The following is a 55326-nucleotide window of genomic DNA, read 5'->3' on the forward strand; positions in this document are numbered from 1 at the left end:
CAACGGCATCGACCGCGTGATCGTCGAACACTTCTCCGATTCTTTCGCCGCGCTGACGCCGCGCGAATTCACCGAAAAAGTGCTGGTCGAGGGCCTGCACGTCAAATGGCTGATGGTCGGCGACGACTTCTGCTACGGCGCCCGCCGCGCCGGCAATGTGCAGATGCTGCTGGAAGCCGGCCAGCAATACGGCTTCCACGTCGAGACCCTGCCGACCGTGATGAACGGCAGCACCCGCATCTCCTCGTCCGCCGTGCGCGCAGCGCTGCACGCCGGCGACTTCGCGCACGCCCAGGCCCTGCTGGGCCACCCGTACGCCATTTCCGGCCACGTGATCCACGGCCAGAAACTGGGCCGCACGCTGGGCTTCCCGACGCTCAATCTGCGTGTGCCGCACCGCCCGGCGCTGTCCGGCATCTTCATCGTCCAGGTGCACGGTCTGGGCGGGCAGCCCTTGCCGGCCGTGGCCAGCCTGGGCGTGCGCCCGACCGTCGACGACAGCGGCCGCGTGCTGCTGGAGGTGCACGTGTTCGACTTCGCGCAGCAGTGCTACGGCAAGCAGGTGCGCGTCGAATTCCTGCAAAAGATCCGCGACGAGGAAAAATACGTCGACCTGCCAACGCTGACGGCCGCCATCCACCGCGACGCCGACATCGCCCGCGCCTTCTTCGCCAAGCGCGCCACCGACCGAATTTGACCGCGCGACCAGCTACGAGCGCCGGCTACCGAGAATTCCCGAATACCTACACTGAACGCATACCATGTCCGACAACAAACCAGCAAAGAAGCCAGAGAGTAAATACCCGGTCAACATGACCGAAACCCCGTTCCCGATGCGCGGCGATATGGCCAAGCGCGAGCCGAACTGGGTCCAGCAATGGCAAGACAAGAAAATCTACGAGCGCGTGCGCAAGGCGGCCGCCGGCCGTCCGAAATTCATCCTGCACGACGGTCCGCCGTACGCCAACGGCGACATCCACATCGGCCACGCCGTCAACAAGATCCTGAAGGACATGGTGGTCAAGGCCCGCACGCTGGCCGGCTACGACGCGCCCTACGTGCCGGGCTGGGATTGCCACGGCATGCCGATCGAGATCCAGATCGAAAAACAGTACGGCAAGAACCTGCCGACCGCCGAGGTGCTGACCAAGGCCCGCGCCTACGCGCTGGAGCAGGTCGACCGCCAGCGCAAGGACTTCATCCGCCTGGGCGTGTTGGGCGAATGGCAGAATCCTTACCTGACCATGAATTACTCCAACGAGGCCGACGAACTACGCGCCCTCGGCAAGCTGCTGGAAAAAGGCTATGTGTATCGCGGTCTGAAGCCGGTCAACTGGTGCTTCGACTGCCAGTCGGCGCTGGCCGAGGCGGAGGTGGAGTACAAGGACAAGCGCGATCCGGCCATCGACGTCGGCTTCAAGTTCGCCGACACCGGCAAGCTGGCGCAGATCTTCGGCCTGGACAAGCTGCCGACCGATAACGGCTACATCGTCATCTGGACCACCACGCCATGGACCATCCCGTCCAACCAGGCGCTGAACGTGCATCCGGAAGTGATCTACTCGCTGGTGCAGACCGAGCGTGACGGCCAGCCCCTGCTGCTGATCCTGGCGCAGGACCTGGTGGAGTCGTGCCTGGCGCGCTACAAGCTGGAAGGCGTGACCATCGCCACCGCCCACGGCGCCGCCTTCGACGGCGTCAGCTTCCGTCACCCGCTGTACGCGGCCGATCCGTTCTACGACCGCCTGTCGCCGGTCTACATGGCCGATTACGTGACCACCGACAGCGGCACCGGCGTGGTCCACTCGGCGCCCGCCTATGGCCTGGACGACTTCATCTCCTGCCGCGCGCATGGCATGAAGGACGAGAACATCCTGACGCCGGTGATGGGCGACGGCAAATACGCGTCGACGCTGCCGCTGTTCGGCGGCATGAGCATCTGGGAAGCATCCAAGCCGATCTGCAACGCGCTGAAGGAAGCCGGCGCCCTGTTCGAGCTGAAGATGTTCGACCACAGCTACATGCACTGCTGGCGCCACAAGACGCCGATCATCTACCGCGCCACCTCGCAGTGGTTCGCCGGCATGGATGTGAAGCCGAAGGACGGCGGCCACACGCTGCGCGAAACCGCGCTGCAGGGCATCGAAGCCACGCAGTTCTTCCCGGACTGGGGCAAGGCGCGCCTGCACGGCATGATCGCCAACCGTCCTGACTGGACGCTGTCGCGCCAGCGCCAGTGGGGCGTGCCGATGGCCTTCGTGGTCCACAAGGAAACCGGCGCGCTGCATCCGCGCACGCCGGAACTGCTGGAACAGGTGGCCAAGCTGATCGAAAAAGGCGGCATCGACGCCTGGCAGGCGCTGGACCTGAAAGACCTGATCGGCGACGAGGCATCGCAGTACGAGAAGAACAAGGACACGCTGGACGTGTGGTTCGACTCCGGCACCACGCACCAGACGGTGCTGCGCGGTTCGCACAAGGAGCAATCGGCGTTCCCGGCCGACCTGTACCTGGAAGGCTCGGACCAGCACCGCGGCTGGTTCCACTCGTCGCTGCTGACCTCCTCGATGCTGAACGGCGCGCCGCCGTACAAGGCACTGCTGACGCACGGCTTCGTGGTCGATGGCGAAGGCAAGAAGATGTCCAAGTCGATCGGCAACACGGTCGCGCCGCAGGACGTATGGAACAAGCTGGGCGCCGACATGCTGCGCCTGTGGGTGGCGTCGACCGACTACACCGGCGAGCTGTCGATCTCCGACGAGATCCTCAAGCGCGTGACCGAGTCGTATCGCCGCATCCGCAACACGCTGCGCTTCCTGCTGGCCAACCTGTCGGACTTCGACGCGGCCAAGGACGCGGTGCCGGTGGCCGAGCTGCTGGAGATCGACCGCTACGCCATCGCCAACATGGCGGCGCTGCAGAAGGAAATCGAAGCGCACTACATGCAGTACGAATTCCAGCCGGTGACCTCCAAGCTGCAGAACTACTGCTCGGAAGACCTGGGCGGCTTCTACCTGGACATCCTGAAGGACCGCCTGTACACCACGGCCGTGACCTCGCACGCGCGCCGCTCGGCGCAGACCGCGCTGTGGCACATCACGCATAGCCTGCTGCGCCTGATGGCGCCGGCGCTGTCGTTCACCGCCGAAGAGGCATGGGAAATCTTCGCCGGCGCACAAGGCTGGAAGGACAGCGACGAAACCATCTTCACCCAGACCTGGTGGCAGTTGCCGCAACTGGCCGATGGCGAGGCGCTGCTGGCCAAGTACACGGCGCTGCGCGCGGTGCGTACCGACGTCACCAAGCAGCTGGAAGACCTGCGCACCTCGGGCGCGATCGGCTCCTCGCTGCAGGCGGAACTGAGCATCAAGGCCGCCGGCGACAAGTACCAGCTGCTGGCCAGCCTGGAGGATGATCTGAAGTTCGTGTTCATCACGTCGCTGGCGACGGTGACCGAAGTGGCGGGCGAAGCGGAAGAAGCGGTCAACGTGGCCGCGTCGACCGCCGAGAAGTGCGAGCGCTGCTGGCACTACCGCGCCGACGTCGGCGCCCACGCGGACCACCCTACGCTGTGCGGCCGCTGCTACAGCAACCTGTTTGGTGCGGGCGAAAAACGCAAGTTCGCTTAATATGACGCGCACCGTCATTCCGGCGAAAGCCGGAATGACGGGTTTAACGCTACGAAAAATAATTAACATGGCCACCAAAAAAATCTTCCCGACCAAATCCTCGGCAAGCCTGACGCCTTGGCTGTGCATCGCCGCGCTGGTGATCCTGATCGACCAGCTGACCAAGATCACCATCACCAAGATGTTCCAGCTGGGCGAAGAAAAAGTCATCACCTCCTTCTTCAACCTGGTGCTGGCCTATAACAAGGGCGCCGCCTTCAGCTTCCTCAGCAACAGCGGTGGCTGGCAGCGCTACTTCTTCACCGGCATCGGCATCGCCGCCGCCATCTTCATCGTCTACCTGCTGAAAAAGCACGCCGGCCAGCGCATGTTCGCCTGGGCGCTGTCGCTGGTGCTGGGTGGAGCGCTGGGCAACGTCATCGACCGCCTGCTGTACGGCCACGTGGTCGACTTCCTCGACTTCCACTGGGCAGGCCTGGGCCATTTCCCTGCCTTCAACGTCGCCGATTCCGCCATCTGTGTCGGCGCCGCCCTGTTCATCCTGGACGAACTGCGCCGGGTGAACAAATAAAGGAGCCGCATCATGCTCGAACTGACTGGTAAAAAAATCGTCCTCGGCCTGTCCGGCGGCGTGGCCTGCTACAAGGCGGCGGAACTGTGCCGCGCCTTCACCAAGGCCGGCGCCTCGGTGCAGGTGGTGATGACCGAAGCCGCTACCCACTTCATCACCGCCGTCACCATGCAGGCGCTGTCCGGCCGCCCGGTGTACACCGACCAGTGGGACGCGCGCGTCAACAACAACATGGCCCACATCGACGTCACCCGCGACGCCGACGCCATCATCATCGCCCCCTGCTCGACGGACTTCATCCGCAAGCTGGCGCACGGCGCCTGCGACGACCTGCTGTCCACCATGTGCGTGGCCCGTCCGCGCCACGTGCCGCTGCTGATCGCGCCGGCCATGAACGTCGAGATGTGGCAGAACCCCGCCACCCAGCGCAACGTGCAAACGCTGCGCGACGACGGCATCACCCTCTTCGGCCCGGCGGCCGGCGACCAGGCCTGCGGCGAAGTGGGCCTGGGCCGCATGCTGGAGCCGGAGCAGTTGCTGGAAGAAGTCATCGCCGCGTTCCAGCCGAAAGTCCTGGCGGGCAAACGCATCCTGATCACCGCCGGCCCGACCTTCGAGCCGATCGACCCGGTGCGCGGCATCACCAATCTGTCCTCGGGCAAGATGGGCTACGCCGTGGCGCGCGCCGCGCGCGAAGCCGGCGCCGAAGTCACGCTGGTATCCGGCCCGGTGGCGCTGGCCACGCCGTTCGGCGTGCAGCGTATCGACGTGCAGAGCGCGCAGCAGATGTACGACGCGGTGACGAGCCACGTCGACAACCAGCACATCTTCATCGCCGTGGCGGCGGTGGCCGACTGGCGCATCGCCAACGCCAGCGAGCAAAAGCTGAAGAAAAATCCGGACGGCACCGCGCCGGTGTTCAAGTTCGAACAGAACCCCGACATCCTGGCCACCGTGGCCGCGCGCACCAACCTGGCCGGCCACCCATACTGCGTGGGCTTCGCCGCCGAATCGGAAAACCTGGTGCAGTTCGGCGCCGACAAGCGCGAGAAAAAAGGCATCCCGCTGCTGGTCGGGAATATCGGCCACCACACCTTCGGCCAGGACGACAATACCATCATCCTGTTCGACGAAAACGGCCACACCATCCTGCCGCGCGCCGACAAGCTGACGCTGGCGCGCCAACTGATTTCCGAGATCTCCAAGCGGATCTCCCAACACTCCCTGTTTGCTAAATAAATGAAAACCGTTGACGTTAAAATCCTTGACCCGCGCATGAAAGACCAGCTGCCGGCTTACGCCACGCCGGGTTCGGCGGGCCTGGACCTGCGCGCCTGCATCGACGCGCCGATGGTGATCGAGGCCGGCCAGACCGTGCTGATTCCAACCGGCCTGGCGATCCACGTCGCCGATCCGGGCTACGCCGCCATGATCCTGCCGCGCAGCGGCATGGGCCACAAGAACGGCATCGTGCTGGGGAATCTGGTAGGCTTGATCGACTCCGACTACCAGGGCCAGCTGATGATCTCGACCTGGAACCGCGGCCACAGCGCCTTCACGCTGCAGCCGATGGAACGCCTGGCGCAGCTGATCATCGTGCCGGTGCTGCAGGTCGGTTTTAACGTGGTGGACGAATTCGAATCGAGCGAACGTGGCGCCGGCGGTTTCGGCAGCACCGGCAAACACTAAGAACGGAGACGGAGTGCGGATGAACAAGACGAAACCATTTGGCACATTGTCCCTGATAGCAGCAAGCGCGCTGCTATCCGCCTGCTCCACCTTCCAATCCCAACCGGCCGCGCCCGAACCGGCGCCGGCGGTGGTCAGCACCGCCACCGAGGCGCCGCCGGTGGTCACCGCCAAGATGGCCGCCGCGCGCCAGCAACTGAGCCAGATGGTGGCGCTGCAGGATCGCCTGTACCGCGTCGCCGGCCCGCTGCTGATCAATAACGCCGACCTGTGCCGCACGCAGGCGCGCAACCTGCTCGGCTTCACCGCCAAGAACAAATATTCCTACACCGGCGAATTCGTCGACGCCGCGCAGGCGGTGCTGAACTACGGCGACCGCCTCGAAGTGGCCAGCGTGCTGGCCGGCAGCGGCGCCGCCCGTGTCGGCCTGCGCAAGGGTGACGTGCTGGTGGCGGCCGACGGCAAGCTGCTGCCGGTGGGCGCCAACGCGGAAACCGAAGCGGCGGCGGTCCTCGGCCCGCTGGTCAGCGCCAACAAGGTGCTGACGCTGACCATCGCGCGCGGCGGCAGCAACCAGCAACTGCGCGTACCGGTCACGCGTGCCTGCGCCTTCAAGATCGACATCGGCAACGCGGACAACGTCAACGCCTACTCCGACGGCCAGCGCGTGATGATCACGCGCGGCATGGTCAACTTCGCGCAGAGCGACGACGCCATCGCCTACGTGCTGGCCAAGGACATCGCCCACAATGTGCTGGGCCACGCCGCCACCACCAAGCAGGCCTACACGGTCGGCGGCATCATCGACAACCTGGTGGCGGTGCGCCCCGATCTGTCGATGCTGATCGGGACCGCCGGCGTCAAGCCGATGCCGCAGGAACTGGACGCGGCGGCCGACAACCTGTCGCTGTACATGGTGGCGCGCGCCGGCTACAACGTTGAAGGCGCGCGCGCCTTCTGGCAGCGCCTGTCGACGCAATATCCGGCCTCGGTGCTGAACGGTTATACCGCCAACCACCCGGCGGTGAACTACCGCCTGGCCACCATCGACAAGACGGTGGCGGCGATCCGCGCCAAGCAGTCCAACAAGCAGCCGCTGGTTCCCTGACACCGAAAGCATGCCATGAACAAATCCGGCCTGATCGCAATCGTCTTGATAGTGGCGGCCGGCTGGGCGCAGGCGGCGCAGTGGGTCAGGGTAGGCGGCGGCAAAACCGTCACCTACTACATGGACAAGGCCAGCATCATCAAGACCGACAAGACACGCAAGGTCTGGTCGATGCAGAACTACACGCGCATGCAGAAGACGCCCGAGAGCAAGCTGTATCGCTCGGTGAAGATGCTGCAAATCTACGGCTGCGACGACCACACCACCACGCTGCTGGCACAGGTCTACTATCCCGACGCCATGGGCAAGGGCGAGCCGGTGGAGAATTACAAGTTCGAGAAATTCAACCCGGAAGACATCGTCCCCGACAGCGCCTTCGACGCCACGCTGGCGGCGGCCTGCAAGGACTAGGACGGGAAGTTCGGGAACACGGTCGCCATCAGCCAGGTAAGGCCGGCGCACAGCAGCACGGCGACAATCAGTACCACCAGCAAGCGCCCGAATTTGGGGGTAGCGTCATCTTCCTTATGAGGCATAGGCGTCTCCGTTCCCTGCAATCTTTGAAGAGCCGTAGTATATTCCAATCATGGACTCTATCGACCTCGAAGTATTGAAAACCAGCGCCGCGTGGATCGCCGCCGGGCGCCGCTGTGAGCTGATCACCGTCATCAAGACCTGGGGCTCCAGCCCCCGTCCCATCGGCGCCACGCTGGCCATCTGCGAAGATGGCACGGTGGTGGGCTCGGTCTCCGGCGGCTGCATCGAAGATGACCTGATCGCGCGCGTGCGCGACCACGGCATCGTGCGCGAAGTGCCGGAAATCGTCAGCTACGGCATCACCGCCGACGAGGCGCACCGTTTCGGCCTGCCGTGCGGCGGCACGATCGAACTGTCGATCGAACCGCTGTCGCAGCGCAGCCGCATCGACGAACTGCTGCAACGGCTGGAGCGCCATGAACTGGTGCAGCGCCGGCTCGACCTGCGCAGCGGCGAAGTGGAACTGTCCAAGGCCACGCCGGGCGCGCAGATGCAGGTCAGCGAACAAGTGATGGTGACGCTGCACGGACCGCGCTGGCGGTTGCTGATCATCGGCGCCGGGCAGCTGTCGCGCTTCCTGGCGCAGATCGCGCTGGCCATGGACTACAGCGTGATTGTGTGCGACCCGCGCGAAGAATACCGCGCCGGCTGGCACGTGGAAGGTGTACAACTGGTGCACGACATGCCGGACGACGTGGTGCTGGCGATGCAGCTCGACCACCGCAGCGCCGTGGTGGCGCTGACGCACGACCCCAAGCTGGACGACCTGGCGCTGATGGAAGCGCTGAAGTCGGACGCCTTCTACGTCGGCGCGATCGGCTCGCGGCTGAACAACAGCAAGCGCCGCGAGCGGCTGCTGGAATTCGACCTGACGGTGGAGCAGCTGGCGCGGCTGCACGGCCCGATCGGACTCTACATCGGTAGCAAAACCCCATCCGAAATCGCCATCTCCATCCTGGCCGAAATGACCGCGATCAAAAATGGCGTGCCGACGGAGATGATCGTGCCGCACGCCGCCGCGCCAACCAAAGCCGGCGACGCGATCTGCGTGGTGGACAGCGGCGCCGTTTAAACACCCGCACGGCGGCACACCGGGGTCAGACCCCGTACGGGGTCTGACCCCAGCCTCTCCGGGTTCCGCCGCGTCTCACTCACCGTCCGAATTCAAAAGCAAGATTCGGCTGGTTTGCCGCGTGCGCTTGAGCGACAATATCGCGGCCGGGGTACGCCGCCCCGCTCAACCCCACTGGAACCCGCATGAGCACCGCCAACCTGCTACGTCTTATCCTGCTTGCCGCCATCTGGGGCGGCTCCTTCCTCTTCATGCGCATTGCCGCGCCGGTGCTGGGCGCCGCGGTACTGATCGAATACCGGGTGCTGTTTGCCGCCATCTTCCTCGCCGTGGTCGGCGTCTTCTTGAAAAAATCGCTGGACTGGAAAGCACACTGGAAGCACTACCTCATCCTCGGCCTGTTCAACTCCGCCGTCCCCTTTTTGATGTTCGCATTCGCCGCCCGCACGCTGTCGGCCTCCGTGCTGGCCGTGCTCAACGCCACCACCCCGCTGTGGGGCACACTGATCGCAGCCGTCTGGTCACGCACCATGGTCAAAGGCATCGTGCTGATCGGCCTTGGACTGGGCACCTGCGGCGTCGCGCTGCTGGTTGGCTTTGACCACGTCAGCACCCGGCCCGGCGCCGACATCGCGATTGCGGCCGTGCTGTTCGCGTCCTTCAACTACGGCATCGCCAGCAACTACGCCAAACAAGCCAAGGCCGTCGAACCGTTCGCCAACGCGCATGGCTCGATGTGGGCCTCGGCGCTGCTGGTGGCGCCGGTGGTGCCGTTCTTCCCCGCGCCAGGCGAACCGACCATCGGCATCATGAGCGCGGTGGTAGCGCTGGCAGTGCTGTGCAGCGGTGTCGCCTACCTGATCTACTTCCGCCTGATCCAGGACGTCGGCCCCTCATCGGCGCTGACGGTCACCTTCCTGAGCCCACTGTTCGGCATCCTGTGGGGCGTGCTGTTCCTCGGCGAGACGGTCGGCTGGTACACCTTTGCCGGCGCCGCCATCGTCATCACCGGCACCGCGCTGGTGACGGGCTTCCGACCGCGCTTCCTCAAGGCCCGCGCCGCATGAAGCCCTACACGCTGCCGCTGCCGGCCGACTACCGCCTCGACGACGTCCTGGCCTTCCACCGCCGCGACCCCGAAAGCATCGCCGAGGAAGTCAGCGCCGAACGCCTGCGTAAAGGCGTGCTGCTCGACGGCGTACCGGCCGTGCTGGACATCACGCTGCCAAAGACCAGCCGCGCCCTCCACGCCAGCGCCAGCGCCAGCACCGACACCGACACCGACACCGACGCAGCCGCTGGCGCAACCGCCCGCGTCACCGTGTGCGCCGATGCCGCCCTGAGCGCGGCGGGCCGCCAGCAAGCCCGCGACGCCGTGCTGAACATCCTCGGCCTGCGCATCGACCCCGCGCCCTTCTGCGCCTTCGTCAAAAAAGACAAACTATTCGCCGCGCTGGCCAAGCGCCAGCCCGGCCTGCGCATCGTCCAATCGGCCACAGTATTCGAAGCGCTAACCTGGGCCATCATCGGCCAGCAGATCAACCTGTCCTTCGCCATCGCGCTGCGCCGCACCTTCATCCTGCTGGCCGGCCGCCAGCACAGCAGCGGCCTGTGGTGCTACCCGGACGCCGGCAGCGCCGCCGCGCTAACGGTGGCCGACCTCACCAGCCGCAAATTCTCGCGCGCCAAAGCGGAAACCCTGCTGCGCCTGGCCGCGCTGGTCGCCAGCGACGAACTGCGGCTGGAGATCGCCGCCGACAACAGCATCGAACAGATCTCCACATCGCTGCTGGCGGTCAAAGGCATCGGCCCCTGGACCGTCAACTACGGCCTGCTGCGCGGCTACGGCCACGCCGACTGCTCGCTGCATGGCGACGTCGCCGTGCGCGCCGCCCTGCAAACACTGCTCGGCGAAGACACCAGGCCAGACATCCAGCGCACCGAAGAAATCCTCGCCCGCTACAGCCCCCACCGCACCATGGCCGCCGCCCACCTGTGGGCCAGCCTGCACCCGCGCGACTAAATTCCGCTTGCGCCTCACGTAACGTCAGGCTTTACGCTCTCCCCATCAACCACAAGGAGAGCACCATGCAGAAGCCCAGCGCCTGGATCACCGCCACCGCCCGCGCCGCCCACCAACTGTACGACGAGCCGCGCATCCTGAACGACCCGCTGGCCCTGCGCATCCTCGGCCCCGAGCGCGAGGCCGAACTGCGCGCCGACGCCCGGCGCCAGCAGCATCCGCTGGCCGCCGCCATGCGCGCGACGATGGCCGTGCGCGCCCGCCTCGCCGAGGACAGCGCCCAAGGCGCGCACCAATACGTCATCCTCGGCGCGGGCCTGGACACCTACGCTTACCGCACCACGTCCACCGCCGCGGCCATCTTCGAAGCCGACCTGCCGGCCATGCTGCAATGGAAGCGCGACCGCCTGCGCGCCACCGGCATCGCCGAGCCGGCGCACCTGCGCTACGTCGCCACCGACTTCACCGACGGCCGCCTGCTGGACGACCTGCAGCAGCAAGGCTTCGACGCCGCGCAGCCGGCCTGCTTCTCGTGGCTGGGCGTCAGCATGTACCTGCGGCCGGATGAAGTGATGGGCACCTTGCGGGAGATGGCGGATTGCGCGCCCGGCAGCAGCATCGTGTTCGACTACTGCGTGCACCGCCAACACCTGACTGACAACGAACGCGCGGGACTGGACTTCGTCGCCGCATCGCTGGCGGCACAAGGCGAACCGCTGCAAAGCAGCTTCGAGCCACATCTGCTGGAACACATGCTGCGCCACCACGGCTACCGCCAGATCGAACACTTCGGCGCCGACGAACTGCACGCCCGCTATGGCGCGCGCCTGAGCGGCATCTTCCGGCTGATCCGCGCGACGGTTTAAACTATCGCGCATGGAGAACACCGTACTGAAAATCGGCGAACTGGCGACGCGCTCCGGCCTCACCGTGCGTGCGCTGCACCACTACGACGACATCGGCCTGCTGAAGCCCTCGGCGCGGGCCGATTCCGGCTACCGTCTCTACAACCGCGACGACGTCGAACGGCTGCACAAGATCCAGGCACTGCGCAAGTTCGGCATGTCGCTGGCGGACATCGGCACCTTCCTCGCCAGCCCGGACGCGCAGTTCGCCGACATCGTCGCCCAGCAGATTGCCGCGCTGGACCAGCAGATCAAACAGGCCAGCGCACTGCGCGAGCGACTCAGCCTGCTGCAGCGGCAAATGCCAAGCGATGCCGCGCCGGCACTGGAGGACTGGCTCGGCGCGCTGGAGCACATGAAACTGTACGAGCAATACTTTACGCCGGAAGAGCTGCGCCGCCTGCCGTTCTGGCAGCAGAGCGCGCGCCGCAACGCCAACTGGCGCGCAATGGTGAACGAGCTGACGTCGCTGATGGCGCGCGGCGTGTCGCCGGACAGCGAGCAAGCCAGCGCCCTGTCGCAGCGCTGGATGGAAACGCTGGAACACGACACCGCCACCAATCCCGCCTTCGCGCACCGCATGACGCTGATGCTGCAGCAGGAACAATCGGAAGGCCGCCGCTCGCCGGTGACCGAGGAGATGCGCCATTACATCGGCGCCGCCTTCAATGCCCGCAAGATGGCGCTGTATGCGAAGTATCTGGACGAGGACGAGATGCGCTACTTGCGCGCCAACAGCCGCAAGCACACGGACGAGTGGATCCTGCTGTTCATCAAGGTCCACCAGCAGATGGAGCAAGGCGTGGCGCCGGAAGACCCGGCCTCGCAGGCCTTGGCGCAAGAATGGATGCGCCTGTTCCACGCCCGCGCCGGCAGCAACCCGGCGACGCAGGACAAGATCCGCCACGCCCACGAAGTCGAGCCGGAACTGTTGAAAGGCACGTGGGTCAGCCAGGACACCATCGCCTGGATCCGCCAAGCCCTGGCCGCTTGCACGCGCGCTTGATCGGGCATACAGTGTCAGCCCACACCCCGTTCTACGATGGTGTCTTATGGACGATCATCTCAACCACCTCTACGAAACCGACGCCCTGATCTGGACCGAACGCCAGATCGCCCTGCTGCGCGCCGGCCAATTCGACCAGCTGGATGTGGAGAACATCATTTCGGAACTGGGATATCAAGTGCGAAAAGACAAGCGCGAGGTGGCGACCCGCCTGCGTCGGCTCCTGCACCACCTGTTGCAGTATCAATTTCAGCCCACGCGCATCGGCAACAGCTGGCGCCAGACGATCGCCACGCAGCGCCGCCAGATCGACGTCGTGCTGGAGGAGATACCCAGCCTGCGCCGTTTGCTGGACGACTACGCCGCCCGCGCGTATCCCAAGGCCGTCCGCGACGCGGCCCTGGAAACCTACCTGCCAGCCTCAACATTCCCGAACCAGCTGCCTTACACGCTGGATCAAATCCTGGACGAAAACTATTTTCCCGCGCCAAGTAAAAAAGCCGCTGATCCCTGACGGCATCAACGGCTTAGAATTTGGTTGCGGGGACAGGATTTGAACCTGTGACCTTCGGGTTATGAGCCCGACGAGCTGCCAGACTGCTCCACCCCGCGTCTGATAGGCAGTATTATACGGCAGATCGCGCGCTTAGGCAATATTAATCCCCACTTCCTTCACGATAGATCGAATAAATGCTGAGTTCCGGCTGGCGGCGGCATGCCGTAGCGCCGGCAATCGGTGTAAAGTACGCTTAAAACCGACCTGACTCCTTGTTTATGAAATTCTGTTCCGAATGCGCTTCCCCCGTCAGCCTCAGCATCCCGGCCGGCGACAACCGTCCCCGCTATGTCTGCGGCAACTGCGGCACCATCCATTACCAGAATCCGAAAATGGTGCTGGGCTCGATTCCGGTGTGGGAGCGCGACGGCGAGCTGAAGGTGCTGCTGTGCAAGCGCGCCATCGAGCCGCGCTACGGCTACTGGACGCTGCCGGCCGGCTTCATGGAAAACAATGAAACCACCGGCGAGGCCGCCATCCGTGAAACGCAGGAGGAAGCGGGCGCCAATATCAAGCTTGGCAATCTGTTCAGCCTGCTCAACGTGGCGCGCGTCCACCAGGTGCACATGTTCTACCTGGCCGAGCTGCTGGACCTCGACTTCGCGCCCGGCGAGGAAAGCCTGGACGTGCGGCTGTTCACGGAACAGGAGATTCCGTGGAACGACCTGGCCTTCCCGACCATCCGCACCACGCTGGAACTGTTCTTCGCCGACCGCGTCAAGCTCCGCGAGGGCGGCAGCTACGGCGTGCACACGCAAGATATCACGCGCGCCATGCGCGCCGACGACGAGCCAACGTGATCCCCTGGCTGAACACCGACACCCCCTTCCCTGACGTTTCCGAAGCCCTGACGACGGAAGCGCCCGGCCTGCTGGCCGCCGGCGCCGACCTGTCGCCGCAACGCCTGCTGATGGCCTACCGCCAGGGCATCTTTCCGTGGTTCTCGGAGGGGCAGCCTATCCTGTGGTGGAGCACCGATCCGCGCATGGTGCTGCGAACCGACCAGTTCCGCATCAGCGATTCCCTCAAGAAAACGCTGCGCAAGGTCGAACGCAGCCGCCAGGAAGGCGGCCGCTGGCAGGTGCGCTTCGACAGCGCCTTCGAGCAGGTGATGCGCAACTGCGCCGCCCCGCGCCGCGACGGCGGCGGCACCTGGATCTCGGACGACATCATCGCCGGCTACGGCGGCCTGCACCGCCTGGGCCACGCGCACTCGGCCGAGGTCTGGCTCGATGGCGCGCTGGTCGGCGGCGCCTACGGCGTCTGCCTGGGCCGCATGTTTTATGGCGAATCGATGTTCGCGCGCGTCACCGATGCCTCCAAGATCGCGCTGGCCTACCTGGTACGTTTCCTGCGCGCACACGGCGTCGGCATGATCGATTGTCAACAGGAAACCGGCCACCTGGCCTCGCTGGGCGCGTCGCCGATGCCCCGGTCGCAATTCCTGGCGCATCTGCGCAACAATATCGACTTGCCGCAGATCACTGATTGGGAACCCATTGCACCTCTGGGCCCGGACAGTGTTAAGCTAACCATAGACTCCACCACCGCACCGATGGGACGTGCATGACGCACCTGAACGACCTGCCTTTCGCCACGCTGCAGTTTTACACGACGGCACCCTACCCTTGCAGCTACCTCGACGCGCGCCAGGCGCGCTCGCAGGTGGCCACGCCGTCACACCTGATCAACGCGGACGTCTACTCGGAACTGGTGAAGAACGGCTTCCGCCGCAGCGGCATCTTTACTTATCGTCCATATTGCGATGGCTGCCAGGCCTGCATCCCGGTGCGCGTGGTGACCGATGACTTCCGCCCCAACCGCACCCAGCGCCGCGCATGGAGCCGACATGGCGACCTGATCGCCGGCGTCGCCACGCTGTCCTTCTCCGACGAGCATTACGAGCTGTACCTGCGCTACCAGAGCCGCCGTCACGCCGGCGGCGGCATGGACCAGGACAGCCGCGACCAGTACGCGCAGTTCCTGCTGCAAAGCCGGGTCAACACGCGGCTGGTGGAATTCCGCGAACCGGGCGGCACGCTGCGCATGGTCAGCATCATCGACGTGCTGTCGGACGGCCTGTCGTCGGTGTACACCTTCTTCGATCCGGACATCGAGGGCGCGTCCTACGGTACCTTCAACGTGCTGTGGCAGATCGAGCAGGCGCGCGAGCTGAAACTGCCGTACGTCTACCTCGGCTACTGGATCAAGGAAAGCCCGAAAATGTCCTATAAAACCAACTTCAAGCCGCTGGAAGCGCGGATCAAAGGCGTGTGGAGCGTGCTGGACGCCTGATAAAATACGGGCGAATTACAACCAGAGCCGCCCATGTCCAACAAATTCCTGTATTCCCTGGCCCGTCCAATGCTGTTCTCGATGGACGCCGAAGACGCCCACCACTTCACCCTGCCCGCCCTGAAACGCGCCGCCGCGCTCGGCCTGACGAGGCTGGTGTCGCAGCCCAAGGCCGATCCGCGCACCGTCATGGGCATCACCTTCAAGAACCCGGTCGGCCTGGCCGCCGGCCTGGACAAGGACGGCGCCTACATCGACGCGCTGGCCGACCTCGGCTTCGGCTCGATCGAAGTCGGCACCGTGACGCCGCGCGCGCAGCCCGGCAATCCCAAGCCGCGCATGTTCCGCCTGCCGGAAGCGCACGCCATCATCAACCGCATGGGCTTCAACAACGGCGGCGTCGACGCCTTCGTGGCCAATGTGCAGGCCTCGCGCTTCTACCAGAACAAGGAGGGCGCGCTGGGCCTGAACATCGGCAAGAACGCCGCCACGCCGATCGAAAACGCCACCGACGACTACCTGCACTGCCTGGAGAAGGTCTATCCCTACGCCAGCTACGTCACTGTCAACATCTCGTCGCCCAACACCAAGAACCTGCGCCAGTTGCAGGGCGGCTCCGAGCTGGATGGCCTGCTGAGCACGCTGAAGACCGCGCAACTGCGCCTGGCCGACCAGCACAAGCGCTACGTGCCGCTGGCGCTGAAGATCGCGCCGGACATGGACGGCGACCAGGTCAAGAACATCGCCGATGCGCTGCTGCGCCACCAGATCGACGGCGTGATCGCCACCAACACCACCCTCAACCGCGACGCCGTGACCGGCATGCTGCATGGCGCCGAGGCCGGCGGGCTGTCGGGCGCGCCGGTATTCCAGTTCTCCAACACCGTGATCCGCCTGCTCAAGGCCGAGCTGGGCGACGCGCTGCCCATCATCGGCGTCGGCGGCATCATGCAGGGCGCGGACGCGCGCGTGAAGATGGACTGCGGCGCCCAGCTGGTGCAGCTGTACAGCGGCCTGATCTACGCCGGCCCGGCGCTGATCAAGGATTGCGCCGACGCCGTGCGCGGACGCTAAGCCGGCATGGACAAGGTCCGCCTCGGCGCCAGCCATCTGCAGGTGTCGCGCGTCTGCCTCGGCACCATGACCTGGGGCGAGCAGACCACCGAGGCCGACGCCCACAGCCAGCTCGACTACGCGGTCGAGCGCGGCATCAACTTCATCGACACGGCGGAGATGTACCCGTCGCCCTCGCGCGCCGAGACGCAGGGCGCCAGCGAGCGCTATCTGGGCAGCTGGCTGAAGAAAAGCGGCCGGCGCGACCAGGTGGTGATCGCCACCAAGGCCGCCGGGCCGAACGCCACGCTGAACTGGCTGCGCGGCGGCCGCGCCCGCAACCACGACGCCGCCAACCTGAAGGCGGCGGTGGACGCCAGCCTGCAGCGGCTGGGCATCGAGCAGATCGATTTATACCAATTGCACTGGCCGAGCCGGAATGTGCCGGTGTTCGGCAACAACGTATTTTTGCCGAAGAAGGAGCGCGCCAGCGTGCCGGTGGAGGAAACGCTGGCTGCGCTGGACGATCTGCTCAAGGCGGGCAAGATCGGCGCGGTGGGCGTGTCCAACGAATCGAGCTGGGGCGTGAGCGAATTCATCAAGCAATCCGAGATGAAGGGCCTGCCGCGCATCGCCACCATTCAGAACCTGTACAACCTGACGGCGCGACATTTCGAAACCAGCCTGCTGGACGAAACCTGCTACCGCGAGAACGTCAGCCTGCTGGCCTACAGTCCGCTGGCATTCGGCCAGTTGACCGGCAAATACCTCGACGATGCCGCCGCGCATGGCCGGCTGACGCTCTACCCGCCGAGCTGGAGTCCGCGCTACAGCCGGCCGGCGACGGTGGAGGCAGCGCGCCAATATGCACAGCTGGCGCGCGCGCACGGCCTGACGCCGGCGCAACTGGCGCTGGCGTGGTGCTACACGCGCTGGTTCGTGGCCTCGACCATCATCGGCGCCACCAACCTGGCCCAGCTACAAGCCAACATCGACACCTACGGCCTGGCGCTGCCGCCCGACCTGATCAAGCGAGTCGACCAGATCCACGCCACCATCACCAACCCCGGCCAATAACCCTCCGGGGTCAGGTCCTCCATTTCTACACGAGCTGTGCCGTAGGCGTCGCCTACGGCACAGCTCGTGTAGAAATGGAGGACCTGACCCCGGAGTTGGGTGCCGTTACAACATTATTCCAATTTCACATATCTTAATTGCTAACGATTAGTGTGCGCGGCGGGGGGCTGCATATAAGATTTCAGTATTCATGTCACTCATAGAAAGAAAGTCACCATGCTGAATCGCCGCTTCGCTCTCGCCCCGCTGCCCCGCGCCCTGCTGATGGGCGGCCTGATGGTGACCACGCTGCACGTGGAGGCGCAGGACGGCGGCGTGACCGACGGCGAACTGCAGTCGGTGGTGGTCACCGGTACCTATGCCAAGAACCGCCGCACCGTCGATTCGGAATCGCCGATCGACATCATCGGCGCGCGCGAACTGCAGGCCAGCGGCTCGACCGAACTGGCCACCGTGCTGGGCCGCGTGCTGCCGTCGCTGAATTTCCCGCGCCCGTCCGGCGCCGACGCCTCCGACGCCGTCCGTCCGGCCCAGCTGCGCGGCCTGTCGCCGGACCAGGTGCTGGTGCTGGTCAATGGCAAGCGCCGCCATGCCTCGGCGGTGGTCAACGTCAACGGTACCCAGGGCCGCGGCTCGGCACCGGTGGACCTGAACGCGATTCCGCTGTCGGCCATCGACCACATCGAGGTGCTGCGCGATGGCGCCGCCGCCCAGTATGGCTCCGACGCGATCGCCGGCGTCATCAACATCATCCTGAAAAAAGGCGCCAGCGGCGGCGAGGTTGAAGCCGGTTTCGGCGAATACCAGAAGCATGACGGCCAGCAGCGCTCGCTGCGCGCCTCGGCCGGCCTGCCGCTCGGTGAGGACGGCTGGGTACGCCTGGCGGTGGACGCGGCCGACCGTGATCCGACCAACCGCGCCGGCGCCGACTTCCGCAATCCGGCCGAACCGCTGTACGGCAAGGTGACGCAGCGCTTCGGCGATCCGAAAACCAAGCCGGCCGCGCTGTTCCTCAACAGCCAGTACCGCGTCAACGACGATATCGACTGGTACGCCTTCGCCAACTACGGCCAGCGCGACACCTCGGCGGCCGCCACCTGGCGCACCGCCTACAACGGCACCGCGCTGCGTTCGCCGCTGTTCCCGCAGGGCTTCCTGCCGCTGGAGAACAGCCGCTCGACCGACACCTCGCTGGTGACCGGCGTGCGCGGCGAGGCCACCGGCTGGCGCTGGGACCTCAGCCTGAACTACGGCGAGAACGAGTTCAAGCTCAACCTGGACAACACCGTCAACCAGGACCTGGGCGCCAACAGCCCGACCCACTTCTACGCCGGCCGCCTGAAGAATTCCCAGACGCTGGTCAACTTCGACATCGCCAAGGACTTCCCGGTGGACGCCTTCAGCGGCCCGGTCACGCTGGCCCTGGGCACCGAGTACCGCAAGGAGACTTATGAGATCGGCGCCGGCGATGCGGCCTCGTACAGCGGCACCGGCGCCCAGGGCTTCTCCGGCTTCCGTCCGGTCAACGCCGGCAGCAACAGCCGCAACAACAAGTCGGTGTACGCCAACGTCGAGGCGGAAATCACCAAGCAGTTCTCGGCCTCGGGCGCGCTGCGCCACGAGCGCTACAGCGATTTCGGCAACACCACCTCGGCCAAGGGCTCGGCGCGTTATGCGTTCAACGATGCGCTGTCGCTGCGCGCAACGGCCTCGTCGGGCTTCCGCGCGCCGTCGCTGGCGCAGCAGTTCTACACCATCACCACCACCAACTTCTCGGTGGTGAACGGCATCAACACGCCGATTGAAACCGGCACCTTCGCAGTCGGCAGCGCGGCCGCCACGGCGCTGGGCGCGACGCCGTTGAAGGCCGAGAAGGCCCGCAACTACAGCCTCGGCCTGGTGGCGCAGCCGAGCCGCAACTGGACCACCACGGTGGACGCCTACCGCATCAACATCGACGACCGCATCGCGCTGTCGGCCAACATGACCTTGAACCAGACGTTGCGCAACGCGCTGGCCGCGCAAGGCATCCTGGTCGGCGCCGGCCGCTACTTCACCAATGCCATCGACACCCGCACCACCGGCGTGGACGTGCTGAGCACCTACCGCTGGGACACGCGCGCCTACGGCCGTTTCGACTTCACCGGCGCCTACAACCACAACAAGACGGACGTGGAAGGCGTGAAAGCCAATCCGGCCATCCTGACCGCCAACGGCCTGACGCTGATCGACCGCCAGACCGTCAACCGCCTGACCGTGGGATCGCCGAAGGACAAGCTGAGCCTGACCACCGACTGGTCGGTCAACAATTGGGGCCTGCGCGCGGTGGTCACGCGCTACGGCCACTTCACGGTGCCGCAAAACAACGCGGCGCTGGACCAGACGTATGCCCAGCAGTGGACGTTGGATGTGTCGGGCAACGTCCGGCTGGGCAAGAACTGGCGCCTGACGGCCGGCGTGGACAATGCCACCAACCGCTACCCGGACCAGGTGACGTCGGCGGGCAATCTCAACACCAACGGCATCTACCCCTACAGCGGCTGGGCGCCGAACGGCTTCAACGGGCGCTACTACTACGCCAAGGCCAGCTACGCGTGGTAAACACGGGGTAGGCTTGCGCCTTTCGTAGCGTAGTGATTCGGCTCGCTTTCACCCCGCACGGCGGCAGGCCGGGGTCAGACCCCGTACGGGGTCTGACCCCTCCCTCAGGGGTTGACCGCGCGGCTCACGCAACGGCCAGCTGGTTTGACAGCTTGAACACGCTGACCGCCCGCGCCAGCAAGTCCGCCTGGTCACGCATGCTTTGCGCGGCGGCCGCGGCCTGCTCCACCAGCGCGGCATTCTGCTGCGTCACATCATCAATCGACACGATCGCCTGGTTGACCTGCTCGATCCCGTTGCTCTGCTCGCTGCTGGCGGCGCTGATCTGCTGCATGATCTCCGCCACCTGCCGCACCGACTGCACAATGCTCTGCATGGTGCTGCCCGCCTGATTGACCAGCGCCGACCCCGCGTCCACCGTCTGCACCGAACGCCCGATCAACTCCTTGATCTCCTTGGCCGCTGACGCCGAACGCTGCGCCAGCGTCCGCACCTCCGACGCCACCACGGCAAAGCCCCTGCCCTGCTCGCCCGCGCGCGCCGCCTCCACCGCCGCGTTCAACGCCAGGATGTTGGTCTGGAACGCGATCCCGTCGATCACGCTGATGATGTCGACGATCTTGTTGGAACTCTCCTTGATCGCCCCCATGGTCGACACCACCTCGTCCACCACCTGCCCGCCCTTGGTGGCCTGATCGGTGGCGGCCACCACCAGCCGGGTCGCCTGCCGCGCGTGCTCGGCGTTCTGCGACACGGTCGAGGTCAGCTCCTCCATCGACGACGCCGTCTCCTCCAGGCTGGAGGCCTGCTGCTCGGTGCGCGACGACAAATCCATATTGCCGTTGGCGATTTCATTCGACGCCATGGTGATCGTATCCGTGCCCGACCGCACCTGCCCGACCGTGCGCGCCAGTGCCGCGTTCATGTCGATCAGCGCCCGCAGCAGCTGGCCGGTTTCGTCGTTGGAATGCACTTCCATGCGCATGGTCAGGTCGCCGCCGGCCACCGCCTGCGCCAGGCCGACCGCGCGGTTCAACGGTTGCGTAATGCTGCGCGTGATCCCGTACAGCACCCACGCCGCCAGCGCGGCCGCCGCCACGGTCAGCACAATCATGGTGGTGCGCGACGTGGAATAGGACTGCTCCGCCACCGCGCTGGTGTCGTCAATGGCGGCGGTCTGGTACTTGACCATCTCGGTCAGTGCGTTCAGGTAGGCGGTCTGCTCCTTGCGCACCGTGGTCAACAGGTATTTGACCGACTCGTCGCGCCGGCTCTCGTCGGCCGACATCTTCAGGAAGGCGCTCTGCACCACGCTGTATTTTTCACGCGCTTCCAGCACGGCCTGCAGCCTGGCCTTGCTTTGCGGATCCTCATCGTCGGCGATCAGCGCGCCCAGCTTGCCCAGCCGCTCGGCGTTCTCCACGCGGCGCTTCTCGACCCGCTCCAGCTCGGCCTTGACCACCGCCGGGTCGGTCGACAGCATGGCGTTGCGCATGGCGCGCGCCACGTCGTTGAGACCGCCTATCGTTTCGTAAGCCAGGATCACCTTGGGTACCTTGTCGGTCGCCAGGTCCCGCGTGTTGTTGTTGAGCTTGGCCAGGCTGCCGATGCCCTCGATGGCGATGCCGATCATGAAGACGATGGCCAGACCCAGTCCGGCCGCCAGGCGGTAGCCGATTTTCCAATTACCGAACCCCATGAGGCGCTCCCCGCAAGTTGGTGGCAGGAATTCAGTATATGGTCATTTCGGCACGGAAATTAGAAAATTTGAACGACTGTTTTGCCGCCGCCACACCGGAGGTGGCGGCGGCAGGCGCTCAGGACACTTCTCCGCCGTTGAGGGCGGCGTCGATGTCGGCGCGGCTCAGGTCCGGCGCGAACTGCTGGATGAAGTGGTAGGCGTACGAGCGCAGGTAGGCGCCCTTGCGCACCGCCAGCCGCGTGGTGTTCTGCGCGAACAGGTGCGACGCCTCCACCGCGCGCATGCCCTTGTCGCGGCCATGGTCGAAGGCCATCGAGGCGACGATGCCCACGCCCAGGCCCAGCGACACGTATTGCTTGATGACGTCCGAATCCATCGCGGTCAGCACGATGTCCGGCTTGACGCCGGCCTGGGCGAAGGCCGCGTCGATATGGCCGCGGCCGGTAAAGCCGACGTCATAGGTAATCAGCGGGAACTCGGCCAGGTCTTCCAGCCGGATCGGCGAACGCGACAGCAGCGGATGGCCGTCCGGCACCACGATCAAATGGCTCCAGCGGTAGCACGGGAACGACACCAGGTCGGGAAACGCCGACAAGCCCTCGGTGGCGATGCCGATGTCGGTCTTGCCCGACAAAATCCATTCGGCGATGTGCTCGGGCGCGCTCTGCTGCAGGGCGATGCGCACGTCCGGATAGGCGGCGCGGAAGCTCTGCACCACTTTCGGCAGCGCGTAGCGCGCCTGCGTGTGGGTGGCCGCCACGCTCAGCGTGCCGCTTTGCTGGCCGGTGTATTCCAGGCTGGCCTGTTGCAGGTTCTCGGCCTCGATCAGCAGGCGGTCGATGATTTTCAGGATGCCTTTGCCCGGCTCGGTCATGCCGGTCAGGCGCTTGCCGTTGCGCTCGAAAATCACGACGCCCAGTTCATCCTCCAGTTCGCGGATCTGGCGCGACACGCCAGGCTGCGAGGTGAACAGGGCATTGGCCACTTCGGTCAGGTTGTAGCCACGGCGGGCTGCTTCGCGGATCGACCGCAGCTGTTGAAAATTCATATGGAAGCTCCTTCGTCCACGAACACGCGCAGGCGTTTCGGCCGGACGACCAAGGTTTCACCTTCCTTCAGCCCGAGCGAGCTGAAGCGTTCATTTGGAATCACCGCCTCGATCAGCTCGGCGTTGTCGCCGCGCTCCAGGTCGAGCTGGGCCAGCGGGCCGATCGCGTGCGCGCGGCGCAGCCTGACGACGATGCCCTCGGCGCCCGGCGTGTAGCGCTCCACGTCCAGCTCGTGCGGACGCACATAGGCCGTGCCCTTGCCGGCCGCCGCCGATTCGCCTGGCACGTTGAAGCTGGCGTCGCCGCTGGCCAGCACGCCATCCTGCACGCGGCCGTGGAACACGTTGACGTTGCCGAGGAAGCCGTAGACGAACGGCGAGGCCGGGTGGTTGTACACCTCGTCCGGCGCACCGATCTGCTCGACGTTACCCTTGTTCATCAGCACCACCTGGTCGGCCACTTCCAGCGCCTCTTCCTGGTCGTGGGTGACGAAGATCGAGGTCACGTGCAGCTCGTCGTGCAGGCGGCGCAGCCAGCGGCGCAGCTCCTTGCGCACCTTGGCGTCCAGCGCGCCGAACGGCTCGTCCAGCAGCAGCACGCGCGGCTCCACCGCCAGCGCCCGCGCCAGCGCAATGCGCTGCCGCTGGCCGCCCGACAACTGCGGCGGGTAGCGATCCGCCAGCCAGTCCAGCTGCACCAGTTCCAGCAGCTCCTTGACCTTGCGGCGGATCTGGTCTTCCGACGGTCGCTCGCCGCGCGGCTTGACGCGCAGGCCGAAGGCGACGTTTTCAAACACCGTCATGTGCTTGAACAGCGCGTAGTGCTGGAACACGAAGCCGACCTGGCGCTCGCGCACGTGGCGCTCGGAGGCATCGTGGCCGTCCAGCAGTACCTGGCCCGAGTCCGGATGTTCGAGGCCGGCGATGCAGCGCAGCAGCGTGGTTTTGCCGCAGCCCGACGGGCCCAGCAGCGCGGTCAGCTCGCCCTGCGGGAAATCCAGCGAGATGTTGTTGAGCGCGACGAAATCGCCGAAGCGCTTGTTGATGTTCTTAACTTGGATCGTCATGGTATTACTCCGAGTTGCGGGCGTCGTCGGCGACGGATTCGTTCAGGCGCCAGGCGATCAAGGTTTTCACGACCAGCGTCACCAGGGCCAGCAGCGCCAGCAGCGACGCCACGGCAAAGGCGGCGGCAAAGTTGTATTCGTTGTACAGAATCTCGACCTGCAGCGGCATGGTGTTGGTTTCTCCACGGATGTGGCCGGACACCACCGACACCGCGCCGAACTCGCCCATGGCGCGGGCGTTACACAGGATGACGCCGTACAGCAGGCCCCACTTGATGTTGGGCAGCGTCACGCGGCGGAAAGTGTCCCAGCCGGAGGCGCCCAGCACGATGGCGGCCTCTTCCTCCTCGCTGCCCTGGGCCTGCATCAGCGGGATCAGTTCGCGCGCCACGAACGGGAAGGTGACGAAGATGGTGGCCAGCACGATGCCCGGCACCGCGAACAGGATCTTGATGTCATGGTCCATCAGCCACGGGCCGAAGTAGCCCTGCGCGCCGAACAGCAGCACGTAGATCAGGCCGGAGATCACCGGCGACACCGAGAACGGCAGGTCGATCAGCGTCAGCAGCAGGCTCTTGCCGCGGAACTCGAACTTGGCGATGCACCACGAGGCCGCCACGCCGAACACCAGGTTCAACGGCACGGCGATGGCGGCGGTGATCAGCGTCAGCTTGATGGCGGCGATGGCGTCGTCCTCGACGATGGCGGCGGCGTAGGCATCCCAGCCCTTCTTCAGCGCTTCGTAGAACACCGACACCAGCGGCACGAACAGGAACAGCGTCAGGAAGATCAGCGCGATGGCGATCAGCACATAGCGCACCCAGCGCGGTTCCAGGATGTCCGGCGACGAGGGCAGTTCGCCACGGCGGACCGGCGTAACAGGGGCTCCGCTCATATTATTTCCCCGACTTTCCGCGAGCCCAGGCTTGCAACAGGTTGATGGCCAACAGCAGGATGAAGGACACCACCAGCATCACCACCGCGATCGCGGTGGCGCCGGCGTAGTCGTACTGCTCCAGCTTGGTGATGATGAACAGCGGCGTGATTTCCGACACCATCGGCATATTGCCGGCGATGAAAATCACCGAGCCGTATTCGCCGGTGGCGCGGGCGAAGGCCAGCGCGAAACCGGTCATCAGCGACGGCAGGATGGTCGGGAACACCACGCGCGAGAAGGTCTGCCAGGCGTTGGCGCCCAGGCTGGCGGCGGCCTCTTCCAGTTCACGTTCGGCGTCTTCCAGCACCGGCTGCACGGTGCGCACCACGAACGGCAGGCCGATGAAGGTCAGCGCGATCACCACGCCGATCGGCGTGAACGCCACCTTGATGCCCCACTGGCCCTCGATGTACTGGCCGAGCCAGCCGTTGGCCGAGTACAGCGCGGTCAGCGTGATGCCGGCCACGGCGGTGGGCAGCGCGAACGGCAGGTCGACCAGGGCGTCGACGATGCGCTTGCCGGGGAACTGGTAGCGCACCAGCACCCAGGCGACGATGCCGCCGAAGATGACGTTGATGAAGGCGCCCAGCAGCGAGGCGCCGAACGTCAGCTTGTACGAGGCCAGCACGCGCGCCGAGGTCACGGTGCTCCAGAACGACTCCCAGGTCAGGGTGAAGGTCTTGAGGAACACGGCCGACAGCGGGATCAGGACGATCAGCGTCAGGTAGAAAATGGTGAAGCCGAGCGAGAGCCGGAAACCCGGCATCACGCGGAACGGCGCGCCGCGCCTGGCCACCGATGCCGTGGCCGCGGACGCTGTAAGAACAGCAGACATGAATGCTCCCTTATTACAAATCCTTCTATAAGGGCTGCATGTTCTCATCTAAGCTTCATAATACAAACGAAGCATTTGTCATTTGATTAGATGTTTCAGCTATATACGGCGTTAAACCCGCAAAGCCAGGCGGGGTCAGACCCCGTACGGGGTCTGACCCCACATTGGCGGAGTCTGCCTTACTTGTTCGGCTGTGGGGTAACGCGCAAATACGGACGCTCGGCGGTGAATCCCTTCGGATACTTCTGCTTCAGCACCTCCGGGTCCTGCACGGTCAGCGGAATGATCACATCATCGCCGTCCTTCCAGTTGCCCGGCGTGGCCACGGTATACCCATCGGTCAGCTGCAGCGCGTCAATCACGCGCAGCACCTCATCAAAGTTGCGGCCGGTACTCATCGGATAAGTAATCGTCAGCCGCACCTTCTTGTTCGGATCGATGACAAACAGCGAACGCACGGTGGCGGTGGCGGACGCCTCGGGGTGGATCATGTCATACAAGGTCGACACCTTGCGGTCCGAGTCCGCAATGATGGGGAAGCCCACCACCGTCTTCTGCGTTTCCTCGATATCCTTGATCCACGCGGTATGCGACTCGGCCGGGTCCACCGACAGCGCGATCGCCTTCACGTTACGCTTGTCAAACTCCGGCTTCAGCTTGGCGGTCAGGCCGAGTTCGGTGGTGCAGACCGGCGTGAAGTCGGCCGGGTGCGAGAACAGCACCACCCACGAATTGCCGGCCCACTCATGGAACTTCAGTTTGCCGATCGAAGAATCCTGCTCAAAATCGGGCGCGGTATCGCCCAGGCGAATAGTCATGTTTTGTCTCCAGAAAAGAAAAGGTCATGCGGACAACGCACCATTGTGCGCTTGCTTTGCCAGAAAACACAAGGTGTCCAGGCCTTCGGGCCAATCGCCGAGGCCAGACTCGGCATTGATGTGGCCAAGCGGCCCGCCATTGATAAAGCGGCTGCCCCAGCGCTGCGCCCACAGCGCCGCGCGCGGCGCCGCCATCCACGGATCATTGGTGCTGCCGACCATGATGGACGGCACCGCCAACGCCTGATGCGGCAGCAGCGCCGTCACCTGGAATTTATCGGGATCGGCCGGCGCCACCAGCAGCACGCCCGCCACGCCAGCGGCATCGCGCGCCACGCTGTGCACGCTGGCCAGCGCGCCGAAGCTGTGGGCGACGATCAGCAGCGGACGGCCATCGTCGCCCTGCCAGCGCCGCTGGTCCACCCGCGCCGACCAGCGCGGCAGGTCCGGCGTCTCCCAGTCGTCCTGTTCCACCCGCTCGAACGCGGGGAACAGCTGTTGCCAGCGGCTTTGCCAATGGTCCGGTCCGCTGTTATGCAAACCAGGCGCGATCAGAACACGGAACTCGGCAAGCACGCTGCGGGCCATGGCAATTACTTGTTGGGTTGATAGATCTGATCGAACACGCCGCCATCGGCGAAGTGGGTCTTCTGCGCCTTGGTCCAGTCGCCGGCCACATCGGCCAGCGTGAACAGCTTCACTTTCGGGAACTGGCCGGCATATTTCTTGGCCGCCTTCTCGGTGGCCGGACGGTAGTAGTTCTTGGCGATGATGTCCTGCGCTTCGTCAGTGTAGAGGAAGTTCAGATACGCCTCCGCCACCTTGCGCGTGCCGCGCTTGTCCACCACCTTGTCGACCACCGCCACCGGCGGCTCGGCCAGGATCGATACCGACGGCGCGATGATGTCGAACTTGCTTGGGCCCAGTTCCTTGACCGCCAGCAGCGCTTCGTTTTCCCACGCGATCAGCACGTCGCCGATGCCGCGCTCGACGAAGGTGGTGGTGGCGCCGCGCGCGCCGGAATCCAGCACCGGCACGTTCTTGTACAGCTTGGTCAGATAGTCCTTGGCCGACGCTTCGCTGCCGCCCGGCAGGCGCAGCGCGTAGCCGTAGGCGGCCAGGTGGTTCCAGCGGGCGCCGCCGGAGGTTTTCGGATTCGGGGTAATGACCGACACGCCCGGCTTGATCAGGTCAGCCCAGTCCTTGATGCCTTTCGGGTTGCCCTTGCGGACCAGGAACACGATGGTCGAGGTGTACGGGGTGCTGTTGTGCGGCAGTTTTTTCTGCCAGTCCGGCGACAGCAGCTTGTGCTCGGCGATGGCGTCGATGTCGTAGGCCAGCGCCAGCGACACCACGTCGGCCGGCAGACCATCGATCACCGCGCGGCCCTGCTTGCCAGAACCGCCGTGCGACTGCTTGATCTTGACGTCGTCGCCGGTCTTGGCCTTCCACTCCTTGGCGAATGCCGTGTTGACGTCCTGGTACAGCTCGCGGGTCGGGTCGTACGACACGTTCAGCAACGAAATCTCGGCGGCCAGCGCGGGCGCGGCGGCGGAAATGGCAAGAATAGCGGCGGCAATGATTTTTTTGGACAGCATTGGATTCCCCTGGTAGTGAAGGACTCCAGATTACTGGCCGGCTTTATAAATAGGAACTAAACTTTTTTTAGTTCTATATACCGGAAAATCATATGAAGCGGTTGTACAACACGACCGCCCAGGTGGCAATGGCCAGCAGGCAGGTCAGCAGCACGGCGGCGCTGCCGAAATCCTTGGCGTTCTTGGACAGCGGATGGCGTTCCAGCGACACGCGGTCAACCACCGCCTCGATCGAGGAGTTAATCAGTTCGACGATCAGGATCAGCAACAGCACGCCGATCAGCACCAGCTTTTCAAACGCCGACACCCGCAACAGCAGCGCGACGATGGCGCCGACCACGAACACGCTGACTTCCTGGCGGAAAGCGTGTTCATGGCGCCACGCCGAGCGGAAGCCATCGAGCGAGTATAAAAATGCCTGGTAAATGCGTTTAAGCCCGCTTTTGCTCTTGAATTCGCTGGTCGGCTGCATGGGAGAAGTTAGTGAATGTGAAAGTCCTATTATGCACTTTTTTCCACATTATGGTATAAATCAGGTATCGCATACCGCATTGCACCAACCACATCATGAAAATCGAATCCGTTCCCGAGCAGAAGACCACCATCCAGGTGATCGAACGCATGGTGGCGCTGCTCGATGCGCTGGCCAAGTATCCGGACCCGGTGAGCCTGAAGGAATTATCCCGGGTGTCGGGGCTGCACCCCTCCACCGCGCACCGTATTTTGAACGACATGGTGGTCACCCGCTTTGTCGACCGGGTCGAGCCGGGCACCTACCGGCTGGGCATGCGGCTGCTGGAACTGGGCAATGTGGTCAAGAGCCGGCTGTCGGTGCGCGAGGCCGCGCTGGATTTCATGCGCGCACTGCACAAAAAAACCCAGCAGACCATCAACCTGTCGGTGCGCCAGGGCGACGAGATCGTCTACATCGACCGCGCCTTCTCCGAGCGCTCGGGCATGCAGGTGGTGCGCGCCATCGGCGGCCGCGGCCCGCTGCACCTGACCTCGACCGGCAAGCTGTTCCTGTCGGTCGACGAGCCCAAGGCCATCCGCGCCTACGCCACGCGCACCGGCCTGGCCGGGCACAACAAGAATTCGATTACCGATCTGAGCAAGCTGGAGCGCGAACTGAGCCTGGTGAAGTCGCGCGGCTACTCGCGCGACAATGAAGAGCTGGAGCTGGGGGTGCGCTGCATGGCCGCCGGCATCTACGACGACAGCGGCAAGCTGATCGCCGGCCTGTCGATCTCGGCGCCGGCCGACCGTCTGCAGGAGGAATGGCTGGAAGACCTGGTGCTGACCGCGCGCCAGATCTCCGTCACGCTGGGTTACATGCCGGTGGAATAAGCGCTGGCGCTGCTGCCGCCCACCAGGTTGGCGGGACGCAGCGCTTCCAGCCACTTGCGCATGCGGCCGGCGTCGGCGGTCCGCGACTGCTTGCCCTTGGAATCGAGGAATACCATGATCACCGAGCGGCCTTCAATCACCGCCTGCATCATCAGGCAACGCCCGGCTTCGTTGATGAAGCCGGTTTTCTGCAAGCCGATGGCCCAGTCCGGGCTGGCCACCAGGTGGTTGGTGGTGCCGAACTGCATCGGCCGGCCATTGCTCAGTTCCACGGTGGCTTTCGGGTCGGTCGAATACTGGCGCAGGATCGGCTGCTGGTAGGCGGCCATCGCCAGCTTGGCCAGGTCGCGCGCGCTGGCCACATTCATTTTCGACAGGCCATTGGAATCGACATAATGGGTGTCGGTCATGCCCAGTTCGCGCGCCTTGGCGTTCATCGCCTCGACGAAGGCCGGACGGCCGCCCGGATAGTTGCGGCCCAGCGCCGAGGCGGCCCGGTTTTCCGAACTCATCAGCGCAATGTGCAGCATATTGGCACGGCTCATCTGCGTGCCGACTTTCAGGCGCGAGCTGCTGAATTTCTCGCGGTCCACGTCCTCGTCGGTGATGGTGAGGATTTCGTCCATGTCCTGCTTGGCTTCCACCACGATCAGGCCGGTCATCATCTTGGTGATCGAGGCGATTGGCAGGGCAACATTGGAATTCTTTTCAAACAGCACTTCCGAATTGGCCTGGTCCAGCACCAGCGCCACGTTCGAGGCCAGCGACAGCGGATCGTCCGTCTTGTTCAGGCCGGCGAGATCGCCCATGGTTGGCATCGCCGGTGCGGCAGCCAGCACGCGCTGGTACACCACCTTGCGTTTGCCGTTGACCTTGACCACGCGCTTGACCACGCGGTCGCCGGGGTTGGCGGCGGCCACGCGCACCGGCTGGCGTTTCTTCAGCACCACTTTTTTATTGGGTGCCGTGCTGCCGGCTTCCGCCGGCGCGGCAATGGCGGCCGACGCAAACATCACCGAAATGAGCGCGCTTAATGCGAGTTTGATCATGCGTATCCCCAAAAAAATTCAACCCAAGACTCGTTGCAGTGTAGCAAATCGCTGCGCTAGCGCAAGGAAATTTAACACTCGCCGCATCAATGGTTGTGTCGACGCAATATAGGAAAAAACAAGTTAGTCCTATTCGATAAATTTAACAAATTCTGCAAGCGCCATGCGCTCAGTGACCAAAGAATTTTCGATTTTGCTCAAGTCCGCAACACCGAGGGCCATGCCGCACACCACGGTTTCATTGTCCGGCAATGCCAGCTGCTCGGCGATGATGCGGTGATACTGCGTAAAAGCGGCTTGCGGACAGGTGTCCAGCCCGCGCGCGCGGGCTGCGATCATGATGTTCTGCAGGAACATACCGTAGTCCAGCCACGAACCCTGCTCCATTACGCGGTCGATGGTGAAGATCAGGCCCACCGGCGCGCCGAAAAATGCGTAGTTCCTGCCGTGCTGGGCGGCCATGCCAGCCTTGTCGTCGCGGGTCAGGCCCAGCAGCGCGTACAAATCCCAGCCCACCTTGCGGCGCCGGTCGATATAGGGCGACACCCACTCGCGCGGATAGTAGGCGTACTCCTCCTTGTGCAGTTTTGCCTGCTCAGGATCGTTATGTGCGGCCAATATCGCCGACGACAACCTCTGCTTGGGCTCGCCTTGCAGCACGTACACTTTCCACGGCTGGGTGTTGGTGCCGGACGGCGCCCGGCCAGCCACCTGCAAAATCTGTTCGATATCCTCGCGCGCCACTGGCGTCGGCAGGAAGGCGCGCAGCGAACGGCGCGACGTGATCGCGGCGTCGACGGCTTGCTGCCCGGGAGTTGAAATCATGCGTCCTCGCTCACTTTGGTTTCTTGACCACAAAGATTACGCCCGTCACCGCCAGTACCATGCCGGCGATGCCGAGGGCGTTGAAAGCCTCGCCAAACATCAGCCATGCCATGATAGCGGTGGTCGGCGGCGTCAGATACATCAAACTGGTGACCTGGGTGGCGTCATTTCGGCGGATCAGCGCAAACAACAGGAAAATCGCGCCGATCGACAGGCCGAGTACCGACCACAGCAAGGCACCAATCAAGCGCGGCGTCCACTGCACTGCAGCAAAATCCGGGCCAAGTCCTTCCACGTACACGGCCAGCGGCAGCACCAGCAGCGCAGACGCCGCAAACTGGATCACCGTGCCCACGCGCAGGTCGAATTGCGGGCAGTAATGTTTCTGGTACAACGTGCCGGCGGTGATACTTATTAGTGCAAGCACGCACAACAAGATGGCATCCAGCGACAGGCCAACCAGCTGGATCTTGGCCGCCACCACCAGCCCCACGCCGCCGAGGCCGAATGCCAGGCCCAGCCACTGGCGCGGGCGGACGGTTTCGCCGATCAGCGGCGCGGCAAACGCGGTCAGGATCGGCTGCATGCCAACGATCAGCGCCGACAAGCCGGCCGGCATGCCCTGTTTGATTGCGCACCAGACGCCGATCAGGTAGCCAGCCTGCACCAGCAGCCCGGCTACCGCAATATGGCCCATCTTGCCGCGCGGCCAAGGCGCGCGCAGCACCAGCACGGCGGGCAGCAGAAACAGCAGCACCCCCAGAAAACGCAGCGACAGAAAGGTCAGCGGCGGCGCGTAGGGCAGGCCAAACTTGGCGACGATGAAGCCACTGCTCCATAACAGCACGAAAAACAGCGGCAGCGGCGACAAAAAACTGGCGTGCCGGGCGCTTTGCACGGCTGAGGGCGATTCTGGCATCGGGATGGCTTGTGATCTACAAGGCAATCGGCGGCAGAATGCGGCGCCGACGCGGACTGAGCGAGTCTAACACGGTGGCGCTTTTTCCACCGGAAAGCCGCTGTTTGCCTCATTCTTAAGGAATAGTTCTTTTGGAAAACATTGCTTTCGTACGAAGTCCAGGTTCCTTGATGCAACGCACAAAAAATCGCTTGACTTAATTTTTGAAGACCGTAGAATCGTTCGTGTTGCGTTGCACAATATGTTGTTCGGTCTGAAACGTAGTTGGCCTGTTTCTCACCGACGGTAGAAACACGATTTTTTAACGACTATTTTCTGGAGATATACATGTTTTCGATTCCTGAGCAATTTTCGAATGCGACCAAAGCTAATTTCGAAGCCCAGTTCGCTATTTTCTCGACCCTGACCAATAAAGCGTTTGAAGGCGTGGAGAAATTCGTCGATCTGAATCTGACCGCAGCCAAGGCTTCGCTGGAAGAAACTTCGACGACCGCCAAGCAATTGCTGTCGGCTAAAGATCCACAAGAATTCTTCTCGCTGGCCACCGCTCAGGCTCAGCCAAGCGCAGAAAAAACCATCGCTTATGGCCGTCACCTGGCAACCATTGCCACCAGCACCGGCGCGGAATTCAGCAAAGCGGCTGAAACGCAAATCGCTGAAACCAACCGTAAAGTCATTTCGCTGGTAGATGAAGTCAGCAAAAACGCGCCGGCGGGTACTGAGAATGCGGTAGCGATGTTTAAATCGGCCATTGGCAATGCAACCGCCGGCTACGAGCAATTCACCAAAACCGCGAAACAGGCGATTGAATCGATGGAAGCCAATGTGAGCAATGCGGTGAATCAATTCAGCGCTGCCGCCGCCAAGGCTGCACCGGTTAAAAAATAATGAATGATCATCCGGCGCGATAGGGCGCCGGATAAAAACGAAAAGCCTCGGAATATTCCGAGGCTTTTTTTTTACCCCAAACAGAAGGGGTCTGACCCCGTACGGGGTCAGACCCCGGGCGTTGCGGTGTGCGGGGTGCGGCGGTGCCGTCCGCGCCACAAAATGGTTTGGTTATGCCAATAATTGGCATGCTCTACCCCAAAAAAAGCCACTCAGATCGCTCTGAGCGGCTCGGCGGGGGGACGGGCTTACTCGCCCAGGTAGGCCGCCTTCACGCGCGGATCGTCCAGCATATCGCTGGCGTTGCCGGTCATGGTAATACTGCCGGAATCCATCACATATCCCCGATGCGCGGCCTGCAGCGCGAGTTTCGCGTTCTGCTCCACCAGCAGCACGGTAATCCCCTCTTTCGAGACATTGCGAATCACCTCGAAAATCTTATCCACCATAATCGGCGATAAACCCATCGACGGCTCGTCCAATAACAGTAATTCAGGATGCGACATTAATGCCCGCGCCATTGCCAGCATTTGCTGCTCACCACCGGATAAAGTCCCGGCCAATTGCTGCGCACGTTCTTTTAAACGCGGGAATATATCGAACCACTTCGCAATATCCGCATCCACTCCAGCTTTATCGCTGCGGGTATAAGCACCCATCATCATATTCTCGTGGATGGTCATGCGGGTAAATACGCCACGTCCTTCCGGCACCATAGCCAGTTTCTTTTCCACCAAATGGAACGATTTAGTTCCCTTCAGCGAAGCGCCTTGATAAGTAATCGTGCCTTCGACTTTGCATGGTGGCAAAGTACCCGTAATCGCTTTCAGCGTCGTGGTTTTACCGGCGCCATTGGCGCCAATCAAAGCGATTAATTCGCCCTTGTTCACTTCCAGATCGATACCCTTGACGGCTTTAATGCCGCCGTATGCGACTTTCAGTCCCGATACTTTAAGAACATTGTCGCTCATTAGTGCGATCCTCCCAGGTAGGCGTCAATCACCGCCTGATTGCTTTGTATTTCCGCCGGCAGCCCTTCGGCGATCGGCTTGCCGTATTCCAGCACCATCAGCCGGTCGCACAGCCCCATCATCATCTTGACATCGTGTTCAATCAGCAACACCGTCTTGCCCTGCTCTTTGATCTTGATCAATAAATCGCGCAGAGCCAGTTTCTCGGTGGCGTTCATGCCGGCGGCCGGCTCGTCCAACGCCAGCAGTTGCGGATCGGTGGCCAGCGCGCGGGCGATTTCCAGCCGGCGCTGGTCGCCGTAGGACAGGAATTTCGAGGTGCGATGGGCAAACTTGCCGATGCCGACGAAATCCAGCAGCTCCTGCGCGCGCTGGCGGATCGCCGCCTCCTCATCGCGCGCGGCCTTGTGGCGGAAGATCGCGCCCAGCAAGCCCTGCTTCGAGCGCACGTGGCGCCCCACCATGACGTTTTCCAGCGCCGTCATCTCGCCGAACAGGCGGATGTTCTGGAAGGTGCGGGCGATGCCGGCCCTGGCCACCTCGTGCGGCGCGGACGGCGAGTACGGCTTGCCGGCCAGTTCGAAGGTGCCGGTGTCCGGCTGGTACAGGCCGGTAATCACGTTGAAGAAGGTCGTCTTGCCGGCGCCATTGGGGCCGATCAGGCCGTAAATCTGGCCTTGCATGATCTTGATGCCAACATCGGTCAGCGCCTGCAAGCCGCCGAAGCGCTTGTTGACGCCGGCGATCTGGAGAATTACCTGTTCACTCATCTCTGTGTTCCTCACGCCGCCATCACGCCGGTCGATTGATTCTTGCTGTCGGAGTCGCCATCGGGACGGTCCTCATGCTTGGGCGCGGGCCACAAGCCGGCCGGACGCAGCAGCATGGTCAGTACCAGCGCCAGGCCGTACAGCAACTGGCGCAGCACTTCGGCTTCGATCAGCACGTGGCCGAACAGTTTTTCCTGTAGCGGCTCAACCACGTGGCGCAGCACCTCCGGCAAGGCCGCCAGCAGCGCGCCGCCGAGGATCACGCCCGGAATGTGGCCGATGCCGCCCAGCACCACCATCGCCAGCACCACGATCGATTCGGTCAGCGAGAACGATTCCGGTGACACAAAGCCCTGGAACGAGGCAAACATGGCGCCAGCCACGCCGCCGAACGAGGCGCCCATCGAGAACGCCAAGAGCTTGACGTTGCGGGTGTTGATGCCCATCGCCTTGGCGGCGATCTCGTCCTCGCGGATCGCCACCCAGGCGCGGCCCAGGCGCGAGTGCTGCAGGCGCGAGGTGATGAACACCACCGCCACGCACAGCGCCAGGAACAGGAAGTAGTAGGCGTTAACCGACGGCATGCCGTAGCCGCCAATAAACACGGTGGCGCGCGAGCCGGCCTCGCCGGCCAGGTTGACGCCGAACACGCGGATCGGGTCGATCATGTTGATGCCCTGCGAACCGTTGGTGAAGTTGATCGGCGCGTTCAGGTTCAGCATGAAAATGCGGATGATTTCGCCGAAGCCGAGCGTGACGATGGCCAGGTAGTCGCCGCGCAGCTTCAGCGTTGGCGCGCCTAGCAGCGCGCCGAAGAAGGCGGCCAGCGCGGCCGCCAGCGGCACGATGAACCACACCGACAGGTGGATGCCGTTCTGCTGGATCTCCGGCCCGAGGATGGCGATCAGCGATTGCGCCAGCGCCGGGTATTCATTGACCACCGATTCCAGCAAGGCCGCGAATTGCGGCGAGGCCAGCAGGCCGGCCAGGTAGGCGCCCACCGCGTAGAAGGCGATGTAGCCAAGGTCCAGCAGGCCGGCGAAGCCGACCACGATGTTCAGGCCCAGCGCCAGCATGATGTACAGCAGCGCCATGTCGGCGATGCGCACCCACGAGTTGCCGTAGTCCTGGGCAATGAACGGGAACACCAGCAGCAGTGCGGCCAGCACGGCCAGGCTGATGCCGGCCTGGCGTGGATGGCGCTTGAAGTCGAAACTCATCAGTGACATGGTCGTTTCTCCTTAAGCCCGGTCCGCCACGCGCTCGCCCATGATGCCGGACGGCCGCACCGTCAGCACCAGGATCAGCACCACGAAGGCGAAAATGTCCTGGTACTGGCTACCCAGGAAACCGCCGGTGGCGTCGGCCAGATAGCCGGCGCCCAGGCTTTCGATCAGGCCGAGGGCGATGCCGCCGACCATGGCGCCGTAGATGTTGCCGATACCACCCAGCACCGCCGCGCAGAAGGCCTTCAGGCCCGGCAGGAAGCCCATGCTGAACTGCACGGTGGCGTAGTTGGCGCCCCACATCACGCCGGCCACCGCCGCCAGCGCCGCGCCCAGCGCGAAGGTGACGACGATGACCATGTTCGAATCCACGCCCATCAGGCCGGCGACGCGCGGGTTTTCCGCCGTCGCGCGCATGGCGCGGCCCATCTTGGTTTTTTCCACCAGCAGCACCAGGCCGGCCATCGACACCAGCGCCAGCGCCAGCAGCAGGATCTGGGTCGGCGTGATGACGGCGCCGCCGATCATCACCGGGTCGGACGGCAGCAACTGCGGGAACGGCAGCGGATTGCGGTCCCAGATCATCATGGCAAACACGTTCAGCAGGGTCGAGACGCCAATCGCGGTGATCAGCGGCGCCAGCCGCGGCGCGTTGCGCAGGCGGCGATAGGCGACGCGCTCGATGATGACGTTGACCAGCATGCAGACCGGAATGGCGCCGCCGATGGCGATGGCCAGCTTGATGGCACCGGGCATGTCGGGGAAATGCACATTGAGGAAGTTAAGAATGGTCATGCCGGTCATGGCGCCGATCATCAGCACGTCGCCGTGGGCGAAGTTGATCAGATTCAGCACGCCATACACCATGGTGTAGCCCAGCGCGATCAGTGCGTACATGCTGCCCAGCACCAATCCATTAATGATTTGTTGGATAAAAGTATCCATTCAGTTGCCTTTACCTAGTGTTATGCGTCCATGTAACAAAAACGGCACCCGGGTGTCCCCGTAGTGCCGCCGTTGACTACACGTTCACGATGCAAGTTTCATGCCTGATCGTAGTCTCCATCGCCCGGTTTTATTAAGCCGAAACGACAACTTTTTAGAGCGAGGCAAATAATAACGAGAATTCCAGAAAACTAAACCCGGAATAACGCAAACGAAGGTGAATTATATTCTGCTTCAAGACAAATGATCAGACCGCGCCCTCGATTGGTGCAGTTTTCTGTCCGCCATCCAGGCCCTTGGGCAGCGGGAAGGTGACGTTTTCCTCCACGCCCTCCAGCGGACGCACGCTGCGCACGCCCAGTTCCTTCAGGCGGTCGATCACGGCCTGCACCAGCACTTCCGGGGCCGAGGCGCCGGCCGTCACGCCGACGCGCAGCTTGCCCTCCAGCCACTCCGGCTGGACCTGGGCGGCGTTGTCCACCATGTAGGCCGGCGTGCCCTTCTTCTCCGCCACTTCGCGCAGGCGGTTGGAGTTGGAGCTGTTCGGGCTGCCCACCACGATCACCACCTCCACCTGCGGCGCCATGAACTTGACGGCTTCCTGGCGGTTGGTGGTGGCGTAGCAGATGTCGCCCTTCTTCGGTTCGATGATCGATGGATACTTGGCCTTCAGCGCGGCGATGATGTCGGCGGTGTCGTCCACCGACAGCGTGGTCTGCGACACGTAGGCCAGCTGGTCCGGCTTGGTGACCTGCAGCCTGGCGACGTCGGCCACGGTTTCCACCAGGTACATGCCCTCGTCGGTCTGGCCCATCGTGCCCTCGACTTCCGGGTGGCCGTCGTGGCCGATCATGATGATCTCGCAGCCCTGCTTGCGCATCTTGGCCACTTCCACGTGCACCTTGGTCACCAGCGGACAGGTGGCGTCGAAGATGCTGAAGCCGCGCGCGTCGGCCTCGGCGCGCACCGCCTTCGACACGCCGTGCGCCGAGAACACCAGCGTATTGCCCGGCGGGACTTCGCTCAGGTCCTCGATGAAAATCGCCCCCTTGGCGCGCAGGTCGCTGACCACGTAGGCATTGTGGACGATTTCGTGGCGCACATAGATCGGCGCGCCGAACTGTTGCAGCGCGCGCTCGACGATTTCAATGGCGCGGTCGACGCCGGCGCAAAAGCCGCGTGGCTGGGCCAGCAGGAGTTCTTTATCGCTCATCCCATCCTCACAGTACGGAAATCAGTTGCACTTCAAACTTCAGCGGCTGGCCGGCCAGCGGATGGTTGAAGTCGAACAGGCAGGTTTCGTCGCCCAGCTCGCGCAGGATGCCGGCGAAGCGGCCGCCGCCCGGCGCGGCGAAGTCGACCAGGTCGCCGATCTTGTACTCGGCGTCCGGCGCCGAGTTCTGGTCCAGCGTGGCGCGGCTGACTTCGCGGATCAGCTCGGGATTGCGCGGGCCGAAGCCGACGCCCGGCTCCAGGTCAAACGTCTTGTGCGTGCCTTCCGGCAGGCCGATCAGCAATTCCTCCAGCACCGGCGCCAGCTGGCCCTGGCCCATCAGCAGCGTGGCCGGGGTGGCGCCAAAGGTGGTAACAATATCGTTGCCATCCAGCGAGGCCAGACGGTAATTCAGGGTGAGATACGACGACGCGGTGACAACAGGTTGCTCGTTAGACATGACTTAAGCTTCGTTGGACTGAGAAAGGCCATATTGTAAGCCACCTTTGATCCGCATCGCTTTCCCCGGCCGCCACTCATGCAAAGTAATTGCTGATCAAAGGAGAATCCCATGCCCATCCTGGACTGGCCGCAAGAAAAACGCCCGCGCGAGCGGCTGATACGCGAGGGCGCGCAGGCGCTGTCGGACGCCGAGCTGCTGGCGATCTTCCTGCGCGTGGGCGTGGCCGGCAAGGACGCCGTCCAGCTCGGGCAGGAGATGATGCACCATTTTGGCTCACTGCAAAAACTGTTCGGCGCCACGCTGGCAGAGTTCGCCGCCGTCAACGGCCTGGGCCCGGCCAAGTTCGCGCAGCTACAGGCGGTGATGGAACTGGCGCGGCGCGCCCTGCTCGAAGACATCAAGGCCGGCGCCATGCTCGGCTCGCCGCGCGCGGTCAAGGACTACCTGCGCACCGCGTTTGCCGGCAAGCCGTTCGAGTCCTTCCACGTACTGTTTCTCGACGTGAAAAACCGTCTGATCGACGCCAAGGAACTGTTTCGCGGCACGCTGACCCACACCTCGGTCTATCCGCGCGAGGTGGTGAAGGAAGCGCTGGCGCGCAACGCCGCCAGCGTGATGCTGGCGCATAACCACCCGTCCGGTACGCCCGACCCGAGCGAGTCCGACCTGCTGCTGACGCGCGCGCTGATGCAAGCGCTGGCGCTGGTCGATATCCGCATCCTCGACCATTTTGTGGTGGCTGGGCATCAGGTGCACTCGTTTGCCGAGCACGGACAACTGTAGGTTTACCCCTATGCGCTCAAGGGTTTACGAGCGAATTCACAATTGTTAAATTTTTTTGAGAATTCAAGACACAATTGTTTTTCGTAAGTGATTGAAAAACCTGATTTTTTTGGATATACTCTCGTTTTTCCAATTTTGGAATGTCTTTTAAGGAGTGCGTTATGGCACGTGTTTGCCAAGTTACTGGGAAGAAGCCGATGGTCGGCAACAATGTTTCCCACGCAAACAACAAAACCAAACGTCGTTTCCTGCCTAACCTGCAGAACCGTCGTATTTTTGTTGAATCTGAAAACCGCTGGGTCTCCCTGCGTCTGTCCAACGCTGGTCTGCGTGTAATCGACAAGGTCGGCATCGATGCCGTTCTGGCCGACATGCGCGCCCGTGGCGAAAAAGTCTAAATAGGGAGCTATCATGGCGAAAACTGGCCGCGACAAAATCAAACTGGAATCGACCGCTGGTACGGGTCACTTCTACACCACCACCAAAAACAAGCGCACGATGCCTGCCAAAATGGAGATCACCAAGTTTGATCCTAAAGCACGCAAGCACGTGATCTACAAAGAAACCAAGATCAAGTAATCGGTCTTTGCTTCTGTGAAAAAGCCACTCATCGAGTGGCTTTTTTTATGTCCAGGCGCCGCGCTGCAGCCATTCGCGCGGCGACTGCCGGCAGGCGGCGCGGAACGCGCGGGTAAAGGCCGGCTGGGTGCTGTAGCCGACTTCGCAGGCCACGTCCTGCACCTGGCGACCGCGCCGCAGCAAGCCCTTGGCCAAACGCATGCGCTGGGCCAGCAGATAGTCGGCCGGCGTCACGCCCACCACTTCGCGGAAGCGGCGCGCGAATTTGCTGCGCGACATGCCGCACAGGTCGGCCAGCGCGGCGACCGTCCAGGCTTCCCCCGGCGCCTCCTGCATCGCCACCACCGCTTTCGAGACGCCGGCGTCGCGCAGGCCGAGCGGCGCCGCGCCGCTGCCGCGCTCGGCCAGCATCTGCCGCAGCAACTGCACCAGCACCCAGTCCACCAGCCGCCCGGTGGCATCGGCGCGCGCGCCGCCGCCGGCCGGGGCCGCGTTCAGCCGGGCCAGCATGTCGGCCACGCCCGGCAGGCTGGCCAGCGGCATGTCGATCACCAGCGGCAGGTTGCCCGCCGCGCCGCCGGACTGGCACAGCGCGACAATCTCGGCGCACAGCAACTGCGCCGTGCCCGGCACCACGATGGCGTGGGCGCAGGGACGCGGGTACACCACCAGCGACGGCGTATCGATCCGCAACTTTCGCCCCTCATGTTCGAACTCGGCGCTGCCGGCCAGCAGCAAGTGCAGATGCCCGGTACGCGGCACCACATAGGACCAGGTGCCGGCTTCCATCTTGCCGTGAAAGAAGACGCGCGTCGAAAATCCATGGCGGCTGAACAAAGCCGAAGATCGCTCCAATTGCACTCCGATCGAGACGATTAGCTACAAAATGTGTACGTATAGAAATTATCTAACAAATTGTAACTGATAACATCTAGCAAATGTTCCTTGTCTTAAATAAATCATTGTTTCCTCAACTTACCAGTATTTTCACACTTATGAAACTATCTGATCTGAGAATTACCGTACGCCTGTACCTGGCATTCGGCCTGATCGTCGCCATCCTGGTGGCCTTGGTGACGCTGGCCGAACTGGGCTTTCGCCGCCAGAGCGACGCCAACGGCCTCAACGTCCATACCTACGAGGTGCTGGACCGCTGCGCCGGCGTGCTGGAGAGTCTGCTGAATATCGAAACCGGCCAGCGCGGCTATTCGTTGACGGGCAAGGACGGTTCGCTCGAGCCTTATGACAGCGGCAAGAAGAATTTCGAGGTGCAGCTGCGCGCCCTGGCCGCGCTGACGGCCGACAATCCGCAGCAGCAGGAGCGCCTGAAGCGTCTGGCGGACAAGCAGCGCGAGTGGGTGAGCGGCGCCATCGATCCAGCCATCGCCCTGCGCCGCGCCGCCGGCGACGATCTGGCGGCCGTGGTGGCCAGCGAGCAGTCCAACAAGGGCAAGGCCGGCATGGATGGCATGCGTCAGCTGTTGAGCGACATCACCGGCACCGAGCGCGCGCTGCTGGTCCAGCGCACCGAGGACGCCAATCGCGTGCGCAGCCGCACCGAGTGGCTGATGATCGGCGGCGGCCTGCTGGCGGCGGCGCTGGCGGTGCTGCTGGCGGTGGTGCTGGGGCGGAATATCAGCCGTCCGCTGGCGGCGGCGGTGGCGCTGGCGCAGCGCGTGGCGCGCGGCGATTTGAGCAGCCAGATCGAGGTGCGCAGCAAGGATGAGACCGGCGAACTGATGCAGGCGCTGCGCGACATGAACAGCGCCCTGACCGGCATTGTGCTGGAGGTGCGCGGCGGCACCGATACCATCACCACGGCGGCGGCGGAAATCTCGTCGGGCAATATGGATTTGTCCTCGCGCACGGAGCAGCAGGCCAGCTCGCTGGAGGAGACGGCGTCGTCGATGGAAGAGCTGACGGCGACCGTCAAGCAGAACGCCGACAGCGCCCACAAGGCGCGCGAACTGGCCGGCAGCGCCTCCAGCGTGGCGGTGCGCGGCGGCGAGATGGTGGCTGAGGTGGTAACCACCATGGGCACCATCAATGACTCGGCGCGCAAGATCGCCGACATCATTGGCGTCATTGATGGCATCGCCTTCCAGACGAATATTTTGGCGCTGAATGCGGCGGTGGAAGCGGCGCGCGCCGGCGAGCAGGGGCGCGGTTTCGCGGTGGTGGCGTCCGAGGTGCGCAACCTGGCGCAGCGCTCGGCCAGCGCGGCCAAGGAGATCAAGGCGTTGATCGACGACTCGGTGAGCAAGGTCGATGCCGGCAGCAAGCTGGTGGACCGCGCCGGCGCCACCATGGAGGAAGTGGTGGCCAGCGTGCAGCGCGTGACGCAGATCATCAACGACATCGCCATCGCCAGCGAGGAGCAGCGCAACGGCATCGAGCAGGTCAACGATGCCATCACGCAGATGGACCAGGTGACCCAGCAGAATGCCGCGCTGGTCGAGGAAGCCGCCGCGGCGGCGGCGGCGTTGAAGGATCAGGCCGACGGGCTGACGCAGGCGGTCAGCATCTTCCAGCTCAACGGCGTTGGCGCAACAGCCGCGCGCCGTCAGCCGGGCATGTCGGCCGGCCGCAGCCTGGCCGTGGTACGGTCGTACTAAGCCGCACGCGCGGCGCGTCAGCGCCTGGTGTTGGTGTTGCCCTCCGGCGGTTGCGTGACCGGGCGGTCGCTGGCAGTCGGATTGGCGCCAGCAGTGCCGGTGCCGCCCGTCGCGCCGGTGCCGGATGTGCCGGATGTGCCGGACGCGCCAGTACCGGTCGTGCCGGTGCCGGTCGTGCCGGTGCCGCTGGTGGTGCCGGGCACTGTGGCCGCCGGACTATCCGAACTCGTGCCTGTATTGCCGCGCTCAGTCCCCGGCGACGCGGCCGAGCCGCCGCTGGCACCGGCTTCGCTGTTGCCGGCCCCGCTCGGCGTGGCGCTAACGCGGTCATCCTTGCAGCCGGCCAGCGCCAGCGCGGCCAGCCCGGCGTATAGGCCGGCGCGATGCGCGCCTTAGGAGAGCGGGCAAAAAAAATGGCCCCGAGGGGCCACATGCCGTTAAGTTGGCGTGGATTCGTCATTCCGGCGCAGGCCGGAATCCATACACGGCGTGCAAGCGTTCTATGGGTTCCGGCCTACGCCGGAACGACGGGTTGCCGCGTTAGGCGTAGCTGCGCAGGCGCAGCGAGAAGTCTTGCAGCGACTTGATGCCGGACGCTTCGGCGCGGTTGCACCAGTCCTGCAACTTGTGCAGCAGGTCATCCTTCGTGAAGTGCGAACGCTCCCAGATCACGCCCAGCTCCACGCGCATATTGTGCATGGTCTCCAGCGCTTTGCTGTGCTGGAACAGCTCCACCAGCTGTTGCTGCTGCGGCGCCGCCAGCTTGCCCGGCTCGCGCTGCAGCAGCTTGCGCGACGACTTCAGGAAGCGCGACTCCAGCTGCGCCTTGTCCTTCAGGTGCTCCAGCTCTTCCTTCCACGCGTGCTTGACCGACTTGGCGTACTTGGCCATCACGTCGTAGCGGTTGGCGATCACCGACTGCAGCGTGTCGAAGTCGGCTTCCAGCTTGCCCTTGGCGAACTTCGGCGCCGGCGCCACTTTCTTCACCTTGGCCAGGCCGACCAGCTCCAGCGCGCGGATGTAGCCCCAGCCGATGTCGAACTCATACCACTTCGACGACAGCTTGGCCGAGGTGGCAAACGTGTGGTGGTTGTTGTGCAGCTCTTCGCCGCCGATCAGCAGGCCCAGCGGAATGATGTTGGTGGCGGCGTCGGCGCAATCGTAGTTGCGGTAGCCCCAGTAGTGGCCGATGCCGTTGATGATGCCAGCGGCGGTCACCGGGATCCACAGCATCTGCACCGCCCACACGGTAATGCCGATCACGCCGAACAACAGCACGTTGAGCACCAGCAGCGACGACACGCCCAGCGCGCTGTAACGCGTGTAGACGTTACGCTCCATCCAGTCGTCCGGCGTGCCGTGGCCGTACTTTTCCATGGTTTCCTTGTTCTTGGCCTCGGCGCGATACAGCTCGGCGCCTTCCCAGAACACTTTCTTGATGCCGCGCGTGACCGGGCTGTGCGGATCTTCCTCGGTGTCGCACTTGGCGTGGTGCTTGCGGTGGATCGACGCCCATTCCTTGGTCACTTGGCCGGTGGTCAGCCACAGCCAGAAGCGGAAAAAGTGCGCCGGGATCGGGTGCAGGTCGAGCGCGCGGTGCGCCTGGCAGCGGTGCAGGTAAATCGTCACGCTGGCGATGGTGATGTGGGTGACCGCCAGCGTATAAAAGAACACTTCCCAGCCCGTGAAACGGGTCACACCGTTCGACAGGAAATCCAATACTGCGTATAAACTCATTACTACTCCAAAGGATGGCCAGACGGCCAAGATTGTGTTTTCGACAGGCGTGGGGCGCCCAGCGATTATGACTTTTGGACGACATTGTACGCTGAAACCAGCGGCATTTTCTGACTATTCTTTAGGCACGGTCGTGCTTTCCTGACCGGCCACCGGGGCCGGCACCGGGCCGAGGATGCGCATCTCGCGTTGCGGGAATGGCACAGAGATGTTGTTTTCCTTGAGCGCGCGCCAGATCGCGCGGTTGACGTCGGACGTCACGCTGCCGCGGCCGTTCTGCGGATCGTTGATCCAGAAGCTGACCGTCAGTTCCAGGCCGTCCGCGCCGAAGCTGGCCAGATACACCGACGGCGCCTTGTCCTTCAGCACCCGCTCGGCAGTCAGCGTGGCCTCGGTCAGCAACTGGACGACGAAGTCGACATCGGTGTCGTACGCCACCGACACCTTGGTCGAGATATTCACCAGGCTGTTGGACAGCGACGAATTCTGCACCGCGCCCGACACCAGCATCTCGTTCGGCACGATCGACTCGACGCCGTCCAGGCTCTGGATCACCGTGTAGCGGGTGTTGATCTGTGTGACCTTGCCGCTGTACTTGTCGACCGTGATCATGTCGCCGATGGTCAGCGAGCGGTCCAGCAGGATCACGAAGCCGGACACGTAGTTGCTGGCGATCTTCTGCAGGCCCAGGCCGAGGCCCACGCCCAGCGCGCCGCCAAACACCGACAGCACGGTGAGGTCGATCCCCACCAGCGACAAGCTCATCAGCACGGCGATGACGATCAGCAGCGCGCGCGCGGTGCGCGACACCACCGCCCGCAGGTTGGTGTGCATGCCCGGCATCTTCATCAGCCATTCCTCCAGCGCCGCGCCGGCCCACAGCGCCAGCATCAACAGCAGCACCACCGACGCGGTGGCCTGCAGGATGTCGGCGATGGTCACGTGGTTTTTGCCGATCGGCAGCTGGGTCTCGTCCATGTACTGGAACACGTCGGCCCACAGGCCGGTGACGTACAGCACGAACGCCAGCCACACCAGCAGCTGGAACACCTTTTCGAACGCCAGCATGGTCGGGCTGATGGTGCGGCCGTTGCGCGCGAACACGCGGCGCAGCAGGTAGAAGGTGAAGCGGATCACCGCCAGCGAGCCGAAGATCGGCAGCGCCACCAGGATCAGGTTGACGTGGATGTGGTACTTGGCCAGCGCCAGGCGCGACAGGTACAGCAGGCCGACCACGGCCAGCGGCGCCATCACCCGCCCGAAGCTTTCGACGCCAAAGCCCAGCACGCCGGTCGGCACGTCCGGATGGCGCGTGAAGCGCTTGCGCAGCAGCCGCGCCACGCCAAAGCCGACCACCACCGACAGGATGATGGCGGCCAGTTGCCACAGCAGGCTGACATCGTGGAGGTCGCCGGCGATCAGGTCGTCGATCAGATTGAGCAGGGGCTGTTGACGGGACATTGCTTGCGTGGATGAGTTACGGAGCCGTGATTGTAAAACAGGCCGGGGATGCCGGCCTGTTCAGATTACTCCTGGTCTTCCGCGCTGGCCTTTTTCGCCATCGGCTTGCGCTCGAAGACGGCGGCGAAGAAGCCGTCGGTCTGGTGCTTGTGCGGCAGCAGCTTCAGGTAGTCGCCCATGTCGAGCTCGATCTTCTGCTCGGCCAGCGCCTTGTTCATCGGCACCAGTTCGAAGTCCGGATGGGTTTCCAGGAACTGTTGGGCGATGAAGTCGTTCTCGTCGTCCAGCACCGAGCAGGTGGCGTACACCAGGCGGCCGCCGCCCTTGACCAGGCGCGCGGCGCCGTCCAGGATGGCCGCCTGCTTGGCCTGCAGTTCGGCGATGGCTTCCGGCTTCTGGCGCCATTTGACGTCCGGGTTGCGGCGCAGCGTGCCCAGGCCCGAGCACGGCGCGTCGACCAGCACGCGGTCGATCTTGCCGGCCAGGCGCTTGATCTTGGCGTCGCGCTCGTGGGCGATGACCACCGGATGCACGTTCGACAGGCCGCTGCGCGCCAGTCGCGGCTTCAGCTTGGTCAGGCGCTTTTCCGACACGTCGAAAGCGTACAGGCGGCCGGTGTTGCGCATGGTCGCGCCCAGCGACAGCGTCTTGCCGCCGGCGCCGGCGCAGAAGTCCACCACCATTTCGCCGCGCTTGGCGCCCACCAGCGCCGACAGGATCTGGCTGCCCTCGTCCTGCACCTCGATGTGGCCGTCCTTGAACAGCGGCAGGTTCTGCAGCGCCGGCTTGGTCAGGATGCGCAGGCCCAGCGGCGCGTACGGCGTCGGCGTGGCGGTGATCGGCGCCTCGGCCAGCTTGGCGATGACGTCGTCGCGGTTGTCCTTGAGCGCGTTGACGCGCAGGTCCAGCGGCGCCGGCGTGTTCATGCCGTCGGCCAGCGCCAGCGTCTCGTCTTCGCCGAACTGCGCCACCAGCTTTTCAAACAGCCACTTCGGCATGTTGGAACGGCTGGACTTGTGCATCAGCTTGCGGTCGATCGCCATGATGCCCTCGACCCAGGCGGCCTCGTCGGCGCTGACGCCGCCCAGCGACTCCAGGCCGACCGCGTCGGTCATGCCCAGCAGCGTCAGCCGGCGCATGGTGGCGCCGCCGCCCTGCTCGGAGAAATCGGTGTAGAAGTTTTTATTGCGCAGCACGTTGTACACGCACTCGGCAATGGCGCCGCGCTCGCGGCCGCCCAGGCGCGGGTGGTCTTTGAAATAGCGCGACAGCGTGGTGTCGGCCGGCGCGGCAAAGCGCAAAATCTCGCGCAACACGTCTTCGGCGTTGGCGAGTATCGCTGGAGGCAATCTCATGGAAATCCTTTTCGTTTAACTGTGGTCCACCTGGACCGTGCCCTGCGCCAGCGTCAGCCTGTCCTCGACAAACCAGCGCACCGCGCGCGGGTAGATGACATGCTCCTGCGCCAGCACGCGGGCCGACAGGGTTTCGACCGTATCTTCCGGCAGCACCGGCACACTGGCCTGCAGCACCGCTGGCCCGTGGTCGAGTTCGGGCGTTACGAAATGCACCGTGGCGCCGTGCTCCCTGACGCCGGCGGCCAGCGCCTGCGCGTGCGTCGCCAGCCCGGGGAACAGCGGCAGCAGCGACGGATGGATGTTCAGCATGCGGCCGGCGTAGTGCGTGACGAAGGGCTCGGTCAGGATGCGCATGAAGCCAGCCAGCACCACCAGGTGCGGCTGGTAGCCGTCAATCACCTCGCGCAGCGCGGCGTCGAACTCGGCGCGGCTGGCGTAGTCCTTGTTGGGCACCACTGCCGTGGCGATGCCGTGCGCGGCCGCGAAGGCCAGGCCGGCGGCGTCAGCGCGGTTGCTGATGACGGCGGCAATGCGGGCCGGCCAGCGCTCGGCCTGCAGCGCGCGGACGATGGCTTCCATATTGCTGCCGCGACCAGAAATCAGGATGACGATGTTTTTCATAACCCGGCATTGTACCGCGTCCCACCTCGCAGGGCCACTAAAAGGCAAGAATTGTTGCGATGCAGCAGGGCGCCGGCGCGGCGGCCGGCGCGCCGGCGGGCTTACTCGAAGGAGTAAAACACCCGGAACGGCACTTTTTTGTCGGCCCACCAGTCGGCGGCGTCGCGGAAGACATCCAGCAGGGTTTCCCGTGCTTCCTTGTCAAATTTCTGGGTATTGGGCAATTGTTCCAGCACCACCAGGAAGCCGGTCTGCGCGCCGGCCTGGAACATGGTCTCGGTCAGCGTCGCGCGCAGGCCGTCGAAGTTCTTGCCTACCCCCTTGGGAAACTGGAACGATTCCGAAATCAGGCCCAGCACCTGCTGCTTGGTCAGGCCGGTGTTGGGATGCGCGTACAGGAAGTGCTGGCCGAGCCGGGCCGCCTCCTCCTGCAGTTCGGCGACGCGGAAGGCGCGGATCGACTGCACGAGGTTGGGCGGCACACTGGCCAGCAGGCTCTCGTTTCCCTCAATTTGACCTGGTATGTACGGAGTGTCCACTTTGCTGTCGGGAGTGCCTAACTTGTGAATTAATGAGTAAATAATTTGAGCACCTGTCCACGAAACATGGCGGGCGGGTCGGCGCCGGCCATGGTTGATTCAATATGTTTCTGAATCCCATACGGATATTAGGGTAACGTGTTGTTCCTCCCAGATCAACACGTATATGATATTCAACGCAATATTTGTTAAAAACAGAAGATTTTTGCCGGTTTTAGCGGTGAAATCGGCACAATTCGCCGGAGCGCCGCTGTTACATTTTGTTGCCACAGATACTGATGGAGGACTAGCCGCGCCGGGGCGACGGGATTACCATACGATTCATGCAATATCAGAATCCCCCTGATAGACACCCTGAACGATAAACGAGGTCCAAAATGAACTTCCAAGCCAAACTGATCGCCTCCGCCCTGTGCGTTGGCGCCCTGCCGTTCGCCCAGGCCGCCGATTTTGAAGATTTCGGTCGCGTGGTCAACGTCGTGCCACAAGTGCAACAAGTCAACGTGCCGCGCCAGGAATGCCGCACCGAGTACGTGCAAACCCAGGCGCCGGCGCCGGAGCGCAGCGTCGGCGGCGCCATCATCGGCGGCCTGGTGGGCGGCCTGGCCGGCAACCAGATCGGCGGCGGCTCGGGCCGCTCGGTGGCCACCGCGGCCGGCGCCATTGCCGGCGCGCTGGTCGGCGACCGCGTCGACAATGCCAACACCCCGAACAGCGGCGGCGTGCAGGAACAGGCCGTCAAGCAGTGCCGCACCGTCGACCACTGGGAATCGCGCACCTCGGGCTACCAGGTGACCTACAACTACCAGGGCCGCAACTACACCACGCCGATGTCCTACGACCCGGGCGACCGCGTGCGCCTGCGCGTGGTGGTTGAGCCAGCGCAACGCTAAGCGATTCCGCCCCCGCCTTTTGAATGCCGGCCTTGCGCCGGCATTGTTGTTTTCAGATAATGCCGGTTCATCCTCCTGCCGCCGCCCCCAATGTTAATTAAACGCAAATCCATCGAAAAAGAAGAATCCTCGCGCCCGGCCGCGGCCAAGGCGGCGGACAAGCCGGCGCGCAAGCCGAAGTATGCGCCGGTGACCTTGTCGGAATTCGATGGCGTGCGCTATCTGCATTTCGGCACCGAGTGGGTGCAGGGCGCGATGCGCCTCCGCAAGCCCAACTGGCCGGAGCTGGAATACGCGCAGCAGATGATGGCCTGGATGCTGTGGCTGGACCAGCCGCGCCGCATCGCCCAGCTCGGCCTGGGCACGGCCGCGCTGACCAAGTTCTGCCACGCCACCTTCCCCCAGGCGCAGGTGACGGCGGTGGAGCTCAACCCATCGGTGATCGCCATCTGCGAGTCGATGTTCAAGCTGCCGCCCAACGATGACCGCCTGCAGGTGCTGGAGATGGACGCGCTGGACTTCGTCAACGACCAGGCCAACGCCGACACGCTGGACGCGCTGCAGGTCGACCTGTACGACGCCACCGCGCGCGGCCCGGTGCTGGACACGCCGGCCTTCTACCAGGCCTGCAACGCCTGCCTGACCGACGACGGCGTGATGACCGTCAACCTGTTCGGCGACCACCCCAGCTACGCGCGCAACATCAAGGCCATCAAGTTCGCCTTTGCCCAGGTGATTTGCCTGCCGCAGGTGCATGATGGTAACGTGGTGGCGATCGCCTTCAAGCGCCCGCGCCGCATCGACCCGGACGCGCTCAAGGCGCGCGCCGCGCAGATCGTCGCCGACACCAGGCTGCCCGCCAAGTCCTGGGTCAAGGACATCGCGGCGGCAAACTAACCTGAAAGGCGGCCGCACAGATGAATTCAGCAAGCGCATCACCGGGCAAGGCGGCCCCGCTCGATCTGCAACAGATTTACACCTGGCTGCTGGCCGACGGCATGATACGCAAGGCCGAGGTCAAGGAGCTGTACGCGCAAAGTTCGGCCATCCTGAAGAACACCAGCGGCTATATGCATCCGCTGTGCGCGGTGGCGCACGCCAAGCTGCTGTCGGCGCGGCCGCCGCACAAGCTGCTGACGCTGGACGCGCTGTGCGAGTGGCTGGCGGCGCGCGTCAACCTGCCCTTCATCCGCATCGATCCGCTGAAGATCGACTTCACCCGCGTGGCCGACGTCATGTCGGCCAGCTACGCGGCGCGCTTCAACATCCTGCCGGTGGAACTGACCGCGGACACGCTGGTGGTGGCCACCGCCGATCCCTGCGCCCACGAATGGGAGGCGGAAATCGCCAAGCTGTCGCGCCGCGCGGTGCGCCGCGTGATCGCCAACCCGCTCGACATCGCCCAGTACATCACCCAGTTCTTCAGCCTGGCCAAGTCGATCAAGAAGGCCAACAAGAGCGGCGGCAACGACCTCTCGCTGCGCAACAACTTCGAGCAGCTGGTGGAGCTGGGCAAGAACAACAAGCAGGTCGACGCCAACGACCAGCACGTGATCAACATCGTCGACTGGCTGTGGCAGTACGCCTTCGAGCAGCGCGCCTCCGACATCCACCTCGAACCCAAGCGCGACCTGGCGGCGATCCGCTTCCGCATCGACGGCGTGCTGCACCAGGTGTACCAGGTGCCGGCGGTGGTGATGATCGCCATGACCGCGCGCATCAAGCTGCTGGGGCGCATGGACGTGATCGAGAAACGCCGCCCGCAGGACGGCCGCATCAAGACCCGCACCGCCGGCGGCCAGGAAGTCGAGCTGCGGCTGTCGACGCTGCCCACCGCCTTCGGCGAAAAGCTGGTGATGCGGATTTTCGATCCGGACGTGGTGGTCAAGACGCTGCCCGAACTGGGCTTCCCGCTGGACGACGCCCAGCGCTGGGACGCGCTGACCCAGCGCCCGCACGGCATCATCCTGGTCACCGGGCCGACCGGCTCCGGCAAGACCACCACGCTGTACACCACGCTGAAGGCGCTGGCCACGTCCGAGGTCAACGTCTGCACGGTGGAAGACCCGATCGAGATGGTCGAGCCGGCCTTCAACCAGATGCAGGTGCAGCCCGGCATCGAGCTGTCCTTCGCCGACGGCGTGCGGGCGCTGATGCGGCAGGACCCGGACATCATCATGGTCGGCGAGATCCGCGACCTGGCCACCGCCGAGATGGCGATCCAGGCGGCGCTGACCGGCCACCTGGTGCTGTCGACGCTGCACACCAACGACGCGCCGTCGGCCGTGATGCGGCTGCTGGAGCTGGGCGTGCCCTACTACCTGCTGGAAGCCACGCTGATCGGCATCATGGCGCAGCGGCTGGTGCGCACCTTGTGCGCGGACTGCAAGACCGCGGGCGGCGAACTGAGCGACGAAATCTGGCGCAGCCTGGCCGGCGCGTGGGACCTGCCCAAGCCGGCCACCGTGTACCAGCCGGTCGGCTGCCCCGAATGCCGCCAGACCGGCTACCGCGGCCGCACCGGCCTGTATGAGCTGCTGACGGTCAGCGCCGCCTTCAGCGCCCAGGTGCGCGAGGAAACCGACCTGCCGGCGCTGCGCCGCCAGAGCATCGCCGACGGCATGAAACCGCTGCGCGTCGCCGGCGCGCTGAAGATCCAGGAGGGCGTGACCACCGCCGACGAGGTGCTGAAAGTGACCGCCGCGCTGGGCCTGCGCTAAAAAGCCCTTTGCAATTATCGCCGGGCTGTATATAATACGGCCTCTTTCGGGGGTCGTTAGCTCAGCTGGTAGAGCAGCGGACTTTTAATCCGTTGGTCGCAGGTTCGAATCCCGCACGGCCTACCACCGAATTCCTAAAAAAGCTTCCGCTCAGGAAGCTTTTTTTTCGCCCCCACGCCATCGGGCAGGCCGCTGGTGTAAGCTAGCGGCACAGCGCGCGAGGCGCCACTTCTGGGGATGGTATGGCAGGCAAATACGGCATGGGGACCGCGCTGCTGGTGGCAGCCTGCTGGGTGTCCCCGCCGGCCGTGTGTGGCGCCGACGCGCCGCTGCCGCTGCGCATCGCCGCCCAGGAAGGCTCGGAACCCAAATTCGTCGCCGAGGGCGACAAGATCGGCGGCCTGTGCATCGACATCCTGCGCGCCGTCGAGGCCATCGATCCGGGCCTGCGCTTCGTCGGCGACCAGCAATGGAAACCGCTGATCCGCGTCATCAGCGAACTGGCCAACGGCAGCGAGGACGTGGCCTGCGCGCTGCAGCGCACGCCGCAGCGCGAGCAGCAGTTCCATTTCATCGGCCCGGCGCTGTTCACCATCGATTACCACTTCCTGGCGCGCAGCGACGACAACGTCGTCATCACCAGCTGGGACGACGTGCGCAGGCTGGGGCCGGACACGGTGGTGCTGGTCAACCGCGGCTACGCCGCCGGCGAGATCATCGGCGCCATGGGCAACTTCAAGGTGGACGCCAGCTCGCCGCGCGCGGAGCTGAACCTGCACAAGCTGATGATCGGCCGCGGCCGCCTGTACTTCCATCGCGGCCCCGGCCTGCACCAGCTGCTGGCGCGCACCGGCACCGCCGGCCAGGTGCGCATCCTGCCGCAGGTCATGTACAGCGCCAAGTTATACTTCGCTGCCAGCAAGCAGCTGGACCGCAAGATCAGCGAGCGTCTCGCCAGCGCGCTGTTCGCGCTGGAAAAAAAAGGTGAACTGGAAAGGCTGATGCGTAAATGGGATTGAATCGCGTGACACGATGGCTGGCGGCGGCGCTGCTGGGCGCCGCCATGGCGCTGGCGCCGGCGGCGCGGGCCAAGCCGGCCGTGCTGAAGGTGGTGGCGCAGGAGGGCACCGAGCCCAAGTACATCCCGGCCGGCATCGGCCGCGTGGTCGGCCTGTGCGTCGACCTGTACCGCGCCATCGAGCGCGTCGATCCCGGCATCGTGTTCGAGGGCGACCAGCAGTGGACGCCGGCGCTGCAGGCGCTGTCGCAGCTGGCCAGCCACCAGAGCGACGCGCTGTGCGCGGCGCAACGCACCGACGAGCGCGCGCGCCAGTACGTGTTCCTCGATCCGCCGCTGTTCCAGTTCCGCTACCAGCTGATCGCGCGCGCCGACGACCCGGCCGTCATCGCCGGCTGGGACGACGTGCGCAAGCTCGGCGCCCAGGGCGTGGTGCTGATCAACCGCGGCTACACCACGCCGGACATGATGGAGCGCCTCGCCGGCCTGCGCGTCGACGCCGACGCCACCACCCCGGCCGCCAACCTGCACAAGCTGGTGACCGGGCGCGGCCGCTTCTTCCTGCACCGCGCGCCCGGCATGCAGGGCTTCATCGACCGCGCCGGCGTGGCCGCCAAGGTCAGGATCCTGCCAACGGTGCTGGCCACCACCAATGTCTACATGGCGATGGGCAGCCACGTCGATCCGGCGCTGCGGCTGCGGGTGCAGCGCGCGCTGGAACAGCTGCAGAAAAACGGCGAGCTGGCGCGGCTGCTGCACAAGTGGGAATGAGCGGCGCCCTACTCGCCCAGCCAGCGGGCGCTGCCGGCGACGCGGATCGAGCTGCCGCGCTCTGACGGAATCTGCACCTGCAGGTGGCACGGCGCGCCCATGTCCTCACCCTGGATGATGTCGATGGCGCCGCCGTGCGGCCAGTCGAGGTCGCGCAGATAGCCGGCCAGGGCCGCCGCCGCCGCGCCGGTGGCCGGATCCTCGTACACGCCGCCGGAGGCGAACGGATTGCGCGCGTGGAAGCGCTGCGGCGTTTCGGCGTAGATCAGCGAGATGGTGGCAAAGCCGTAGCGGCGCATCAGCTCGCGCCCCGCGTTCAGCTCGTAGCGCATGGCGCGCAGCTTGTCGCGGCTTTGCAGCGCCAGGATCAGGTGCTGGGCGCCGCCGTTGGCCACCGCCGGCGGAATGCGGTCGTCCAGATCGGCCAGCGTGTAGCCGAACAGCGCCAGCGCCTCGCGCACCAGCGTCGGCGTGGCCGGCGCGCTGGAGGTGGCCGGCGACTGCAGCGCCGCGTGCGCGCCGTTGGCATGGGCGCGGCCCTCGACCGTCACGCGCGCGTGGTTGGTGGTCAGCGGGAAGATGCCGTCGCCATTCTGCTGCGCCAGCACGGCGCCCAGCGCGATGGTGGCGTGGCCGCAGAACGGCACCTCGCCGTCCGGCGAGAAATAGCGCACCCGCCAGCCATCCTCGTGCGGGGCGGCAAACACCGTTTCCGAATACCCCATTTCCGCGGCGATGCGCTGCATGGCCGGCTCCTCCGGCAGCGCGGCGCGGATCATGACGCCGGCCGGATTGCCACCCTGCTCGCCGGCGGTAAAAGCGGCGACCTTGTGCACCTTGGTAATCGTCTGCATGTTGTCTCCTGGCGTGAAAGTTACTGCTGGTTAGGCCCCTTCCACATGACTATACCGCGACTTGCGGTTCCCGCCCTCATCATTTCGGCCCAGTTGACGCAACTCCGGGGTCAGGTCCTCCATTTCTACACGGCCTCTACCGTACGCGAGCGTACGGTAGAGGCCGTGTAGAAATGGAGGACCTGACCCCGGAGTTGTTAGTTGAAGCTGAGGGCGCTGCTGCTGGCGTTGCTGAGCTTTTGTGCTTTCAGGTCGATGGTGAAGTGGTCGCTGGGCTTGCCCGAGCCCAGGCCTTTCAGGATCGCGAACACTTGCTTGAACTGCGACTGGAACGCGACGTGCACCGGGTTCTGGTCGGACAGCTGGTCGCCTACCTTGAGGATCGCCGCCGGCGCGGCCGGGAAGGCGTTCATCAGCACCTTGTATTGCGCCACCCGCTCGGCGCCCATGTCGCGCAAGGCCAGCTCGCCGGCGTACACGGTGCGGTGGAAGTCGCCATAGAACTCGTAGGCGCTGATCTTGGCGAAGTCGGCCAGCTTGAGGTTGGCGGCGGCCGCCACTTGCTCGGCCTTGGCAGTGGCGGTGGCCCAGTCGGCCGTCAACTGGCTGGCGGCCACGCTGTCGCCGGCCGGCG

57 protein-coding genes and 2 tRNA genes (2 of these 59 cut by a window edge) are annotated in these 55326 nt (G+C 64.3%); 31 read left to right on the top strand and 28 right to left on the bottom strand.

Annotated features, from left to right (window positions below; genetic code table 11):
• The 7 genes from FHW58_RS13075 to FHW58_RS13105 all read left to right on the top strand — a co-directional run.
• Positions 1 to 697, top strand: partial view of a bifunctional riboflavin kinase/FAD synthetase gene (locus tag FHW58_RS13075; RefSeq protein ID WP_179673586.1) — the 3' portion only. 260 nt of this gene lie to the left of the window's left edge; 697 of the gene's 957 nt are visible here — the last part of the coding sequence; the start codon falls outside the window, past its left edge; the stop codon is at positions 695 to 697.
• Positions 698 to 761: 64 nt separating this feature from the next.
• The gene (ileS, locus tag FHW58_RS13080) at positions 762 to 3629 is read left to right on the top strand and encodes an isoleucine--tRNA ligase (RefSeq protein ID WP_179673587.1); all 2868 of its coding nucleotides are present in this window, start codon (positions 762 to 764) and stop codon (positions 3627 to 3629) included.
• 67 nt (positions 3630 to 3696) lie between these two features.
• Positions 3697 to 4200, top strand: coding sequence for a signal peptidase II (lspA, locus tag FHW58_RS13085; RefSeq protein ID WP_179673588.1), 504 nt, complete (start codon positions 3697 to 3699; stop codon positions 4198 to 4200).
• Positions 4201 to 4212: 12 nt separating this feature from the next.
• Positions 4213 to 5439: a bifunctional phosphopantothenoylcysteine decarboxylase/phosphopantothenate--cysteine ligase CoaBC gene (gene coaBC / locus FHW58_RS13090; protein ID WP_179673589.1), complete on the top strand. Its 1227-nt coding sequence runs from the start codon at positions 4213 to 4215 to the stop codon at positions 5437 to 5439.
• Positions 5440 to 5889, top strand: coding sequence for a dUTP diphosphatase (gene dut / locus FHW58_RS13095; RefSeq protein ID WP_179673590.1), 450 nt, complete (start codon positions 5440 to 5442; stop codon positions 5887 to 5889).
• Positions 5890 to 5908: 19 nt separating this feature from the next.
• Positions 5909 to 6997 (top strand): M48 family metallopeptidase, encoded by a 1089-nt coding sequence (locus tag FHW58_RS13100; protein ID WP_179673591.1) that lies wholly within the window; start codon positions 5909 to 5911, stop codon positions 6995 to 6997.
• 15 nt (positions 6998 to 7012) lie between these two features.
• A complete protein-coding gene (locus FHW58_RS13105; protein WP_179673592.1) occupies positions 7013 to 7408 on the top strand; it encodes a surface-adhesin E family protein in 396 nt (131 codons plus the stop codon).
• On the opposite strand, the gene FHW58_RS27710 is transcribed toward FHW58_RS13105, so the two are convergent.
• Positions 7405 to 7533: a hypothetical protein gene (locus FHW58_RS27710; RefSeq protein WP_255484658.1), complete on the bottom strand. Its 129-nt coding sequence runs from the start codon at positions 7531 to 7533 to the stop codon at positions 7405 to 7407. The genes FHW58_RS13105 and FHW58_RS27710 overlap by 4 nt on opposite strands.
• Before the next feature lie 50 nt (positions 7534 to 7583).
• Between FHW58_RS27710 and FHW58_RS13110 the strand changes: the two genes are divergently transcribed.
• The 6 genes from FHW58_RS13110 (at position 7584) to FHW58_RS13135 (ending at position 13054) form a co-directional block, all read left to right on the top strand.
• Positions 7584 to 8606, top strand: coding sequence for an XdhC family protein (locus FHW58_RS13110; RefSeq protein ID WP_179673593.1), 1023 nt, complete (start codon positions 7584 to 7586; stop codon positions 8604 to 8606).
• A gap of 185 nt (positions 8607 to 8791) precedes the next feature.
• Complete coding sequence (locus FHW58_RS13115; RefSeq protein WP_179673594.1) at positions 8792 to 9673, top strand: DMT family transporter; 882 nt, start codon at positions 8792 to 8794, stop codon at positions 9671 to 9673.
• Positions 9670 to 10629, top strand: coding sequence for a DNA-3-methyladenine glycosylase 2 (locus FHW58_RS13120; RefSeq protein ID WP_179673595.1), 960 nt, complete (start codon positions 9670 to 9672; stop codon positions 10627 to 10629). The genes FHW58_RS13115 and FHW58_RS13120 overlap by 4 nt, the downstream gene beginning before the upstream one ends.
• Before the next feature lie 65 nt (positions 10630 to 10694).
• Complete coding sequence (locus FHW58_RS13125) at positions 10695 to 11495, top strand: class I SAM-dependent methyltransferase (RefSeq protein ID WP_179673596.1); 801 nt, start codon at positions 10695 to 10697, stop codon at positions 11493 to 11495.
• Positions 11496 to 11505: 10 nt separating this feature from the next.
• Positions 11506 to 12540: a MerR family transcriptional regulator gene (locus FHW58_RS13130; RefSeq protein ID WP_179673597.1), complete on the top strand. Its 1035-nt coding sequence runs from the start codon at positions 11506 to 11508 to the stop codon at positions 12538 to 12540.
• A 46-nt stretch (positions 12541 to 12586) separates the two neighbouring features.
• Entirely contained in the window at positions 12587 to 13054 is a 468-nt protein-coding gene (locus FHW58_RS13135) for a DUF29 domain-containing protein (protein WP_179673598.1), read from the top strand.
• Positions 13055 to 13075: 21 nt separating this feature from the next.
• Here FHW58_RS13135 and FHW58_RS13140 read toward each other — a convergent pair.
• A tRNA-Met gene (locus FHW58_RS13140) sits at positions 13076 to 13152 on the bottom strand.
• A 162-nt stretch (positions 13153 to 13314) separates the two neighbouring features.
• Here FHW58_RS13140 and FHW58_RS13145 point away from each other — a divergent pair.
• The 6 genes from FHW58_RS13145 to FHW58_RS13170 all read left to right on the top strand — a co-directional run bounded on the left by FHW58_RS13145 (position 13315) and on the right by FHW58_RS13170 (position 20122).
• Positions 13315 to 13896 carry an NUDIX hydrolase gene (locus FHW58_RS13145; RefSeq protein ID WP_179673599.1) on the top strand — a complete coding sequence of 194 codons (582 nt, stop codon included), beginning with the start codon at positions 13315 to 13317 and terminating at the stop codon, positions 13894 to 13896.
• Positions 13893 to 14666, top strand: a complete 774-nt coding sequence (gene aat, locus FHW58_RS13150; RefSeq protein ID WP_179673600.1) for a leucyl/phenylalanyl-tRNA--protein transferase — start codon at positions 13893 to 13895, stop codon at positions 14664 to 14666. Before FHW58_RS13145 ends, aat begins: the two co-directional genes overlap by 4 nt.
• The gene (locus FHW58_RS13155) at positions 14663 to 15391 is read left to right on the top strand and encodes an arginyltransferase (protein WP_179673601.1); all 729 of its coding nucleotides are present in this window, start codon (positions 14663 to 14665) and stop codon (positions 15389 to 15391) included. The genes aat and FHW58_RS13155 overlap by 4 nt, the downstream gene beginning before the upstream one ends.
• A gap of 33 nt (positions 15392 to 15424) precedes the next feature.
• Entirely contained in the window at positions 15425 to 16465 is a 1041-nt protein-coding gene (locus FHW58_RS13160) for a quinone-dependent dihydroorotate dehydrogenase (RefSeq protein ID WP_179673602.1), read from the top strand.
• Positions 16466 to 16471: 6 nt separating this feature from the next.
• Complete coding sequence (locus FHW58_RS13165) at positions 16472 to 17521, top strand: aldo/keto reductase (protein ID WP_179673603.1); 1050 nt, start codon at positions 16472 to 16474, stop codon at positions 17519 to 17521.
• Between the two features lie 216 nt (positions 17522 to 17737).
• Positions 17738 to 20122: a TonB-dependent siderophore receptor gene (locus FHW58_RS13170; RefSeq protein WP_179673604.1), complete on the top strand. Its 2385-nt coding sequence runs from the start codon at positions 17738 to 17740 to the stop codon at positions 20120 to 20122.
• A gap of 124 nt (positions 20123 to 20246) precedes the next feature.
• Here the strand turns inward: FHW58_RS13170 and FHW58_RS13175 are convergent, their stop codons facing one another.
• From FHW58_RS13175 to FHW58_RS13215, 9 genes are all read right to left on the bottom strand, one after another.
• Positions 20247 to 21821: a methyl-accepting chemotaxis protein gene (locus FHW58_RS13175; protein WP_179673605.1), complete on the bottom strand. Its 1575-nt coding sequence runs from the start codon at positions 21819 to 21821 to the stop codon at positions 20247 to 20249.
• A 118-nt stretch (positions 21822 to 21939) separates the two neighbouring features.
• Entirely contained in the window at positions 21940 to 22872 is a 933-nt protein-coding gene (locus FHW58_RS13180) for a CysB family HTH-type transcriptional regulator (RefSeq protein WP_179673606.1), read from the bottom strand.
• Positions 22869 to 23939: a sulfate/molybdate ABC transporter ATP-binding protein gene (locus tag FHW58_RS13185; RefSeq protein WP_179673607.1), complete on the bottom strand. Its 1071-nt coding sequence runs from the start codon at positions 23937 to 23939 to the stop codon at positions 22869 to 22871. Before FHW58_RS13185 ends, FHW58_RS13180 begins: the two co-directional genes overlap by 4 nt.
• 4 nt (positions 23940 to 23943) lie before the next feature.
• Positions 23944 to 24834, bottom strand: a complete 891-nt coding sequence (cysW, locus tag FHW58_RS13190) for a sulfate ABC transporter permease subunit CysW (RefSeq protein ID WP_179673608.1) — start codon at positions 24832 to 24834, stop codon at positions 23944 to 23946.
• 1 nt (position 24835) lies between these two features.
• Positions 24836 to 25711, bottom strand: coding sequence for a sulfate ABC transporter permease subunit CysT (gene cysT / locus FHW58_RS13195; RefSeq protein ID WP_373996673.1), 876 nt, complete (start codon positions 25709 to 25711; stop codon positions 24836 to 24838).
• 179 nt (positions 25712 to 25890) lie between these two features.
• Entirely contained in the window at positions 25891 to 26529 is a 639-nt protein-coding gene (locus FHW58_RS13200) for a peroxiredoxin (RefSeq protein ID WP_179673609.1), read from the bottom strand.
• A gap of 24 nt (positions 26530 to 26553) precedes the next feature.
• The gene (locus tag FHW58_RS13205; protein WP_179673610.1) at positions 26554 to 27117 is read right to left on the bottom strand and encodes an alpha/beta hydrolase; all 564 of its coding nucleotides are present in this window, start codon (positions 27115 to 27117) and stop codon (positions 26554 to 26556) included.
• A gap of 5 nt (positions 27118 to 27122) precedes the next feature.
• Positions 27123 to 28127, bottom strand: coding sequence for a sulfate ABC transporter substrate-binding protein (locus FHW58_RS13210; protein ID WP_179673611.1), 1005 nt, complete (start codon positions 28125 to 28127; stop codon positions 27123 to 27125).
• A gap of 88 nt (positions 28128 to 28215) precedes the next feature.
• A complete protein-coding gene (locus FHW58_RS13215; protein ID WP_179673612.1) occupies positions 28216 to 28599 on the bottom strand; it encodes a diacylglycerol kinase in 384 nt (127 codons plus the stop codon).
• Positions 28600 to 28694: 95 nt separating this feature from the next.
• On the opposite strand from FHW58_RS13215, the gene FHW58_RS13220 reads away from it, so the two are divergent.
• Positions 28695 to 29474, top strand: coding sequence for an IclR family transcriptional regulator (locus FHW58_RS13220; RefSeq protein WP_179673613.1), 780 nt, complete (start codon positions 28695 to 28697; stop codon positions 29472 to 29474).
• On the opposite strand, the gene pbpG is transcribed toward FHW58_RS13220, so the two are convergent.
• The 3 genes from pbpG to FHW58_RS13235 form a co-directional block, all read right to left on the bottom strand.
• Positions 29456 to 30523: a D-alanyl-D-alanine endopeptidase gene (gene pbpG / locus FHW58_RS13225; RefSeq protein WP_179673614.1), complete on the bottom strand. Its 1068-nt coding sequence runs from the start codon at positions 30521 to 30523 to the stop codon at positions 29456 to 29458. The two genes, FHW58_RS13220 and pbpG, sit on opposite strands and share 19 nt — an antisense overlap.
• A 129-nt stretch (positions 30524 to 30652) precedes the next feature.
• Positions 30653 to 31348 carry a nitroreductase gene (locus FHW58_RS13230; protein WP_179673615.1) on the bottom strand — a complete coding sequence of 232 codons (696 nt, stop codon included), beginning with the start codon at positions 31346 to 31348 and terminating at the stop codon, positions 30653 to 30655.
• A 10-nt stretch (positions 31349 to 31358) separates the two neighbouring features.
• A complete protein-coding gene (locus FHW58_RS13235; RefSeq protein ID WP_179673616.1) occupies positions 31359 to 32267 on the bottom strand; it encodes a DMT family transporter in 909 nt (302 codons plus the stop codon).
• 327 nt (positions 32268 to 32594) lie between these two features.
• Between FHW58_RS13235 and FHW58_RS13240 the strand changes: the two genes are divergently transcribed.
• On the top strand, positions 32595 to 33155 hold the full coding sequence (locus tag FHW58_RS13240; protein WP_179673617.1) for a phasin family protein: 561 nt from the start codon (positions 32595 to 32597) through the stop codon (positions 33153 to 33155).
• Between the two features lie 248 nt (positions 33156 to 33403).
• Here FHW58_RS13240 and FHW58_RS13245 read toward each other — a convergent pair whose 3' ends face one another.
• The 6 genes from FHW58_RS13245 to FHW58_RS13270 form a co-directional block, all read right to left on the bottom strand.
• Entirely contained in the window at positions 33404 to 34126 is a 723-nt protein-coding gene (locus tag FHW58_RS13245; RefSeq protein ID WP_179673618.1) for an ABC transporter ATP-binding protein, read from the bottom strand.
• Positions 34126 to 34896 carry an ABC transporter ATP-binding protein gene (locus FHW58_RS13250; protein ID WP_179673619.1) on the bottom strand — a complete coding sequence of 257 codons (771 nt, stop codon included), beginning with the start codon at positions 34894 to 34896 and terminating at the stop codon, positions 34126 to 34128. Before FHW58_RS13250 ends, FHW58_RS13245 begins: the two co-directional genes overlap by 1 nt.
• Positions 34897 to 34907: 11 nt before the next feature.
• The gene (locus tag FHW58_RS13255; protein ID WP_179673620.1) at positions 34908 to 36125 is read right to left on the bottom strand and encodes a branched-chain amino acid ABC transporter permease; all 1218 of its coding nucleotides are present in this window, start codon (positions 36123 to 36125) and stop codon (positions 34908 to 34910) included.
• A gap of 12 nt (positions 36126 to 36137) precedes the next feature.
• On the bottom strand, positions 36138 to 37067 hold the full coding sequence (locus FHW58_RS13260; protein ID WP_179673621.1) for a branched-chain amino acid ABC transporter permease: 930 nt from the start codon (positions 37065 to 37067) through the stop codon (positions 36138 to 36140).
• A gap of 247 nt (positions 37068 to 37314) precedes the next feature.
• Positions 37315 to 38280 (bottom strand): 4-hydroxy-3-methylbut-2-enyl diphosphate reductase, encoded by a 966-nt coding sequence (ispH, locus tag FHW58_RS13265; protein ID WP_179673622.1) that lies wholly within the window; start codon positions 38278 to 38280, stop codon positions 37315 to 37317.
• A gap of 7 nt (positions 38281 to 38287) precedes the next feature.
• A complete protein-coding gene (locus FHW58_RS13270; RefSeq protein WP_179673623.1) occupies positions 38288 to 38740 on the bottom strand; it encodes a peptidylprolyl isomerase in 453 nt (150 codons plus the stop codon).
• A gap of 111 nt (positions 38741 to 38851) precedes the next feature.
• Between FHW58_RS13270 and radC the strand changes: the two genes are divergently transcribed.
• From radC to rpmG, 3 genes are all read left to right on the top strand, one after another.
• On the top strand, positions 38852 to 39526 hold the full coding sequence (gene radC / locus FHW58_RS13275; RefSeq protein WP_179673624.1) for a DNA repair protein RadC: 675 nt from the start codon (positions 38852 to 38854) through the stop codon (positions 39524 to 39526).
• 161 nt (positions 39527 to 39687) lie between these two features.
• Positions 39688 to 39924 (top strand): 50S ribosomal protein L28, encoded by a 237-nt coding sequence (gene rpmB / locus FHW58_RS13280; protein WP_008451488.1) that lies wholly within the window; start codon positions 39688 to 39690, stop codon positions 39922 to 39924.
• A 13-nt stretch (positions 39925 to 39937) separates the two neighbouring features.
• Complete coding sequence (rpmG, locus tag FHW58_RS13285) at positions 39938 to 40105, top strand: 50S ribosomal protein L33 (protein WP_005665735.1); 168 nt, start codon at positions 39938 to 39940, stop codon at positions 40103 to 40105.
• Positions 40106 to 40150: 45 nt separating this feature from the next.
• Here rpmG and FHW58_RS13290 read toward each other — a convergent pair whose 3' ends face one another.
• Positions 40151 to 40960: an AraC family transcriptional regulator gene (locus tag FHW58_RS13290; protein WP_179673625.1), complete on the bottom strand. Its 810-nt coding sequence runs from the start codon at positions 40958 to 40960 to the stop codon at positions 40151 to 40153.
• Between the two features lie 140 nt (positions 40961 to 41100).
• On the opposite strand from FHW58_RS13290, the gene FHW58_RS13295 reads away from it, so the two are divergent.
• Positions 41101 to 42720, top strand: coding sequence for a methyl-accepting chemotaxis protein (locus FHW58_RS13295; protein WP_179673626.1), 1620 nt, complete (start codon positions 41101 to 41103; stop codon positions 42718 to 42720).
• A 540-nt stretch (positions 42721 to 43260) separates the two neighbouring features.
• On the opposite strand, the gene FHW58_RS13300 is transcribed toward FHW58_RS13295, so the two are convergent.
• The 5 genes from FHW58_RS13300 to FHW58_RS13320 form a co-directional block, all read right to left on the bottom strand.
• Entirely contained in the window at positions 43261 to 44457 is a 1197-nt protein-coding gene (locus FHW58_RS13300; protein ID WP_179673627.1) for a fatty acid desaturase, read from the bottom strand.
• A 114-nt stretch (positions 44458 to 44571) separates the two neighbouring features.
• Complete coding sequence (locus tag FHW58_RS13305) at positions 44572 to 45918, bottom strand: mechanosensitive ion channel family protein (RefSeq protein WP_179673628.1); 1347 nt, start codon at positions 45916 to 45918, stop codon at positions 44572 to 44574.
• 65 nt (positions 45919 to 45983) lie between these two features.
• Positions 45984 to 47273: an RsmB/NOP family class I SAM-dependent RNA methyltransferase gene (locus FHW58_RS13310; protein WP_179673629.1), complete on the bottom strand. Its 1290-nt coding sequence runs from the start codon at positions 47271 to 47273 to the stop codon at positions 45984 to 45986.
• Positions 47274 to 47288: 15 nt separating this feature from the next.
• Positions 47289 to 47897 (bottom strand): phosphoribosylglycinamide formyltransferase, encoded by a 609-nt coding sequence (gene purN, locus FHW58_RS13315; RefSeq protein WP_179673630.1) that lies wholly within the window; start codon positions 47895 to 47897, stop codon positions 47289 to 47291.
• Between the two features lie 101 nt (positions 47898 to 47998).
• Positions 47999 to 48388, bottom strand: a complete 390-nt coding sequence (locus FHW58_RS13320) for a barstar family protein (RefSeq protein ID WP_229265351.1) — start codon at positions 48386 to 48388, stop codon at positions 47999 to 48001.
• Positions 48389 to 48813: 425 nt separating this feature from the next.
• On the opposite strand from FHW58_RS13320, the gene FHW58_RS13325 reads away from it, so the two are divergent.
• From FHW58_RS13325 to FHW58_RS13350, 6 genes are all read left to right on the top strand, one after another.
• Positions 48814 to 49329: a glycine zipper 2TM domain-containing protein gene (locus FHW58_RS13325; protein ID WP_179673631.1), complete on the top strand. Its 516-nt coding sequence runs from the start codon at positions 48814 to 48816 to the stop codon at positions 49327 to 49329.
• A gap of 90 nt (positions 49330 to 49419) precedes the next feature.
• Complete coding sequence (locus tag FHW58_RS13330; protein ID WP_179673632.1) at positions 49420 to 50226, top strand: spermidine synthase; 807 nt, start codon at positions 49420 to 49422, stop codon at positions 50224 to 50226.
• Positions 50227 to 50246: 20 nt separating this feature from the next.
• A complete protein-coding gene (locus FHW58_RS13335) occupies positions 50247 to 52049 on the top strand; it encodes a GspE/PulE family protein (RefSeq protein WP_179673633.1) in 1803 nt (600 codons plus the stop codon).
• A 50-nt stretch (positions 52050 to 52099) separates the two neighbouring features.
• Positions 52100 to 52175 (top strand) — tRNA-Lys (locus FHW58_RS13340).
• A 116-nt stretch (positions 52176 to 52291) separates the two neighbouring features.
• Positions 52292 to 53068: an ABC transporter substrate-binding protein gene (locus FHW58_RS13345; RefSeq protein ID WP_179673634.1), complete on the top strand. Its 777-nt coding sequence runs from the start codon at positions 52292 to 52294 to the stop codon at positions 53066 to 53068.
• A 5-nt stretch (positions 53069 to 53073) separates the two neighbouring features.
• Positions 53074 to 53838: a substrate-binding periplasmic protein gene (locus tag FHW58_RS13350; protein ID WP_373996674.1), complete on the top strand. Its 765-nt coding sequence runs from the start codon at positions 53074 to 53076 to the stop codon at positions 53836 to 53838.
• An 8-nt stretch (positions 53839 to 53846) separates the two neighbouring features.
• On the opposite strand, the gene FHW58_RS13355 is transcribed toward FHW58_RS13350, so the two are convergent.
• On the bottom strand, positions 53847 to 54692 hold the full coding sequence (locus FHW58_RS13355; protein WP_179673636.1) for a PhzF family phenazine biosynthesis protein: 846 nt from the start codon (positions 54690 to 54692) through the stop codon (positions 53847 to 53849).
• Between the two features lie 197 nt (positions 54693 to 54889).
• Positions 54890 to 55326, bottom strand: the 3' portion of a protein-coding gene (locus FHW58_RS13360) for a metallophosphoesterase (RefSeq protein WP_179673637.1). The gene runs 1702 nt beyond the window's last position; the window shows 437 of its 2139 coding nt (coding positions 1703-2139); its start codon lies off the right edge, out of view — the gene reads right to left on this strand; the stop codon is at positions 54890 to 54892.

It is taken from the genome of Duganella sp. 1224 (assembly GCF_013408245.1).
Lineage (GTDB): Bacteria > Pseudomonadota > Gammaproteobacteria > Burkholderiales > Burkholderiaceae_D > Rugamonas.

What these genes read in the sequence shown, in the direction of transcription:
- rpmG (WP_005665735.1), top strand. Translation starts at nt 39,938, where the DNA reads ATGGCGAAAACTGGCCGCGACAAAATCAAACTGGAATCGACCGCTGGT.
- pbpG (WP_179673614.1), bottom strand. Translation starts at nt 30,523, where the DNA reads ATGATCAAACTCGCATTAAGCGCGCTCATTTCGGTGATGTTTGCGTCG.
- FHW58_RS13155 (WP_179673601.1), top strand. Translation starts at nt 14,663, where the DNA reads ATGACGCACCTGAACGACCTGCCTTTCGCCACGCTGCAGTTTTACACG.
- FHW58_RS13325 (WP_179673631.1), top strand. Translation starts at nt 48,814, where the DNA reads ATGAACTTCCAAGCCAAACTGATCGCCTCCGCCCTGTGCGTTGGCGCC.
- FHW58_RS27710 (WP_255484658.1), bottom strand. Translation starts at nt 7,533, where the DNA reads ATGCCTCATAAGGAAGATGACGCTACCCCCAAATTCGGGCGCTTGCTG.
- FHW58_RS13105 (WP_179673592.1), top strand. Translation starts at nt 7,013, where the DNA reads ATGAACAAATCCGGCCTGATCGCAATCGTCTTGATAGTGGCGGCCGGC.
- ileS (WP_179673587.1), top strand. Translation starts at nt 762, where the DNA reads ATGTCCGACAACAAACCAGCAAAGAAGCCAGAGAGTAAATACCCGGTC.
- FHW58_RS13330 (WP_179673632.1), top strand. Translation starts at nt 49,420, where the DNA reads ATGTTAATTAAACGCAAATCCATCGAAAAAGAAGAATCCTCGCGCCCG.
- FHW58_RS13270 (WP_179673623.1), bottom strand. Translation starts at nt 38,740, where the DNA reads ATGTCTAACGAGCAACCTGTTGTCACCGCGTCGTCGTATCTCACCCTG.
- FHW58_RS13160 (WP_179673602.1), top strand. Translation starts at nt 15,425, where the DNA reads ATGTCCAACAAATTCCTGTATTCCCTGGCCCGTCCAATGCTGTTCTCG.
- FHW58_RS13145 (WP_179673599.1), top strand. Translation starts at nt 13,315, where the DNA reads ATGAAATTCTGTTCCGAATGCGCTTCCCCCGTCAGCCTCAGCATCCCG.
- FHW58_RS13130 (WP_179673597.1), top strand. Translation starts at nt 11,506, where the DNA reads ATGGAGAACACCGTACTGAAAATCGGCGAACTGGCGACGCGCTCCGGC.
- purN (WP_179673630.1), bottom strand. Translation starts at nt 47,897, where the DNA reads ATGAAAAACATCGTCATCCTGATTTCTGGTCGCGGCAGCAATATGGAA.
- dut (WP_179673590.1), top strand. Translation starts at nt 5,440, where the DNA reads ATGAAAACCGTTGACGTTAAAATCCTTGACCCGCGCATGAAAGACCAG.
- FHW58_RS13180 (WP_179673606.1), bottom strand. Translation starts at nt 22,872, where the DNA reads ATGAATTTTCAACAGCTGCGGTCGATCCGCGAAGCAGCCCGCCGTGGC.
- FHW58_RS13175 (WP_179673605.1), bottom strand. Translation starts at nt 21,821, where the DNA reads ATGGGGTTCGGTAATTGGAAAATCGGCTACCGCCTGGCGGCCGGACTG.
- FHW58_RS13295 (WP_179673626.1), top strand. Translation starts at nt 41,101, where the DNA reads ATGAAACTATCTGATCTGAGAATTACCGTACGCCTGTACCTGGCATTC.
- FHW58_RS13260 (WP_179673621.1), bottom strand. Translation starts at nt 37,067, where the DNA reads ATGGATACTTTTATCCAACAAATCATTAATGGATTGGTGCTGGGCAGC.
- rpmB (WP_008451488.1), top strand. Translation starts at nt 39,688, where the DNA reads ATGGCACGTGTTTGCCAAGTTACTGGGAAGAAGCCGATGGTCGGCAAC.
- FHW58_RS13200 (WP_179673609.1), bottom strand. Translation starts at nt 26,529, where the DNA reads ATGACTATTCGCCTGGGCGATACCGCGCCCGATTTTGAGCAGGATTCT.
- FHW58_RS13250 (WP_179673619.1), bottom strand. Translation starts at nt 34,896, where the DNA reads ATGAGTGAACAGGTAATTCTCCAGATCGCCGGCGTCAACAAGCGCTTC.
- cysT (WP_373996673.1), bottom strand. Translation starts at nt 25,711, where the DNA reads ATGTCTGCTGTTCTTACAGCGTCCGCGGCCACGGCATCGGTGGCCAGG.
- FHW58_RS13235 (WP_179673616.1), bottom strand. Translation starts at nt 32,267, where the DNA reads ATGCCAGAATCGCCCTCAGCCGTGCAAAGCGCCCGGCACGCCAGTTTT.
- FHW58_RS13335 (WP_179673633.1), top strand. Translation starts at nt 50,247, where the DNA reads ATGAATTCAGCAAGCGCATCACCGGGCAAGGCGGCCCCGCTCGATCTG.
- FHW58_RS13240 (WP_179673617.1), top strand. Translation starts at nt 32,595, where the DNA reads ATGTTTTCGATTCCTGAGCAATTTTCGAATGCGACCAAAGCTAATTTC.
- FHW58_RS13170 (WP_179673604.1), top strand. Translation starts at nt 17,738, where the DNA reads ATGCTGAATCGCCGCTTCGCTCTCGCCCCGCTGCCCCGCGCCCTGCTG.
- FHW58_RS13345 (WP_179673634.1), top strand. Translation starts at nt 52,292, where the DNA reads ATGGCAGGCAAATACGGCATGGGGACCGCGCTGCTGGTGGCAGCCTGC.
- ispH (WP_179673622.1), bottom strand. Translation starts at nt 38,280, where the DNA reads ATGAGCGATAAAGAACTCCTGCTGGCCCAGCCACGCGGCTTTTGCGCC.
- FHW58_RS13305 (WP_179673628.1), bottom strand. Translation starts at nt 45,918, where the DNA reads ATGTCCCGTCAACAGCCCCTGCTCAATCTGATCGACGACCTGATCGCC.
- FHW58_RS13255 (WP_179673620.1), bottom strand. Translation starts at nt 36,125, where the DNA reads ATGTCACTGATGAGTTTCGACTTCAAGCGCCATCCACGCCAGGCCGGC.
- FHW58_RS13165 (WP_179673603.1), top strand. Translation starts at nt 16,472, where the DNA reads ATGGACAAGGTCCGCCTCGGCGCCAGCCATCTGCAGGTGTCGCGCGTC.
- FHW58_RS13100 (WP_179673591.1), top strand. Translation starts at nt 5,909, where the DNA reads ATGAACAAGACGAAACCATTTGGCACATTGTCCCTGATAGCAGCAAGC.
- FHW58_RS13215 (WP_179673612.1), bottom strand. Translation starts at nt 28,599, where the DNA reads ATGCAGCCGACCAGCGAATTCAAGAGCAAAAGCGGGCTTAAACGCATT.
- FHW58_RS13310 (WP_179673629.1), bottom strand. Translation starts at nt 47,273, where the DNA reads ATGAGATTGCCTCCAGCGATACTCGCCAACGCCGAAGACGTGTTGCGC.
- FHW58_RS13125 (WP_179673596.1), top strand. Translation starts at nt 10,695, where the DNA reads ATGCAGAAGCCCAGCGCCTGGATCACCGCCACCGCCCGCGCCGCCCAC.
- FHW58_RS13185 (WP_179673607.1), bottom strand. Translation starts at nt 23,939, where the DNA reads ATGACGATCCAAGTTAAGAACATCAACAAGCGCTTCGGCGATTTCGTC.
- cysW (WP_179673608.1), bottom strand. Translation starts at nt 24,834, where the DNA reads ATGAGCGGAGCCCCTGTTACGCCGGTCCGCCGTGGCGAACTGCCCTCG.
- FHW58_RS13230 (WP_179673615.1), bottom strand. Translation starts at nt 31,348, where the DNA reads ATGATTTCAACTCCCGGGCAGCAAGCCGTCGACGCCGCGATCACGTCG.
- lspA (WP_179673588.1), top strand. Translation starts at nt 3,697, where the DNA reads ATGGCCACCAAAAAAATCTTCCCGACCAAATCCTCGGCAAGCCTGACG.
- FHW58_RS13220 (WP_179673613.1), top strand. Translation starts at nt 28,695, where the DNA reads ATGAAAATCGAATCCGTTCCCGAGCAGAAGACCACCATCCAGGTGATC.
- FHW58_RS13245 (WP_179673618.1), bottom strand. Translation starts at nt 34,126, where the DNA reads ATGAGCGACAATGTTCTTAAAGTATCGGGACTGAAAGTCGCATACGGC.
- radC (WP_179673624.1), top strand. Translation starts at nt 38,852, where the DNA reads ATGCCCATCCTGGACTGGCCGCAAGAAAAACGCCCGCGCGAGCGGCTG.
- FHW58_RS13115 (WP_179673594.1), top strand. Translation starts at nt 8,792, where the DNA reads ATGAGCACCGCCAACCTGCTACGTCTTATCCTGCTTGCCGCCATCTGG.
- FHW58_RS13205 (WP_179673610.1), bottom strand. Translation starts at nt 27,117, where the DNA reads ATGGCCCGCAGCGTGCTTGCCGAGTTCCGTGTTCTGATCGCGCCTGGT.
- FHW58_RS13300 (WP_179673627.1), bottom strand. Translation starts at nt 44,457, where the DNA reads ATGAGTTTATACGCAGTATTGGATTTCCTGTCGAACGGTGTGACCCGT.
- FHW58_RS13210 (WP_179673611.1), bottom strand. Translation starts at nt 28,127, where the DNA reads ATGCTGTCCAAAAAAATCATTGCCGCCGCTATTCTTGCCATTTCCGCC.
- FHW58_RS13110 (WP_179673593.1), top strand. Translation starts at nt 7,584, where the DNA reads ATGGACTCTATCGACCTCGAAGTATTGAAAACCAGCGCCGCGTGGATC.
- coaBC (WP_179673589.1), top strand. Translation starts at nt 4,213, where the DNA reads ATGCTCGAACTGACTGGTAAAAAAATCGTCCTCGGCCTGTCCGGCGGC.
- FHW58_RS13355 (WP_179673636.1), bottom strand. Translation starts at nt 54,692, where the DNA reads ATGCAGACGATTACCAAGGTGCACAAGGTCGCCGCTTTTACCGCCGGC.
- FHW58_RS13135 (WP_179673598.1), top strand. Translation starts at nt 12,587, where the DNA reads ATGGACGATCATCTCAACCACCTCTACGAAACCGACGCCCTGATCTGG.
- FHW58_RS13120 (WP_179673595.1), top strand. Translation starts at nt 9,670, where the DNA reads ATGAAGCCCTACACGCTGCCGCTGCCGGCCGACTACCGCCTCGACGAC.